General features: G+C 66.7%; 55 protein-coding genes, 3 tRNA genes and 1 other RNA gene (2 of these 59 cut by a window edge). 20 read left to right on the top strand and 39 right to left on the bottom strand.

The annotated features are described in order from the left end of the window. The 4 genes from J2Y49_RS05175 to J2Y49_RS05160 form a co-directional block, all read right to left on the bottom strand. Positions 1–743 carry the 5' portion of a PleD family two-component system response regulator gene (locus J2Y49_RS05175; protein ID WP_310112954.1) on the bottom strand. It extends 652 nt beyond the left edge of the window, so only the first 743 of its 1395 coding nucleotides appear in the window; it begins with the start codon at positions 741–743; its stop codon lies beyond the left edge, outside the window. Between the two features lie 42 nt (positions 744–785). After that, a complete protein-coding gene (locus tag J2Y49_RS05170) occupies positions 786–1193 on the bottom strand; it encodes a response regulator (protein ID WP_310112952.1) in 408 nt (135 codons plus the stop codon). A gap of 264 nt (positions 1194–1457) precedes the next feature. Further along, positions 1458–2192 (bottom strand): GGDEF domain-containing protein, encoded by a 735-nt coding sequence (locus tag J2Y49_RS05165; protein WP_310112950.1) that lies wholly within the window; start codon positions 2190–2192, stop codon positions 1458–1460. A 217-nt stretch (positions 2193–2409) separates the two neighbouring features. Continuing rightward, positions 2410–3411 (bottom strand): D-glycerate dehydrogenase, encoded by a 1002-nt coding sequence (locus J2Y49_RS05160; RefSeq protein ID WP_310112948.1) that lies wholly within the window; start codon positions 3409–3411, stop codon positions 2410–2412. Between the two features lie 109 nt (positions 3412–3520). Between J2Y49_RS05160 and J2Y49_RS05155 the strand changes: the two genes are divergently transcribed. Together J2Y49_RS05155 and J2Y49_RS05150 are read left to right on the top strand one after the other, a co-directional pair. Then, a complete protein-coding gene (locus J2Y49_RS05155) occupies positions 3521–4378 on the top strand; it encodes a cell envelope integrity EipB family protein (RefSeq protein ID WP_310112947.1) in 858 nt (285 codons plus the stop codon). Between the two features lie 172 nt (positions 4379–4550). Further along, positions 4551–4778, top strand: a complete 228-nt coding sequence (locus tag J2Y49_RS05150) for a hypothetical protein (protein WP_310112945.1) — start codon at positions 4551–4553, stop codon at positions 4776–4778. A 135-nt stretch (positions 4779–4913) separates the two neighbouring features. Here J2Y49_RS05150 and J2Y49_RS05145 read toward each other — a convergent pair whose 3' ends face one another. Together J2Y49_RS05145 and J2Y49_RS05140 are read right to left on the bottom strand one after the other, a co-directional pair. Then, positions 4914–6233: a replication-associated recombination protein A gene (locus J2Y49_RS05145; protein ID WP_310112943.1), complete on the bottom strand. Its 1320-nt coding sequence runs from the start codon at positions 6231–6233 to the stop codon at positions 4914–4916. A gap of 10 nt (positions 6234–6243) precedes the next feature. Further along, complete coding sequence (locus J2Y49_RS05140) at positions 6244–6621, bottom strand: hypothetical protein (protein WP_310112941.1); 378 nt, start codon at positions 6619–6621, stop codon at positions 6244–6246. A 124-nt stretch (positions 6622–6745) separates the two neighbouring features. Here J2Y49_RS05140 and J2Y49_RS05135 point away from each other — a divergent pair, with 124 nt between their 5' ends. Continuing rightward, positions 6746–7018 carry a hypothetical protein gene (locus J2Y49_RS05135; protein WP_310112939.1) on the top strand — a complete coding sequence of 91 codons (273 nt, stop codon included), beginning with the start codon at positions 6746–6748 and terminating at the stop codon, positions 7016–7018. A gap of 56 nt (positions 7019–7074) precedes the next feature. Here J2Y49_RS05135 and J2Y49_RS05130 read toward each other — a convergent pair whose 3' ends face one another. From J2Y49_RS05130 to J2Y49_RS05085, 10 genes are all read right to left on the bottom strand, one after another. Continuing rightward, on the bottom strand, positions 7075–7653 hold the full coding sequence (locus tag J2Y49_RS05130; protein ID WP_149221946.1) for a YqaA family protein: 579 nt from the start codon (positions 7651–7653) through the stop codon (positions 7075–7077). Positions 7654–7808: 155 nt separating this feature from the next. Beyond that, positions 7809–8237, bottom strand: a complete 429-nt coding sequence (gene rplQ, locus J2Y49_RS05125) for a 50S ribosomal protein L17 (protein ID WP_310112937.1) — start codon at positions 8235–8237, stop codon at positions 7809–7811. A 187-nt stretch (positions 8238–8424) separates the two neighbouring features. After that, entirely contained in the window at positions 8425–9441 is a 1017-nt protein-coding gene (locus J2Y49_RS05120; RefSeq protein ID WP_085089782.1) for a DNA-directed RNA polymerase subunit alpha, read from the bottom strand. Between the two features lie 135 nt (positions 9442–9576). Then, entirely contained in the window at positions 9577–9975 is a 399-nt protein-coding gene (gene rpsK, locus J2Y49_RS05115; RefSeq protein ID WP_012974490.1) for a 30S ribosomal protein S11, read from the bottom strand. A 15-nt stretch (positions 9976–9990) separates the two neighbouring features. Then, on the bottom strand, positions 9991–10359 hold the full coding sequence (gene rpsM, locus J2Y49_RS05110) for a 30S ribosomal protein S13 (RefSeq protein ID WP_149221948.1): 369 nt from the start codon (positions 10357–10359) through the stop codon (positions 9991–9993). Between the two features lie 171 nt (positions 10360–10530). After that, positions 10531–11922 (bottom strand): hypothetical protein, encoded by a 1392-nt coding sequence (locus tag J2Y49_RS05105; protein WP_310112918.1) that lies wholly within the window; start codon positions 11920–11922, stop codon positions 10531–10533. Positions 11923–12082: 160 nt separating this feature from the next. Then, on the bottom strand, positions 12083–12610 hold the full coding sequence (locus tag J2Y49_RS05100) for a tetratricopeptide repeat protein (protein ID WP_310113305.1): 528 nt from the start codon (positions 12608–12610) through the stop codon (positions 12083–12085). A gap of 309 nt (positions 12611–12919) precedes the next feature. Beyond that, positions 12920–15061: an elongation factor G gene (fusA, locus tag J2Y49_RS05095; RefSeq protein WP_310112917.1), complete on the bottom strand. Its 2142-nt coding sequence runs from the start codon at positions 15059–15061 to the stop codon at positions 12920–12922. Positions 15062–15289: 228 nt separating this feature from the next. Beyond that, the gene (locus J2Y49_RS05090) at positions 15290–15637 is read right to left on the bottom strand and encodes a RidA family protein (protein WP_014248117.1); all 348 of its coding nucleotides are present in this window, start codon (positions 15635–15637) and stop codon (positions 15290–15292) included. A 97-nt stretch (positions 15638–15734) separates the two neighbouring features. Further along, the gene (locus J2Y49_RS05085) at positions 15735–16496 is read right to left on the bottom strand and encodes a trypsin-like serine protease (RefSeq protein ID WP_310112915.1); all 762 of its coding nucleotides are present in this window, start codon (positions 16494–16496) and stop codon (positions 15735–15737) included. A gap of 75 nt (positions 16497–16571) precedes the next feature. Between J2Y49_RS05085 and J2Y49_RS05080 the strand changes: the two genes are divergently transcribed. After that, on the top strand, positions 16572–18806 hold the full coding sequence (locus J2Y49_RS05080; RefSeq protein ID WP_310112914.1) for a DNA topoisomerase: 2235 nt from the start codon (positions 16572–16574) through the stop codon (positions 18804–18806). Between the two features lie 144 nt (positions 18807–18950). Beyond that, the gene (locus tag J2Y49_RS05075) at positions 18951–20120 is read left to right on the top strand and encodes a hypothetical protein (protein WP_310112913.1); all 1170 of its coding nucleotides are present in this window, start codon (positions 18951–18953) and stop codon (positions 20118–20120) included. Between the two features lie 92 nt (positions 20121–20212). Here J2Y49_RS05075 and J2Y49_RS05070 read toward each other — a convergent pair. The 10 genes from J2Y49_RS05070 to J2Y49_RS05025 form a co-directional block, all read right to left on the bottom strand. After that, positions 20213–20287, bottom strand: a tRNA-Val gene (locus J2Y49_RS05070). Positions 20288–20396: 109 nt separating this feature from the next. Further along, positions 20397–20669 carry an HU family DNA-binding protein gene (locus J2Y49_RS05065; RefSeq protein WP_012974523.1) on the bottom strand — a complete coding sequence of 91 codons (273 nt, stop codon included), beginning with the start codon at positions 20667–20669 and terminating at the stop codon, positions 20397–20399. Between the two features lie 197 nt (positions 20670–20866). Beyond that, on the bottom strand, positions 20867–23281 hold the full coding sequence (lon, locus tag J2Y49_RS05060; RefSeq protein WP_149221954.1) for an endopeptidase La: 2415 nt from the start codon (positions 23279–23281) through the stop codon (positions 20867–20869). A 477-nt stretch (positions 23282–23758) separates the two neighbouring features. After that, a complete protein-coding gene (gene clpX, locus J2Y49_RS05055) occupies positions 23759–25021 on the bottom strand; it encodes an ATP-dependent Clp protease ATP-binding subunit ClpX (RefSeq protein ID WP_149198333.1) in 1263 nt (420 codons plus the stop codon). Positions 25022–25263: 242 nt separating this feature from the next. Then, the gene (gene clpP, locus J2Y49_RS05050; RefSeq protein WP_012974527.1) at positions 25264–25890 is read right to left on the bottom strand and encodes an ATP-dependent Clp endopeptidase proteolytic subunit ClpP; all 627 of its coding nucleotides are present in this window, start codon (positions 25888–25890) and stop codon (positions 25264–25266) included. Positions 25891–26002: 112 nt separating this feature from the next. Then, positions 26003–27334 carry a trigger factor gene (tig, locus tag J2Y49_RS05045; RefSeq protein ID WP_310112910.1) on the bottom strand — a complete coding sequence of 444 codons (1332 nt, stop codon included), beginning with the start codon at positions 27332–27334 and terminating at the stop codon, positions 26003–26005. A 91-nt stretch (positions 27335–27425) separates the two neighbouring features. Then, positions 27426–27510: transfer RNA gene (locus J2Y49_RS05040), tRNA-Leu, on the bottom strand. A gap of 137 nt (positions 27511–27647) precedes the next feature. Next, positions 27648–29177 (bottom strand): malonyl-CoA decarboxylase, encoded by a 1530-nt coding sequence (locus J2Y49_RS05035; protein WP_310112908.1) that lies wholly within the window; start codon positions 29175–29177, stop codon positions 27648–27650. A gap of 102 nt (positions 29178–29279) precedes the next feature. Further along, a complete protein-coding gene (locus J2Y49_RS05030; protein WP_310112907.1) occupies positions 29280–30743 on the bottom strand; it encodes an NAD(P)H-hydrate dehydratase in 1464 nt (487 codons plus the stop codon). A gap of 177 nt (positions 30744–30920) precedes the next feature. Beyond that, a tRNA-His gene (locus tag J2Y49_RS05025) sits at positions 30921–30996 on the bottom strand. A 368-nt stretch (positions 30997–31364) separates the two neighbouring features. Between J2Y49_RS05025 and J2Y49_RS05020 the strand changes: the two genes are divergently transcribed. Both J2Y49_RS05020 and glnA read left to right on the top strand, forming a co-directional pair. Then, positions 31365–31703: a P-II family nitrogen regulator gene (locus J2Y49_RS05020; protein ID WP_012974531.1), complete on the top strand. Its 339-nt coding sequence runs from the start codon at positions 31365–31367 to the stop codon at positions 31701–31703. Positions 31704–31997: 294 nt separating this feature from the next. Then, the gene (gene glnA, locus J2Y49_RS05015) at positions 31998–33407 is read left to right on the top strand and encodes a type I glutamate--ammonia ligase (protein WP_310112905.1); all 1410 of its coding nucleotides are present in this window, start codon (positions 31998–32000) and stop codon (positions 33405–33407) included. 46 nt (positions 33408–33453) lie between these two features. Here the strand turns inward: glnA and J2Y49_RS05010 are convergent, their stop codons facing one another. Continuing rightward, positions 33454–33747 (bottom strand): hypothetical protein, encoded by a 294-nt coding sequence (locus J2Y49_RS05010; protein WP_310112904.1) that lies wholly within the window; start codon positions 33745–33747, stop codon positions 33454–33456. A 177-nt stretch (positions 33748–33924) separates the two neighbouring features. Between J2Y49_RS05010 and J2Y49_RS05005 the strand changes: the two genes are divergently transcribed. Both J2Y49_RS05005 and J2Y49_RS05000 read left to right on the top strand, forming a co-directional pair. Next, positions 33925–34119, top strand: coding sequence for a hypothetical protein (locus J2Y49_RS05005; RefSeq protein ID WP_111066590.1), 195 nt, complete (start codon positions 33925–33927; stop codon positions 34117–34119). A 74-nt stretch (positions 34120–34193) separates the two neighbouring features. Further along, positions 34194–34394 carry a hypothetical protein gene (locus J2Y49_RS05000; RefSeq protein ID WP_310112901.1) on the top strand — a complete coding sequence of 67 codons (201 nt, stop codon included), beginning with the start codon at positions 34194–34196 and terminating at the stop codon, positions 34392–34394. A gap of 165 nt (positions 34395–34559) precedes the next feature. On the opposite strand, the gene gatA is transcribed toward J2Y49_RS05000, so the two are convergent. From gatA to J2Y49_RS04980, 4 genes are all read right to left on the bottom strand, one after another. After that, on the bottom strand, positions 34560–36041 hold the full coding sequence (gatA, locus tag J2Y49_RS04995) for an Asp-tRNA(Asn)/Glu-tRNA(Gln) amidotransferase subunit GatA (protein WP_310112900.1): 1482 nt from the start codon (positions 36039–36041) through the stop codon (positions 34560–34562). Then, the gene (gene gatC / locus J2Y49_RS04990; protein WP_014248134.1) at positions 36041–36328 is read right to left on the bottom strand and encodes an Asp-tRNA(Asn)/Glu-tRNA(Gln) amidotransferase subunit GatC; all 288 of its coding nucleotides are present in this window, start codon (positions 36326–36328) and stop codon (positions 36041–36043) included. Before gatC ends, gatA begins: the two co-directional genes overlap by 1 nt. An 88-nt stretch (positions 36329–36416) precedes the next feature. Next, positions 36417–36734 carry a hypothetical protein gene (locus tag J2Y49_RS04985; RefSeq protein ID WP_310112899.1) on the bottom strand — a complete coding sequence of 106 codons (318 nt, stop codon included), beginning with the start codon at positions 36732–36734 and terminating at the stop codon, positions 36417–36419. A 133-nt stretch (positions 36735–36867) separates the two neighbouring features. Further along, the gene (locus J2Y49_RS04980; protein ID WP_310112898.1) at positions 36868–37410 is read right to left on the bottom strand and encodes a GNAT family N-acetyltransferase; all 543 of its coding nucleotides are present in this window, start codon (positions 37408–37410) and stop codon (positions 36868–36870) included. 73 nt (positions 37411–37483) lie between these two features. Between J2Y49_RS04980 and ruvX the strand changes: the two genes are divergently transcribed. Then, positions 37484–38026, top strand: a complete 543-nt coding sequence (gene ruvX / locus J2Y49_RS04975) for a Holliday junction resolvase RuvX (protein WP_409017798.1) — start codon at positions 37484–37486, stop codon at positions 38024–38026. Positions 38027–38046: 20 nt separating this feature from the next. Here the strand turns inward: ruvX and J2Y49_RS04970 are convergent, their stop codons facing one another. Beyond that, positions 38047–38481, bottom strand: coding sequence for a tetratricopeptide repeat protein (locus tag J2Y49_RS04970; protein ID WP_310112897.1), 435 nt, complete (start codon positions 38479–38481; stop codon positions 38047–38049). A 16-nt stretch (positions 38482–38497) separates the two neighbouring features. Further along, positions 38498–39439: an FAD-dependent thymidylate synthase gene (gene thyX, locus J2Y49_RS04965; protein WP_310112895.1), complete on the bottom strand. Its 942-nt coding sequence runs from the start codon at positions 39437–39439 to the stop codon at positions 38498–38500. A gap of 116 nt (positions 39440–39555) precedes the next feature. Here thyX and ssrA point away from each other — a divergent pair. The 3 genes from ssrA (at position 39556) to J2Y49_RS04950 (ending at position 40868) form a co-directional block, all read left to right on the top strand. Beyond that, positions 39556–39916, top strand: a transfer-messenger RNA (tmRNA) gene (gene ssrA, locus J2Y49_RS04960). 78 nt (positions 39917–39994) lie between these two features. Then, entirely contained in the window at positions 39995–40492 is a 498-nt protein-coding gene (locus J2Y49_RS04955; RefSeq protein WP_310112893.1) for a ClpXP protease specificity-enhancing factor SspB, read from the top strand. 13 nt (positions 40493–40505) lie between these two features. After that, a complete protein-coding gene (locus tag J2Y49_RS04950) occupies positions 40506–40868 on the top strand; it encodes a TfoX/Sxy family protein (protein WP_310112891.1) in 363 nt (120 codons plus the stop codon). 63 nt (positions 40869–40931) lie between these two features. Here the strand turns inward: J2Y49_RS04950 and J2Y49_RS04945 are convergent, their stop codons facing one another. Together J2Y49_RS04945 and def are read right to left on the bottom strand one after the other, a co-directional pair. Beyond that, positions 40932–41627, bottom strand: a complete 696-nt coding sequence (locus tag J2Y49_RS04945; RefSeq protein ID WP_310112889.1) for a COQ9 family protein — start codon at positions 41625–41627, stop codon at positions 40932–40934. A gap of 24 nt (positions 41628–41651) precedes the next feature. After that, complete coding sequence (gene def, locus J2Y49_RS04940; protein ID WP_310112887.1) at positions 41652–42233, bottom strand: peptide deformylase; 582 nt, start codon at positions 42231–42233, stop codon at positions 41652–41654. Positions 42234–42450: 217 nt separating this feature from the next. On the opposite strand from def, the gene rpsU reads away from it, so the two are divergent. The 3 genes from rpsU to J2Y49_RS04925 all read left to right on the top strand — a co-directional run bounded on the left by rpsU (position 42451) and on the right by J2Y49_RS04925 (position 46377). Further along, positions 42451–42654 carry a 30S ribosomal protein S21 gene (rpsU, locus tag J2Y49_RS04935; RefSeq protein WP_012974546.1) on the top strand — a complete coding sequence of 68 codons (204 nt, stop codon included), beginning with the start codon at positions 42451–42453 and terminating at the stop codon, positions 42652–42654. A 205-nt stretch (positions 42655–42859) separates the two neighbouring features. After that, positions 42860–43693 (top strand): 3-methyl-2-oxobutanoate hydroxymethyltransferase, encoded by an 834-nt coding sequence (panB, locus tag J2Y49_RS04930; RefSeq protein ID WP_310112864.1) that lies wholly within the window; start codon positions 42860–42862, stop codon positions 43691–43693. A gap of 182 nt (positions 43694–43875) precedes the next feature. After that, positions 43876–46377, top strand: coding sequence for a ligase-associated DNA damage response DEXH box helicase (locus J2Y49_RS04925; protein WP_310112862.1), 2502 nt, complete (start codon positions 43876–43878; stop codon positions 46375–46377). Between the two features lie 23 nt (positions 46378–46400). Here J2Y49_RS04925 and J2Y49_RS04920 read toward each other — a convergent pair whose 3' ends face one another. Continuing rightward, positions 46401–46784 carry a 2Fe-2S iron-sulfur cluster-binding protein gene (locus J2Y49_RS04920; protein WP_014248147.1) on the bottom strand — a complete coding sequence of 128 codons (384 nt, stop codon included), beginning with the start codon at positions 46782–46784 and terminating at the stop codon, positions 46401–46403. Between the two features lie 124 nt (positions 46785–46908). Between J2Y49_RS04920 and pdeM the strand changes: the two genes are divergently transcribed. The 4 genes from pdeM to J2Y49_RS04900 all read left to right on the top strand — a co-directional run bounded on the left by pdeM (position 46909) and on the right by J2Y49_RS04900 (position 51116). Next, positions 46909–47646, top strand: coding sequence for a ligase-associated DNA damage response endonuclease PdeM (pdeM, locus tag J2Y49_RS04915; protein ID WP_310112859.1), 738 nt, complete (start codon positions 46909–46911; stop codon positions 47644–47646). 67 nt (positions 47647–47713) lie between these two features. Continuing rightward, on the top strand, positions 47714–49195 hold the full coding sequence (locus J2Y49_RS04910; protein WP_310112858.1) for a deoxyribodipyrimidine photo-lyase: 1482 nt from the start codon (positions 47714–47716) through the stop codon (positions 49193–49195). A 293-nt stretch (positions 49196–49488) separates the two neighbouring features. Beyond that, positions 49489–49959, top strand: coding sequence for a Fur family transcriptional regulator (locus J2Y49_RS04905; protein WP_310112856.1), 471 nt, complete (start codon positions 49489–49491; stop codon positions 49957–49959). After that, positions 49929–51116: a CobW family GTP-binding protein gene (locus J2Y49_RS04900; RefSeq protein WP_409017783.1), complete on the top strand. Its 1188-nt coding sequence runs from the start codon at positions 49929–49931 to the stop codon at positions 51114–51116. The genes J2Y49_RS04905 and J2Y49_RS04900 overlap by 31 nt, the downstream gene beginning before the upstream one ends. Positions 51117–51278: 162 nt before the next feature. Here the strand turns inward: J2Y49_RS04900 and J2Y49_RS04895 are convergent, their stop codons facing one another. The 3 genes from J2Y49_RS04895 to J2Y49_RS04885 all read right to left on the bottom strand — a co-directional run. Then, a complete protein-coding gene (locus tag J2Y49_RS04895) occupies positions 51279–53267 on the bottom strand; it encodes a M1 family aminopeptidase (protein WP_310112852.1) in 1989 nt (662 codons plus the stop codon). Between the two features lie 44 nt (positions 53268–53311). Continuing rightward, positions 53312–54943, bottom strand: coding sequence for a cache domain-containing protein (locus tag J2Y49_RS04890; protein WP_310113301.1), 1632 nt, complete (start codon positions 54941–54943; stop codon positions 53312–53314). Between the two features lie 229 nt (positions 54944–55172). Next, positions 55173–55550, bottom strand: partial view of a gamma-glutamylcyclotransferase gene (locus J2Y49_RS04885; RefSeq protein ID WP_310112851.1) — the 3' portion only. Its footprint extends 228 nt past the window's final position; 378 of the gene's 606 nt are visible here — the last part of the coding sequence; its start codon lies off the right edge, out of view; the stop codon is at positions 55173–55175.

The raw sequence follows: 55550 nt of genomic DNA, 5'->3' as shown, positions 1-55550 counted from the left end.
AGCCCCTTGGCCACCTGCGCCAGATCGCCCTCGTCGACCATCAGCAGGATCGGCACCTGCCGCGTCCGCTCGTGCGAGCGCAGCTGCGAACAGAGCCGCAGCCCGTCCTCGTTCAGCAGGGTCAGGCTGACGACCACGAGGTCCAGCTCGCCGCCCAGCGCGCGTTCCAGCGCCTTGGCACAGGTGTCGGCCGACATCACCGTGTTGTGGTCGCGCCGCAGGGTCTCCGTCACCTTCTCCAGGTCGAGCATGGAATCCTCCAGCACCAGCACGGTGGCGTGCTCGAAGGATTCGCTCAGCATGGTGCCGCTGCGTTCGATGACGCCGAACTGGCCGGACGTGCTTTCGCGCAGGCGCCATTCGTCCATCATCATCTTCAGGCGGACCAGCGAGCGCACGCGCGCGAACAGCGCGATGTCGTTCACCGGCTTGGTCAGGAAATCGTCGGCCCCGGCCTCCAGACCGCGCACGCGGTCGGCGATGTCGGACAGCGCCGTCACCATCACGACGGGGATGTGCATGCTGGCGGGGTCGGAGCGGATCTTCTCGCACACCTCGAACCCGTCCATGCCCGGCATCATCACGTCCAGCAGGACGATGTCCGGCGATTCCCGCCGCACCATCTCCAGCGCGTCCGGCCCGTTGTACGCCGTCAGCACATTGAAGTACTCGCGCGTCAACTTCGCCGCGAGCAGCTTCACATTGGGCAGAACATCATCGACGACAAGGACACGCGCGGACATCGGAATGCAAATTCCTGCAGAATTGCTACAGATAAAACCGACTTACCCGAGAAACTTCTTGACGGTTTCGAGGAACTTCACGACCGAGATGGGCTTTGCCACGTAATCCTCGCAGCCGCCCTGGCGGATTTTTTCCTCGTCACCCTTCATCGCGAAGGCAGTGACGGCCACGACGGGGATCGATTTCAGGTCCGGATCGTCCTTGATCCAGCGGGTGACCTCCAGCCCCGACACCTCGGGCAGCTGGATGTCCATCAGGATCAGGTCGGGACGGTGCTGACGGGCCAACCGCATCGCATCCATGCCGTCGCGGGTCTGCAGCGTGTCGTAGCCGTGCGCTTCGAGCAGGTCATGAAAGAGCTTCATGTTCAGCTCGTTGTCCTCGACGATGAGGACGGTCTTCGTCGGCTTACCACCGGCCAAGGTTGGACCGCCCGGCTCCGCTGACATGCATCCTCCCCTGGGTCTGGCCCCCGCCTTCACGCCGTCCGATACCCGGTTGCGCCCGCCATTCGACCATCGGGCGGCGGTTACCCGTGCGGCATCGCACTCCGGTATACCCCCTTTCTGAATAGGTCGCGACGGTTAAATAGTCGTTACCCGACCAATGGACGGCAGCCCTGACACTGTCCATCGCCCTGTCCGGACAGGAAAAGCCGCCCGCGGCGGGCGCGGGCGGCTTCGTTCGGGCGATCATGGGGCGGGTGCCGCGTCTCAGGCGGCCTGCCTGGTCTTCCGCTTGGTGTCGCACTTGCGCTTGGCATCGCGGCGGCGGGCACCCTTGGCGCCGTACATCATGGCGTCGGCGCGCCGCATCACCTCGTCCTCGCTGTCCTCGGCGCCATAGGGCTGGGTGCCGACGGAGAAGCGGACCGGCAGGCTGCGCCCGCCCCATTCCACATGGGTGGCGTCGGCGATGGCCGCCAGCTGGCGGGCGCGGACGAGGCCGCTGGCGGTGTCGGTGTTGGTCAGCAGCACGGCGAATTCGTCGCCGCCCAGCCGGGCGACCACATCCTCCTGGCGGACATTGCCGACGATCATGCGCGCGACCTGCCGCAGATAGGCGTCGCCGGCGACATGGCCGTGGGTGTCGTTGATCGCCTTGAACCCGTCCAGGTCGATCATGACCAGCAGGCCGCCGGCGGACCCGTTCCGGCGGGCGGACGCCAGTTCGCGGCGGAAGTGGCTGTAGAAACCGCGACGGTTCAAGAGGCCGGTCAACTCGTCCGTCATCGTCAGGCTTTCGAGGTAGGCGATGCGCTCCTGCAACTCGACGATCGTCTCCTTGGCCTCGGCGAGCAGCGCGATCGTCTCGTCCAGCGTCTGGCGCTCGGTCCCCCGCAGAAGCCCGACGCGCGAAGCCAGCGCGACCGGCGACCAGCCCACCGGCACGTCGAAACGGTCGGAGGCATGATGCTTAAGGTCCAGGGCGGCGACGATGGCGTTCATGGGGTCGGCTCCTCTGATGAAGGTCGGAACACTTCGACCTCATACAAGCAACCGCCGTGCCAATCCCACGCACCCCGCAGATGCCAAGCATTTTATCGATCGGCGGCGAATTGTGCCTGCCGATCACCGGCCGGCCATGGAACGTCTTTCCCACCCGGCCGGCATCTTCTGCCCATCGCCGCTCTTTGGTGGCAGGAAATCCCTGCCGGGCGGCGCGTTATGCCACCCGGTCGGGCGCCGGGCGGCTGGCCATCACGGCGTCGATGTTGTCCAGAGCCCTGAACCCCATGGCGTTGCGCGTCTCCACCGTGGCGCTGCCCAGATGCGGAAGCAGGAAGGTGTTGGGCAGGTCGCGATAGCCGGAATGCAGGTTCGGTTCGTTCTCGAACACGTCGAGCCCGACCGCCGCCAACCGTCCGTTCTTCAGCGCGTCGATCACGGCGTCGTCGTCCACCACGCTGCCGCGGGCGGTGTTGACAAGGATGGCCCCCGGCGGCAGCCGCCCGATCCGCTCGGCGTTCAGCCAATGCCGGGTTTCCGCCGTGGAGGGGAAATGGAGCGACAGCACATCGCAGACCGCCAGCATCGCCTCCGGGTCGGCATGATAGGTGGCGCCCAATTCCAGTTCCGGGGGCAGGCGGCGGCGGTTGCTGTAGTGGATCGCCATGCCGAAGGCGCGGGCGCGGGCCGCCACCGCCTGGCCGATGCGGCCCATGCCGACGATGCCCAGCCGCTTGGCCCCGACATGGGTTCCCATCAATTGGGTCGGGGTCCAGCCGGTCCAGGCATTCGCCCGGATCATCCGCTCCCCCTCCGACGCGCGGCGCGCGGCTCCCAGCAGCAGAAGCAGGGCGATGTCGGCGGTGGCGTCGGTCAGCACGTCGGGCGTGTTGGTGACGGTCAGGCCGCGGGCGCGCGCCGCCTCCAGATCGATGTGGTCGGTCCCGACGGAGAAGGTGGCCAGCACCCGCACCCGCTCCGGCAGGGCGGCGATGGCGGCGGCGTCGAGCCGATCGCCGGCACAGCACAGGACCGCGTCGGCCCCCGCTTCCGCGGCGCGGGCGGCGATCTCCGTCCCGCTGAACGCCCGGTCTTCGGGGTTGAGGACGGCCCGGTAATCGCGCGACGCCCGCGCCTCCACCGCATCGGGAAGGCGGCGGGTCAGCAGCACCACCGGACGGGTGACACCGTCCAGCGGGGTCTCGGCAGGGCTTGTCATTCCGGCTGTTCCCTTCCATTGATTAGGAATCAAGGGTGGCGGCTCTTTCGGACCGCGGCAAAAACACCCATACTTCACCCAGAGCCGTCAATCACCTGTGGATCCCGTCTTGCTCGACCGTCTCTCTGCCCTGCCGGCGACCGTCGGCACGGTCCTCGCCGCCACCGCCACCGCCGGTGCGCTCTTTGCGGCCACTCCTGTCCTGGCACAGCCGGCCGCCACCTCCATGGCAGCGGTCGCGGCCAAGATCCAGCCGCACCGGGCGATCTACGCCATGTCGCTGGGATCGGCACGCAACGGCTCGAAGGTCAGCGACGTCCGCGGCCGCATGATGTTCGAATGGGCCGACGCCTGCGACGGCTGGACGACGGAGCAGCGCTTCCAGCTGCGCTTCGTCTACAGCGAGGGCGACGACATGGCGATGAACACCAACTACACGACGTGGGAGGCGAAGAACGGCCTGCGCTACCGCTTCAACGTCCGCAAGCTGGTGAACGGCGAGCTGGACGAGGAGGTGCGCGGCGAGGCCAACCTGCAGGCCGACGGCGCCGGCACCGCCCAGTTCACCAAGCCCGAACCGCAGGAGATGGAGCTGCCGGCCGGCACCATGTTCCCCACCGCCCACACGCTGGCGATCCTCGACCATGCCGAGCGGAACGAGCCCTTCTTCACCCGCACCATCTTCGACGGATCGGATGCGGAGGGGCCGACCGAGGTGTCGACCGTCGCCGGCAAGCCGGGCGCGCCGAAGGAAGCCGGCAAGGATCCGCTGCTGAAGGTGGGCAAATCCTGGCCGGTCCGCATGGCCTTCTTCCCGCTGCAGAGCGATTCGGCGCAGCCGGAATATGAGATGAGCCTGCGCCTGCTGGAGAACGGCATCGCCGAGTCCATGCAGATCGACTATGGCGATTTCACCGTCAACGCCGTGCTGGAGAAGATCGAGGCGCTGCCCAAGTCGGGCTGCTGACGGGGCGCCGATCCGTGACAATCATACCCGTGTCATCGCATCAGGCGGAAGAGCGGTGGTTTCCCTGTTGATCGCGACTCGTTGCTGCGCTTAACTGCGGGTTGAATTTCGCGCAACAGGCCGGCCCGTCCTCATTTCCGGGCACGGGCGGCCGACCAGGGGTTTATCCGTCATGAGCAAGAAGCATGTCCAGATCGGGCAGGTTTTCCAACCGGTCGGCACCGCCGGCGTCCGCGGTTGGCGGGTGACGGCGACGGTCAACCTGCTGGGCATCCCCCACGCCCGCGTCGTCAGCACCGAAGACGACGGCGTGTCCAAGACCCTGAGCTGCTCGGTCCTGGCCGACACCAGCCACTACCGCCTGATCGCTGCGGCGCCGTCGGGTGGGATGGCGGCGTAAGAAATGCTGCTTTGGTGAGGTTATTGCCCCCACCCTAACCCTCCCCCGCTGGGCGGGGGAGGGAACAAGTGCTGATGCAAGAGAGTGGCGGCAGTCCCTCCCCCGCTCAGCGGGGGAGGTTAGGGGGGGGTCTGACTACTCCTCCCCCCGCCGCTCGCGCAGCTTGGCCCAATAATCAAGCCGCTTGCGCAGGTCGCGCTCGAATCCCCGCTCCACCGGCTGGTAGAACTCGCGCCGGGCCATGCCTTCGGGGAAGTAGTTCTGGCCGGAGAAACCCTCCGCCGTGTCGTGGTCATACTCGTAGCCCTTGCCGTAGCCGATGGTCTTCATCAGCTTGGTCGGCGCGTTCAGGATATGCTTGGGCGGCATCAGGGAGCCCGTCTCCTTCGCCGCGCGCACCGACGCCTTGTAGGCGGTATAGCCGGCGTTCGACTTCGGCGCCGTCCCCAGATAGATAACCAACTGCGCCAGCGCCAGTTCGCCTTCCGGGCTGCCCAGCCGCTCATACGCCTCCCACGCCGCGATGGCCTGGGTCAGGGCGTTCGGATCGGCCAGCCCGACATCCTCCACAGCGAAGCGGGTCAGCCGGCGGGCGATGTAGCGCGGATCCTCGCCACCATCCAGCATGCGGCTGTACCAGTAGAGCGCCGCATCGGTGTCCGACCCGCGCAGCGATTTGTGCAGGGCGCTGATGAGGTTGTAATGCCCCTCCTGCGCCTTGTCGTACAGCGGGGCACGGCGCTGGATGGTGGCTGCGAGCGCGTTGGTGTCCAGCACCGTCTCGCCGGGCAGCGCGAACAGTTCCTCGCACAGGTTCAGGCAGAAGCGGCCGTCGCCGTCGGCCATCGCCTTCACCGCGGCGCGCGCATCGGCATCCAGCGGCAGGGGCCGGCCCATCTCCGCTTCCGCCCGCGACAGCAGCTTTTCCAACGCCGCATCGTCCAGCCGGTTCAGCACGAACACCTGCGCCCGCGACAGCAAGGCGGCGTTCAGTTCGAAGGATGGATTCTCGGTGGTGGCGCCGACCAGCGTGACGGTACCGTCCTCGACGAAGGGCAGAAAGCCGTCCTGCTGCGAGCGGTTGAAGCGGTGGATCTCGTCGATGAACAGCAGAGTTCCCTGCCCTGCCACCCGCCGGGCACGGGCGGCGTCGAAGATCTTGCGCAGGTCGGCGACGCCGGAGAAGACCGCCGACAGCGGTTCGAAATGCAGGTCGGTGCTGTGGGCCAGCAGGCGGGCGATGGTGGTCTTGCCGCAGCCGGGCGGCCCCCACAGGATCATGGAGGCCAGCCGCCGCGCCGCGACCATGCGGCCGAGCGGCCCGTCGGGTTTCAGCAGATGGTCCTGGCCGACCACCTCGTCCAACGTGCGCGGGCGCAGCCGGTCGGCGAGCGGGCGGGGAGCCGCCGACTCGAACAGGCCGGCATCACCGCCCGACTCGCCGCGTTTCGCCATGGCCGGTGCCTCAGCGCGCCGCGCCGCAGCGCTGGTAGCACTGCTTCAGCTGGAAGCCGCAGTTGTCGGTCGGGCTGAAGGGCGTCGAATCGGTCCGGTCGATGCCGCCCTGGTTGCGCGCGGCCACCGAATCCATGCACACATTGTGGCTGCGCTCGCACTGGGCCTGGCAAGAGGCGCCGACGTCGGCACCGGTGCCGTTGTCCAGGCGCAGCGACTGGTCGTCGGCACCGCCGCGCGGGGTCGACGGGCCGGGCACGACGGTGACGGTGGGCGCCGGGCCCGAGGCGGCCGGACGGTCGGACGGACGGTCGGCGCAGGCCGACAGGCCGAGCAAGGCGATGGCCACCAGCGGGGCGATGAGACGGACCGGACGGAACATAGCCACGACGGCTCCTATTCTTCTTGTTGTGAGGACGGCCGCGGACATGGCGGAATGCCACACCCCTCTGGACCATCCCCCGTTCGGTCCCCACTATGCCGACAACCGCATCAAGAAGGGAATGACTGAAATGACACCGGAATCGGACGGCAGATCAACACGCAACTCACCACGCCACCGCTCCCTGCGGCTGCTGCTGGCGCTGCTCGTCCTTGGTCTCGTCATGCTGGGATCGCGCGCGCTGGCGCTGCCCAACATCGGCATGGGCGAGATGATCATCCCGATGCTGGGCGGGCTGTTCGTGGCGGTCGCCATCGTCATGATCGTGCGCCGCGACCGTGCCGACCGCGACGCCCTGCCCCCATCCCGGCGCAACCGCCAGGACCAGGGCATGCCGGACTGATCCGAGGTTTCCCGTGTGATCACGCTTCAAGCGGCTTCGCTTGAAGCGACCACACTCTAGACGAACTTGAAGCTGAGCAGGCCGCCGACCACCACGACCAGAAGGACGGTGGCCACCAGCATAAGGCGCTTTTCAATGATCTGCTGGACCTGCGGCCCGTAGAAGTGCAGCAGGATGGCGATCATGTAGAATCGGGAGAAGCGCGCGACGATCGAGCAGAGGATGAAGACCGTCAGGTCGAGATGTGCGAAGCCGGCGGTGATCGTCAGCAGCTTGTAGGGGATAGGCGTCACCCCCTTCAGGATCAGGAACCAGGGGCCGAACTCGGCGAACATCTCCTGGAAATGCTGGAACGACTCCTGCGCATTGTAGAAGTCGATGATCATCCGTCCGACGCTCTCGAACAGATAGAAGCCCAGCGCATAGCCCAGCAGCCCGCCCAGCAGCGACGCCAGCGCGCAGATGTTGGTGTAGAACCACAGCTTCTTGGGCTTCTCCAGGCACATCGGCACCAGCATCACGTCCGGTGGCAACGGGAAGAAGGAGCTTTCGGCGAAGGAGATCGCCGACATCCACCAAACGGCATCGTCGCGGGCGGAGAGGCGCTGGAGGCGCGTGTAAAGGGAACGCAACATTCGACCGGCCACATAAGAGAAAACCCTTCCTCCGGGGGGTGGCCCGAAGGAAGGGTCTAATATATCACCGATATCGGCGGTTCCGTCCTGCGCAACACGGGGTCCTGAGACCCGATGCCGCACAGTCAGGATAACCGGCGCGATGCCCGGTCATGTTACTCGGCGGTCTCGCCTTCGGCATCGACGACATCCTGCGTCGGGCCGGAGTTCTGGCCCTTGGCGGAGACGTCGCGGTCGACCAGCTCGAACACGGCCATGTCGGCGGCATCGCCATAGCGGAAGCCGGCCTTCAGGACGCGGCTGTAGCCACCCTGACGGTCCTTGTAGCGGTCCGCCAGAACGGTGAACAGCTTGGTGACCGTCTCGTTGTCGCGCAGCTGGGCGAAGGCCAGACGACGGTTGGCCAGGCCACCCTTCTTGCCGAGCGTGATCAGCTTGTCGACGATCGGACGCAGGTCCTTCGCCTTCGGCAGGGTGGTGGAGATCTGCTCGTGCTTGATCACCGCGTTCGCCATGTTCGAGAACATGGCCTTGCGGTGGCTGCTGGTCTTGCTGAACTTACGTCCCGAAACGCCGTGACGCATGGCGGTCCTCCTTCATGGCTTGGCCCCCCTCGGGGAGCCGATCGTGAACCCCGCCGCCCAGTCGAAATGCTGGTACGGCTGCGGGGTCGGGCCGTGGCGGCCCTGGCAGTGGTGAACTCTTGCCCCCACCCCTACCCCCCCCCGCTGGGCGGGGGAGGGTTAGGGTGGGGGCATAAACGCGAGATGCTTAGTACGGCTCTTCCAGACGCTTGGCCAGCTCTTCGATGTTCTCCGGCGGCCAGTTCGGGATTTCCATACCGAGGTGCAGGCCCATCTGGGACAGCACTTCCTTGATCTCGTTCAGCGACTTGCGGCCGAAGTTCGGGGTGCGGAGCATTTCCGCCTCCGTCTTCTGCACCAGGTCGCCGATGTAGACGATGTTGTCGTTCTTGAGGCAGTTGGCCGAACGGACCGACAGCTCCAGCTCGTCCACCTTGCGGAGCAGGTTCTTGTTGAACGGAACCTCCTCGTGCTTCTCCTCGGAGACGGCGTGCGTCGGCTCCTCGAAGTTGATGAACAGCTGCAGCTGGTCCTGCAGGATGCGGGCGGCCAGAGCCACCGCGTCGTCCGGCTTGACCGAACCGTTGGTCTCCACCGTCATTGAAAGGCGGTCATAGTCGGTGACCTGCCCGACGCGGGCGTTGTCGACCTTGTAGGACACCTTGCGGACCGGGGAGAACAGGGCGTCGATCGGAATCAGGCCGATGGGCGCGTCTTCCGGACGGTTCTGGCTGGCCGGGACATAGCCCTTGCCGGTCTCGACCGTCAGTTCCATGTTCAGCCGCGCGCCGTTGTCCAGCGTGCAGATGACCAGTTCCGGATCCATGACCTGGATGTCGGGACCGGTCTCGATCATGCCGGCCTTGACCTCGCCCGGGCCTTCGGCGCGCAGGCGCATGCGCTTCGGGCCGTCGCCGCCCATGCGCAGACCCATCGTCTTGATGTTCAGGACGATGTCGGTCACGTCCTCGCGGACGCCGGGAATGGACGAGAACTCGTGCAGCACGCCGTCGATGTGGATCGAGGTGACGGCGGCACCCTGCAGCGAGGAGAGCAGGATGCGGCGCAGCGCGTTGCCGAGGGTCAGACCGAAGCCGCGTTCCAGCGGCTCGGCGACCACGGTCGCGAAGCGGTCGGCGTCGTCACCGGGCTGGATGTCCAGCTTGCTCGGCTTAATCAGTTCCTGCCAGTTCTTCTGAAGCACGGATCGACCTCAAGATGCCATCGGGTGGACACGAACCCGCGGGGCCCGAACCATTCCCATGCTGAGGGGGCCGCGATGGCAGCGGCCCCCTGTCCCGGAACGGTCGGTCCCCGCGGGTGCGGAAACGGTACTGGATCAGACGCGACGCTTCTTCGGCGGGCGAACGCCGTTGTGCGGGATCGGCGTGACGTCGCGGATCGACGTGATCTGGAAGCCGATCGACTGCAGGGCGCGCAGGGCGGACTCACGCCCCGAACCCGGACCCTTCACTTCGACTTCCAGGGTCTTCATGCCGTGTTCCTGGGCCTTGCGGCCGGCATCCTCGGCAGCGACCTGGGCGGCGTAGGGCGTCGACTTGCGCGAACCCTTGAAGCCCATGGTGCCCGACGACGACCAGGCGATGGTGTTGCCCTGCGCGTCGGTGATGGTGATCATCGTGTTGTTGAACGAGGCGTTCACGTGAGCGACGCCGGCGGTGATGTTCTTGCGCTCGCGACGACGCAGGCGCTGAGAAGCGGCGGAGGGCTTGGCCATTTTGCGTTCGTCCTCTTACTTCTTCTTGCCGGCGATCGGCTTGGCCGGACCCTTGCGGGTGCGGGCGTTCGTGTGGGTGCGCTGGCCGCGGACCGGCAGGCCCTTGCGGTGACGCAGGCCACGGTAGCAGCCCAGGTCCATCAGACGCTTGATGTTCATCGCGACTTCACGACGAAGATCGCCCTCGACGCGGTAGTCGGCGTCGATGGTTTCGCGGATCTTCAGGACTTCGTCGTCCGTCAGCTCGTTCACGCGACGCTCGGCCGGAATGGCCAGCTTCGCGCAGATTTCCTTGGCCTTGAAGGGGCCGATGCCATGGATGTAGGTCAACCCGATCTCCACGCGCTTCTGCGCGGGGATGTTGACGCCAGCGATACGCGCCACGCTGCTCTCCTCGATCTCGATATCTCAACGGCAGCCCGTCGGGCCGCCTACACACCGAGCAAATCCCGCCCGGCACAAGGCCGGACCTGGGAACGCACAATGTTACCCGCCACCCGGTGGGGCGGCGAGAGGGTGGGACTATAGAAAAACCCCGGAACTTGTCAAGGCCGATTACTCGGCCGGAACCGCCGTCCGCACAAGCCCCGGCGCGGTATCGAGCGGTTCGCCGTCAGCGTCGGTGTCGTTGACCGCCATACCCTTTGCCGGAATCGGGCTCCGCGGCAGCCGCCCGGCATTCAGAAGCGCGCGGTCACGGTTCACCTGCGGCAGGTCGAGACACAGCTTCAGCTCGATGTTGCGCCAGATCTGGCGCAGGCGCTGGACATGCAGATCCTCGCCGATGGCCTGCACCACCGAGTCCAGGTTCTCCAGCGTGATGCCGCGGTCGGCCAGCAGCACCGTGCCCTTGCCGTCCGTCTTGGGGCAGTTCAGCGCCTGGACCAGCCGGGGCCGCGACTCCGGCCGCGCCATGAAGCGCTCGATGTCGAAGATCGTCCGGACATTGACGACCCGCAGCGCCTCGATCTGGTCGAGGTCGAGCGCCAGGATCAGTTGGGCCTGCGCCACCCAGTCCATCGTCTCGTAAATGCCGTAGGGTGTCTCCACGAACAGCAGGATCGGATTCGCGGTTGCGAGGTTCTGCACATCCTCGATCTCGAATTCGGCCAGCCGGAATTTGATGGACGAGTCGATACCCAGGATCATGTCGATCGGATATTCTCGGATGAAAGCCTGCGCCCGCGGGTCGATCCGCCGGACCTGCAACTGCGGCACCCGGCTGAGCAGCGTCTGCAGGCCGAGCTTGGGGAAGAATCCGACCAGGAAGGCCACGATCAGTTCCGGCACCCGATCGCCGACCGCCCCTTCCGGCACCATCTGCGCCAGATCCATGTAGCCGTGGTGCAGGGTGACCGAGGTAACGCAGGCCAGGATGATGTGGCCGGTCACGCGCAGGAAGGAGATCGGCGACAGGTCGTAGTTGGAAATTCGGCGAATCAGGTAATTGATCGACCAGACATAGGCGCCGAAGAAGGTGAACGACAGCACCGCCACGGTCTGAAGCTGGTAATGCACCAGATCGACCGGTGTGACGCCGTCGACCCCGTACAGCGTCATCCCGCTGAACAGCGGTTGGAAATGGTCCAGGCGATCCTTGCCCAGCAGCATGCCGCTGGAGGTCAGGAAACCGCTGAACGACACCATGATGAAGACCAGGACGGGAAAGAAGTAAGCCCGCCATTCCGACGGCTGCTTGTTGTCGGGTCCCTGCGGCAGGGCACGGTATTTGTAGGCGGCGAACTCGAAGGACGGGATCAGTTGGTCATGCTCGCACCCCTCGATGCGGAAGACCGACTCCAGGTCGGCGATGATCTTCTGCCTGACATTCTTGATGTTGGTACGGCCGATGAAGATCGTCAGCGGCAGGATGAAGGACAGGCCCAGCAGGCCCAATGCGCTAAGCACCCGCAATTCGCCGATGAAATGGATGGCTTGGTCGAACATCGTACCCCCGGCATCCGGCCCGGCCGCACCGATTGCGGGCGCGCAGGATTGAGACAGCGACCGCCCACTGGTCGCATCGCCGAAGGTTATACCTCTATCGCGCGTCTTTTGGGATAGTTCTGCTCGTGACAATAGGTAGCAGCCGAGCCTGCCGGCCTGCCTAGAGGTCGGTGCCGGCGGCGCGGTGCCGGAGGGCGTCGGCCTGCGCCCGCACCCGGCTGAGATGCGGGTTGATCTTCAGCGCCGCATCGAAGGCTCGCAGCGCCGGCTTTTCGTCACCCAGCGCCAAATAGACCAACCCCAATTCCACCAGCGCCCCGAAATGGCGCGGCTCCAGCGACAACGCGTGGCGCAGGTCCAGCATGGCCGACCGGTAGTCGCCCAGCATGTAGTGAGTCGCAGCGCGCTTGTTCCAGCCTTCCGCATAGGAGGGATCGCGGGCGACCAGCGCGTCGAAGTTCCGCAGTGCCGACTCGTAATCGTCGCTGTTCAGGCTGAGCACACCGGCGCGCATGTCGCGGACCATTGCCGGGTCAGGATGATCGAGCCAGAAGTCCCAGATATGCTCCTCCACCGATTCGGCATAAGCGGCGTCGGTGGTGCTGTGCAGGGCTTGGAAAAGGCCGTCCAGACGCAGGTTCCCTTGCCCAGCCCCGGCCGGCACCCCGAGGGTCAGCAGCAAAAGCACAGTCAAGGAAAAGAAGCGCCGAATCATCATGCTCCAAATTTGGGCACGGATTCGACGCTCTGCCAACTATTTTTTGGTTGCAAAACGCTAAAGAATTGGTCAGAGGCGCTGGCTCGGCGCCCAACCCGCCGATCTATGACCCTTACACCATCGGTGCAGTGCCGGTCGGGTGACGGAACGGACTTGAGCCGGAAGTTGAAGTTCCGCCCACAACCTGTTGAAACAGCAAACGGCCGGCGGATCGCTCCGCCGGCCGTCTGCTTTACCGGATGTGCCCCGATTGCCAGCCCGATGATCCGGGTCGGGCGATCAGGCGGCCTTGTTGCGGCCGGCCACGATTTCGTCGGTGACGTTGCGCGGCACCGGCTCGTAGTGGCTGAACTCCATCGTGTAGGACGCACGGCCCGAGGTCATGCCGCGCAGCTGGCCGATGTAGCCGAACATTTCGTTCAGCGGGACATTGGCCTCGACGGCGATGTTCGAACCACGCTCCAGCTGGCCCAGGACGGTGCCGCGACGACGGTTCACGTCGCCGATAACGTCGCCCAGGTAATCGTCGGGGGTGACGATCTCGACCTTCATCACCGGCTCGAGCAGGATCGGACCGGCCTTCGGCAGAGCCTCACGGAAGCAGGCCTTGGCGGCGATTTCGAACGTCAGGGCGTTCGAGTCGACGTCGTGGTACTTGCCGTCCACCAGGCGGGCGCTGAAGTCCACAGTCGGGTAGCCGGCGAGGACGCCGTCTTCCTTCTGCATCTCCAGACCCTTCTTGACCGACGGGACATATTCGCGCGGAACCGTGCCGCCGACCGTCTCGTCGAGGAACTCGAAGCCCTCGCCACGCTCGCGCGGCGCGAAGATGATCTTCACCTCGGCGAACTGGCCCGAACCGCCCGTCTGCTTCTTGTGGGTGTAGGTGTATTCCACCGGCTTGGTGATCGTCTCGCGGTAGGCCACCTGGGGCTTGCCCATGTTGCCTTCCACGCCGAACTCCGTGCGCATACGGTCGAGCGTCACTTCCAGGTGCAGCTCGCCCATGCCGCGCAGGATGGTCTGGCCGGTTTCACGGTCGGTCTCCAGGCGGAGCGACGGATCGGCGCGGACCATCTTGCCCAGAGCGATGGAGAACTTCTCCTGCTCGCCCTTGGTCTTCGGCTCGACCGAGACGCTGATGACGGGGTCGGGGAAGCGCATGCGCTCCAGGATCACCGGCGCGGAGGCGTCGCACAGCGTGTCACCGGTCTCGGTCTCCTGCAGGGAGACGAGCGCGATGATGTCGCCGGCGCGGGCTTCCTCGATCGGGTTGGCGTCCTTCGCGTACATCTCGACCATGCGGCCGATCTTCTCGCGCTTGCCGCGAGTCGAGTTCAGGATCGACATGCCCTTGGTCAGCACGCCCGAATAGACGCGCACGAAGGTCATCGAGCCGTAGGTGTCGTTCAGCACCTTGAAGGCCAGCGCCGAGAAGGGCGCGTCGTCGGAGCTGAGACGCTCGCCATTGGCGTTGCCGTCCTCGTCCACCGTCTTGATGGCCTCGACGTCGGTCGGAGCCGGCAGCAGGTCGACGACCGCGTCCAGAACCTGGCAGACGCCCTTGTTCTTGTAGGACGAGCCGCAGAGCACGGGCGTGAAGGCGCTGGTGATGGTGCCCTTGCGCAGGCAGGCGCGCAGAACGTCGGGCGAGGGATCCTCACCCGAGTCCAGGTAGGCCTCCATCGCCGCCTCGTCCATTTCCAGGGCGGTGTCGACGAGCTCGGCGCGCAGGGCCGGGATGCTGGCGATGTTGTCCAGGTCTTCCTTGACGGTCAGGTTGAGCTTCTGGGCGAGATCGTCGGTGACCTCCCAGGTCTCCCACTTGGCGTCCTTGTCGTCGGAGAACCAGACATAGGCCTTCATCTCGACCAGATCGACCATGCCGCGGAAGTTGTCTTCCGAGCCGAGCGGAACCTGGATGCAGACCGGACGCGCATTCAGGCGGGTCTTGATCATGCTGACGCAGCGCTGGAAGTTGGCGCCGGAGCGGTCCATCTTGTTGACGTAGCAGATGCGCGGGACGTTGTAGTTGTCCGCCAGACGCCAGTTGGTCTCCGACTGCGGCTCCACGCCGGCGACGCCGTCGAACACCACGACCGCGCCGTCGAGCACGCGGAGCGAGCGGTTCACCTCGATGGTGAAGTCGACGTGGCCCGGGGTGTCGATGACGTTGATCTTCTTCTCGCGCCAGAAAGCCGAAACCGCGGCGGACTGAATGGTGATGCCGCGCTTCTGCTCCTGCTCCATGTAGTCGGTCGTGGTCGACGTCTTCAGATCCTTCGTCTCGTGGACGTCGATGATCGTGTGCTTGCGACCGGTGTAGTACAGAATGCGCTCGGTGGTCGTCGTCTTGCCCGCGTCGACGTGGGCGATGATGCCGATGTTCCGAATGTCAGACAGTGGCGTTTGGCGCGGCATGTTGCGGTTCCATTGCAGTAACGCGACAACCGAAGCGCGACCGTCAGGGTCGTCCGCTTCGGCGGCAGAGGTTGGTCGGGGTTTTACGGGCGATCTGTTAAGGCGTTATTAACATTCCGTAAACCGACAAGCAATTTGTCGGAATATTGAAGCGCGCGGCCCTCACAGCGTTCGGGCCACGCCGGCACACCCCAACCGAGGCTGCCGGGTCGCCCCGTTTCCGCCGCCTTATTTAGCAGCGGTGACCTGAATTTCAACGAGATACTCCGGGGCTGCCAGCTTGGCTTCCACCGTGGCGCGGGCCGGCGGGTTGGCCGGATCGACCCAGGCCTCCCACGCCTTGTTCATCGCGCCGAAGCTGGCGATGTCCACCAGATAGATCGTGGCCGACAGCAGCTTGCTCTTGTCGCTGCCCGCTTCCGCCAGCAGGGCGTCGATCTGGGCCAGGATTTGGGCGGTCTGACGCTCGACGTCGGGCGTCGGCTCGTCGGCGACCTGACCGGCGAGATAGACCGTGTCCTTATGGACGACCATCTGGCTCATGCGCGGTCCGGTGTGGAAGCGCTGGATCGACATGACGAAAAGACTCCGGGTTCCGGGGGGCTCGAAAAAGACGCGCGTACGTCTATGCCATTCAGAGCCGCGCGCGAAGTAAAAAATGCGCCGCCCCCGCTCAGGGCTGCTCCGCGGCGGTATCCTTCGCCAAAAGTGCGGCAAACCGGGCGGCGGCGACCGCGAAATTGCGCACGGCCGGGGTATTGCCGGCGGCGACGCCGACTCCGGCGACGGCCCAGCCGCCCCCCGCCGGGCCGTCGCCGCTCGCGGACCGCACCAGCAGCGGCCCGCCGCTTGTCCCGCGCGTGGCGTCGCAATCATGGACCAGCAGCCCGGCACTCTCCCCCAGCATCCGGCAGTCGCGATCGGCCATCAGGATCTGCGCCCGGTCCTGGCTGTAGCCGCCGAGCATCAGCGGCGTTCCGGCCGGCAGGAGCGCGGCGCTGACGGGGAGCGGCGGCACCGACTCCGGCGCAGGCCGCTCCAGCGTCAGCACCGCCCAGTCGGCCGAAACCATGGGGTTGGGCGCAGCGGGATCATAGGCCGGATCGGTCGCGACGCGAGCCACCGTGACATGCCGGGTGAAGTCGCCCCGGTCATAGCCGAACAGGACATGCAGCGATGAGGCCTGCAGGAAGCGCCGCGTCCGCGGGTTGAACAGGCAGTGGGCGGCGGTCAACACCGTGCGCGGCCCGACCAAAGCCCCGGTGCAGCGGCCGGCCAGGTTGGTCTGCACCCGGACGACGCTGCGCCACGGAGCCGCCGACGCATCCACCGGCACCCGCCGGTCCCCCGGCCCGACGCCGGGCAGCAGCGGCCGTTCCGCATGGGCTCCGGGCGCACCGGCCAGAATTATGAGCGCAAGCGCGGCTGCGACCATAAGGCCGAGGCCAAGGCGGCGCCGACCGCGCGCATGTTCTTGCTCCGTTTCCCTCAATCCCGTATTCTCCCGCGCATGGCGACGCTGATCATCACCGAAAAATCCAGTCAGGCGAAAGACCTGCGCGCGGCACTGGGCGACCGCTACGGCCGTATTTTGCCGGCCGAGGGCCACCTGTTGCGGCTTGCCGAGCCGGACGAGGTCGATCCCGCCTGGAAACGCTGGTCGCCGACCCTGCTGAAGCCGGACGGACTCTACCCCACCCGCCCCGACCAGGGTGGCAACAAGGCTGTGAAGCTGCAGGCCATCACAGCCGCGCTGCGCGCCTGCGACGAGGTGATCCTCGCCACCGACTGCGACCGCGAAGGCCAGTTGATCGGCCAGGAGATCCTGGAGCATGTCGGCTATCGCGGCAAGGTGCGGCGCGCGCTTTTCACGGCGCAGGACCCGAAGACCCTGCGCGACGCCTTCGCGACGCTGAAGCCCAACGACAGCATGCGCCCGCTCTATGAGGCGGCGGTGGCGCGCCAGCAGGCCGACCAGATCTACAACCTGTCGCTGACCCGCACCGCGACCAAGACCCTGCTGGCGCCCGGCACCCGCGGCGTCATCGGCATCGGCCGGGTGAAGACCCCGACGCTGGCCATCGTCTGCCTGCGCGAGTTGGAGATCCGCAACTTCAAGCCGGAGGATTATTTCGAGGTCGTGGCGACCGCAAGCGTGGCGGAGGGAAGCTTCCAGATGCGCCACGCCCCGGCGCCGAAGGACCGCATCAAGGACCGCGCTGCGGCCGAGGCCATCGCCCGCGCCGCCGACAACCACCGCGGCCCGCTGACCGTGACGGTGGAGGAGAAGCGGCAGGCCCCGCCCAAGCTGTACGACCTGCCTTCTCTGCAGAAGACCTGCGGACAACGCTGGGGCTGGACCGCCGACCGCACGCTGTCGGTGGCGCAGGAACTGTATGACGGCGACGGCAAGAAGCTGATCACCTATCCGCGCGCCGAGGCGCGGTATCTGTCGGAGAACCAGATCGCCGACGTGCCGGCCATCGTCGGCGCGCTGACCCGGCTGCGCGGCTTCGCCCATCTCGACATTGCCCGCCCGGTGATCCGCAAGGGCAAGTCCGGCCATTTCTGCGACAAGGCGCTGGAGGGCGTATCACACCATGCGGTGATCCCCAACGTCAATGTGCTGGACGATCTGGAATCGCGGCTGGTCCGGCTGACCGACGACGAGAAGCGGCTCTATGCGCTGATCTGCCGGTCCTACCTTGCCGCGGTGATGCCGGATTACGAGTATCGCCAGACCAGCGTGACCATGCCGGTGCCGGTTGGGGGCAAGCCCGTCGCCTTCCGCGCCGTCGGCCGCATCCCGCTGAAGCTGGGCTGGAAGGCTGCCTTCGGGTCCGCCGAGAGTGATGGCAAGCCGGAGGAGGAGGCCGAGCAGACCTTGCCGCCGCTGACCGACGGCGAGCCGGCGACGTTGAGCGACCCAAAGGTGGAGGCCAAACGTACCCAGGCGCCGCCGCGCTACAATGAGGGCACGCTGGTGGACGCCATGCAGAACGCCTGGCGGTTCGTCGAGGAGCCGTCCCTGCGCGACCGTCTGAAGGAGGCCAAAGGGATCGGCACCCCGGCCACCCGCGCCGAAGTCATCAAGGGGCTGCGCAAGCAGAACCTGCTGGGCGCGGACGGCAAATGGCTGGTGCCCACGCCCGCCGGCCTGCACCTGTTCGAGACGCTGCGCGCCGCCGCCCCCACCCTGGTCGATCCCGGAACCACCGCCTTGTGGGAGATGAAGCTGGACGAGGTGGTCACCGGCCGCGCCGATTTTCGCCGCGTGATCGACGCGATCGCGACGGAGGCGGAACGTCTGATCGGTGCGCTGGTCGGACAGCGCGGCACGCTGCTGGACCTCGGCCTGCCTGCTCCCAAGGCACGATTCGCCCGCCGGGGCGCGGGTGGACGCACCAACGACGCCGCAGCGGGTGCTGCCAAGCCGGTGCGCCGGCGGACCCGCAAGGCCGAACCTCCGGTGGAGGGTGGGGCTGCCACGCCGAAGCCCCGCCGTGTCCGCAAAGCCAAGGCTCCGGCATCGGCGCCGCCGACGAGCGTGCAGGCGGATAATGTACAGCCTGCCGCATCGGCCACCGCTCCGGCGCCGCCGAATGGGCTTCGCCGCCGCGAGCCGACGGAGCGCATGGTCGCCTTCGCCCGCAGTTTGGCGGAGCGCAAGGGAATCGACCTGCCCGATCCATGCCTGCGCGACTTCGATCAGTGCCGCAGCTTCCTGGATCAACACGCACGCTGAACAGCCGCAGGACCATAGGGCGGTAGCCGCCCTATTGATTGCAGCGCCGAGGAGATTCGCTCTTTTTTGGCAAGATTGGTCACTGGACGATACTCGCGTCGCCAGCAATTCTCTTGGCATCCTCAATCAATGATGAGCCGTGCCATGGAATTCTTCACTTCGGTTACCCGTACCGTGACCGCAGCGGCACTGAGCCTCGCCGTAGCGGGCCCTGCCCTGGCCCAGAGCCAGCCCAGCTATGGCGGCGCGAGCGTTACCCAGTGCATTCCTTTCGCGAACTTCCAGCCGGTGTCCTTCACCGATGCGCCGCAGCTGAATTTCAGCATTGCCGGCGACAGCACCATCCACTCCGTGACGATGGACACGGGATCGGTCGGCATCGCCATCTCGGCCGCCAACATCCCCAACTATGAACAGCTGAAGACGGCCGCAGGTGCCACGGCCGGCACGCAGTTCCTGTCCAGCAGCAAGGTGCTGTGGGTCGGCACCTGGGTGCCGATGACGGTTACCCTGTATGACCGCAACAACCAGCCGGTGGCGACCTCGGACGTCTTGGTGCTGGGCGTGGAGCAGTCCGGCCGTTGCGACAGCTACCAGACCGATCAGACGATTTGCCCTAACCTGCCGGTGCCGGAAAAGCCCGTGCTCTACATGGGCGTGGGATTCGGTCAGGAGGCGGATTTCCAGCCGCAGGGCACGCCGGACAAGAATGTCCTGCTGAACCTGCGCAGCGTGAACGGCCGGCCCGTCGCGCCGGGCACGCTGAACAAGGGCTATATCATCGGCCGCCAGGGCATCCAGGTCGGGCTGACCGCGGCCAACACGGCGGGCTTCCGCTTCGCCAAGCTGCAGCCCTATCAGCAGTATCCCGGCGACTGGATGATGCCGCGCGGCTGCATCACGGTGAATCCGAACGATAACCGCGATGCCAATGGCCCGACCTGCACCCCGGCGAACATTCTGGTCGATACCGGCATCCCGCAGAGCTACATGACGGTGCCGCCCGCGATCAAGTTCGACACGGTGCAGCAGCCTGACAGAAGCGAGCCGAACAAGACCGTCGGCGTGTTGGCACCACAAATGTCGGTCGCCGTGCAAATTCCCAATGCCGCCAATCCCATCGCAACCGATGCCTTCATCGTTGGCGGCGGCGCGCCGAACGAACCGGAACAGGTGATCCCCTGGAGCACCGACAAGCGTCCACCCTTCATCAACACCGGCCGCCATTTCCTGCGGCAGTACCAGTTCCTGTATGACGCGAGCCAAGGCTATGTCGGCATGAAGGATCAGCCGAATCCCTGCGGCGAACAGTGACCGCCAAACGGGCGCCCCATCCGGCGCCCCTCACTTTTCGGGCATGAAAAAAGCCCCGGATCGGGGCCTGGTTGTAGAAGCGCGTATGGGAATGGTGGGCGATGAGGGGATCGAACCCCCGACATTCTCGGTGTAAACGAGACGCTCTACCGCTGAGCTAATCGCCCGAAGCCTGGAAAAGGCTTTGCCTTCAAATACAAGCCGGCCGGGTGGTTGCCCGGCCGGCCGCACTATGCCCTGAATGGGCCGGAAACTTCAAGCCTGTCCGGCTGAACCTCAGTTCAGCGCGTCCTTGAGGGTCTTGCCGGCCTTGAACTTCGGCTGCTTGGACGCCGGAATGTCGATCTTCTCACCCGTGCGCGGGTTGCGGCCTTCGGTCGCGGGACGCTCAGCCACCGCAAAGGTGCCGAAGCCGACCAGACGGACCTCATCGCCATTCTTCAAGGATTCGGCGATGCTGTCGAACACGGCGTCGACGGCCTTCGTGGCGTCGGTCTTGGACAAACCGGACGCTTCGGCAACATGCGCCACGAGATCGTTCTTGTTCACGCAATCCCCCTTCCAAATTCAGCAAATACTGAAAGACAAAAGCCGCCCCAGGACTTTTCGTCCACGACTTATTGGAAGCAAAGGATAAGCACAGCGTTTGCCGCCCGTCAATTCCAGACGGGCGGCATAGCTCATCATGTTCCAAAAGTCGCGCGTCCGGCGGCGGCCACGATCGGATCGCAACCGCCGGCCCCGGATCAGTGACGCAGGGCCTCTCCGTCGGCGCCCTTCTCCTGGACCTTCGCCGCGGCCGGATCGACCTCCGGCTCGGTCCACTCGATCGGCTCCAACGGACGCACCAACGCGTTGCGCAGCACCTCGTCCACCGTGCTGACGGGCATGATCTCCAGCCCGCGCTTCACGTTGTCCGGGATGTCCGCCAGATCCTTTTCGTTGTCCTTCGGGATCAGCACATGCTTGATGCCGCCGCGCAGTGCGGCCAGCAACTTCTCCTTCAGGCCACCGATCGGCAGGACCCGGCCGCGCAGCGTGATTTCGCCGGTCATCGCCACGTCCTTGCGAACCGGGATGCCGGTCAGCACCGAGACGATGGAAGTGGCCATGGCGACACCGGCCGACGGGCCGTCCTTCGGCGTGGCGCCTTCGGGAACGTGGACGTGGATGTCCTTCTTCTCGAACAGCGTCGGCTTGATGCCGAAGGCGACGGCGCGCGACTTGACGTAGCTCTCGGCCGCCTGGACCGATTCCTTCATCACGTCGCCCAGCTTGCCGGTGGTGGTGACGCGGCCCTTGCCGGGCAGGCCGACGGCCTCGATCGACAGCAGTTCGCCGCCGACCTCGGTCCAGGCCAGACCGGTGGTGACGCCCACCAGATCCTCCAGCTCCGCCTCGCCATAGTGGAAGCGGCGGACACCGGCATACTTGTCAAGGTTGCGGCGGGTGACCGACACCTTGGCGCCGCCGGTGCCCTTCAGCAGGATCTCCTTCACCGCCTTGCGGCAGAGGTTGGCGATCTCACGCTCCAGGCTGCGGACGCCGGCTTCCCGCGTGTAGTAGCGGACCAGATCGCGCAGCGCGTCGTCGGAGATGGTGAACTCGCCCTTCTTCAGGCCGTTCGCCTCGATCTGCTTCTCGATCAGGTGGCGCTTGGAGATCTCGACCTTCTCGTCCTCGGTGTAGCCGGCGACGCGGATGATCTCCATGCGGTCCAGCAGCGGCTGCGGCATGCGCATCGTGTTGGCCGTGCAGACGAACATCACGTCGGACAGGTCGTAGTCGACTTCCAGGTAATGGTCGTTGAAGGTGCCGTTCTGCTCCGGATCCAGGACCTCCAGCAGGGCGGACGACGGGTCGCCGCGCCAGTCGGCGCCGAGCTTGTCGATCTCGTCCAGCAGGAAGAGCGGGTTGGAGGACTTCGCCTTCTTCATGCCCTGGATGACCTTGCCGGGCATCGAGCCGATGTAGGTGCGGCGGTGACCACGGACCTCGGCCTCGTCACGAACGCCGCCCAGCGACATGCGGACGAAGTTGCGGCCCGTGGACTTGGCGATCGACTTGCCGAGCGAGGTCTTGCCGACGCCGGGCGGACCGACGAGGCAGAGGATCGGACCCTTGACCTTGTTCATCCGGTTCTGGACGGCGAGATACTCGAGGATACGCTCCTTGACCTTCTCCAGACCGTAATGGTCGGCGTCCAGCACCTTCTGGGCCAGCTTCAGGTCGCGCTTCACCTTGGTGCGCTTCTTCCACGGAATGGACAGCATCCAATCCAGGTAGTTGCGGACCACGGTGGCTTCCGCCGACATCGGGCTCATCGACCGCAGCTTCTTCAGCTCGGCGAGCGCCTTTTCGCGGGCTTCCTTGGAGAAGCGCGTCTTGTTGATCTTCTCTTCCAGTTCCGCCGACTCGTCGCGGCCGTCCTCGGTCTCGCCGAGTTCCTTCTGGATCGCCTTCAGCTGCTCGTTCAGATAGTACTCGCGCTGAGTCTTCTCCATCTGCCGCTTGACGCGGTTGCGGATGCGCTTTTCCACCTGAAGAACGCCGATCTCGCCTTCCATGAAGGCATAGACCCGCTCCAGACGCTCCGACACGGTGGCGCATTCCAGAAGCTGCTGCTTTTCCGGAATCTTCAGCGCCAGATGCGAAGCGACGGTGTCGGCCAGCTTGCCGGCTTCCTCGATCTGGTTGATCGAGACCAGCACCTCCGGCGGGATCTTCTTGTTGAGCTTGATGTACTGCTCGAACTGGGAGACGACGGCGCGGCTCAGGGCTTCGAGCTCCTGGTTCTCGCCGGTCTTTTCCTCCACCAGTTCGGCCTGGGCCTGGAAGAACTCCTCATTGTCGGCGAACTTGGTGATGGCGGCGCGCTGGCCACCTTCCACCAGCACCTTGACGGTCCCGTCCGGCAGCTTGAGCAACTGCAACACGGTGCCGACGGTGCCGACGCTGTAGATGTCGGCCGGAGTCGGATCGTCCTGCGCGGCGTTCTTCTGGGTGACGAGCAGGATCTGCTTGTCATCCTTCATCACGTCTTCCAGCGCGCGCACGGACTTCTCGCGCCCGACGAACAGCGGCACAATCATGTGGGGGAAGACCACGATGTCGCGCAGCGGCAGGACCGGGTAGAGGGCACCACGGGAGAGTTCGATCATGGGCAGGGCCTCGATGAATGGATCGCCGCCAGCCCGGAATGGGCCTGACACAGCCCCCGCCTCGGGTTGAGCGCGGGGATCGCCTACGGCACCCGACTAACGTGGCACACGCCCATGCGCCCTTCAAGTGGCTGCGGCTTCCTTCGCGCCGTTTCCACGGGGTGAGGAGGCCATTCCACCGGCCAACACCCCGTTTATTCCACTTTCGGACGGCTTGAACGGCGCTTCGGGCCGATTTGGAGCCCATTCGGCCGCCTAATGGGGAGCATTGCGGCCCCGTCCGCGCCCCAACCCGGGGCAGGACCGCCATGACAGCTCTGGTGAGGCGACGATTCGGATGGGAGGGCGGCCAACCCATGGAACCGGCGGCACCGGAACCATGGGGAAAAGAGATAAAGGGGGCGGACAAAAGAAAAGGGGCGCCGAAGCGCCCCATTATTCGCCGCGTCGCGACACGCGCGACAGAGTGTCTCCGGGTCAGGCGCCCGGCGCCTCGCTGCGTCGTTCGGCATGGACGTAGAGCGGCTTGGCACGCCCTTCGACCACTTCCTTGTTGACCAGGATGCTCTCGATGCCGGTCAGGCCCGGCAGGTCGAACATCGGGTCGAGCAGGATGGCTTCCATGATCGACCGCAGGCCGCGGGCGCCGGTCTTGCGGGCAATCGCCTTGTGGGCGATGGCGCGCATGGCGTCCTCGGAGAACTCCAGATGGACGTCTTCCATCTCGAACAGGCGTTGGTACTGCTTGACCAAGGCGTTCTTCGGCTTGCTGAGGATCTCGACCAGCGCGCCCTCGTCCAGGTCGGACAGGGTGGCCAGCACGGGCAGGCGGCCGATGAACTCGGGGATCAGACCGAACTTCAGCAGATCCTCGGGCTCGACCTCGTGCAGGATCTCGCCGGTGGCACGCTCGTCGGCGGAGCGGACATCGGCGCCGAAGCCGATGCTGGTGCCCTTGCCGCGCTGGGCGATGATCTTGTCCAGGCCGGCGAAGGCGCCGCCGCAGATGAACAGGATGTTGCTGGTATCGACCTGCAGGAATTCCTGCTGCGGATGCTTGCGCCCGCCCTGCGGCGGCACGGAGGCGACGGTGCCCTCCATGATCTTCAGCAGTGCCTGCTGCACGCCCTCGCCCGACACGTCACGGGTGATCGACGGGTTGTCGGACTTGCGGCTGATCTTGTCGACCTCGTCGATGTAGACGATGCCGCGCTGCGCCCGCTCCACATTGTAGTCGGCGGCCTGCAGCAGCTTGAGGATGATGTTCTCGACGTCCTCGCCGACGTAACCGGCTTCGGTCAGCGTCGTGGCGTCGGCCATGGTGAAGGGAACGTCGATGATGCGGGCCAGGGTCTGGGCCAGCAGCGTCTTGCCGCAGCCGGTCGGACCGATCAGCAGGATGTTCGACTTCGCCAGTTCGACGTCGTTGTGCTTCGTCCCGTGGGCGAGGCGCTTGTAATGGTTGTGGACCGCCACCGACAGCACGCGCTTGGCGTAGGACTGTCCGATAACGTAATCGTCGAGCACCGCATGAATGTCGCGCGGGGTCGGAACCCCATCGCGGGACTTCACGAGGGTCGTCTTGTTCTCCTCGCGAATGATGTCCATGCACAGTTCGACGCATTCATCGCAGATGAACACCGTCGGACCGGCAATCAGCTTGCGGACCTCGTGCTGGCTCTTGCCGCAGAAGGAGCAGTAGAGCGTATTCTTCGAATCGCCGCTGCTGGACTTGCTCATCGGTACTCCGTCATCTCGCGGGAGGCGTGATCCTTGAGGACCATGCCCGTTCGCGGCGCCCCCCGACGCCGGTCCTACTCAGGTTATCGCGGACGACGCCCGCGACAAGGTCATGCGCCGATTTGGCGACGCATCACGATCCGCATATCCGGGTCCCTCATCGGGACTTCCCCTATGACCGGATCGTGTCACTGCCATTCAACAACAGCGTCACGACCCGATCAACCCTTTGTTGGGAGGGCTCAGGAATGGTGGTCGGCGCCCGGGCGCTTCTCCACCACCTCGTCGATCAGGCCGAAGGCCTTCGCCTCTTCCGGCGACATGAACTTGTCGCGCTCCATGGCGGTCTCGATGGTGTCGAGGTCCTGCCCGGTGTGCTTGACGTAGATGTCGTTCAGGCGCGAACGCAGCTTCAGGATTTCCTGGGCCTGGATTTCGATGTCCGAGGCCTGGCCCTGGGCGCCGCCCGACGGCTGGTGGATCATGATGCGGCTGTTGGGCAGCGAGAAGCGCTTGCCCGGCGCACCGGCGGCCAGCAGCAGCGAGCCCATCGACGCGGCCTGCCCCATGCACACCGTCGACACCTGCGGACGGATGTACTGCATGGTGTCGTAGATGGCGAGGCCGGCCGAGACGTATCCGCCCGGCGAATTGATGTAGAGCGCGATGTCCTTGTTCGGGTTCTCCGACTCAAGGAACAGCAGCTGCGAGCAGATCAGGCTGGCGACGGCGTCGTTCACTCCGCCGATCAGGAAGATGATCCGCTCCTTCAGCAGGCGCGAATAGATGTCGTACGCGCGCTCGCCCCGGTTGGTCTGTTCGATGACCATCGGGACCAGAGCATTCATCTTCGGCTCGAAGTCGTACATGTGTTCTTCCCTGCCCCCGCAGTTGGCTGAACCGGTGATCGTTGCCGGCACGGAACCACATATAGGAACCTTTGGGGGCGGATGGTAGTCCGCCCCCACTCCTTTTGGGGAGTTAGGCGGCCTCAGCCTCGTCCTCGTCCTTCGTCAGCTCTTCGACGCTGACGGTCTTCTCGGTCACCTTGGCCTGATCCAGGATGTGATCGACGACCTTGTCCTCGAAGATCGGGGCGCGGAGATTCTCGAGCGCCTGCTGGTTCTGCTTGAAGAACTCGAACACCTGACGCTCCTGGCCGGGGAAGCGGCGGGCTTCGTTGATCAGGGCGCGGTTCACCTCGTCCTGGGTGACCTGGATGTTGTTGCGGCGGCCGACTTCCGACAGCAGCAGACCCAGGCGGACGCGGCGCTCGGCGATCGAGCGGTATTCGGCCTTCAGGTCGTCCTCGGACTTGTTGGCGTCCTCGCCGGCCGTGCCGTTCTTCAGCTCTTCCTGCAGGCGGGCCCAGATGCCCTCGAACTCGATGTCGACCATGCCGGCCGGCACCTCGAAGGAATGGGCCTCGGCCAGCTTGTCGAGCAGCTGGCGCTTCACGCGCAGGCGCGACAGGCCGTCATACTCGCCCTTGATGCGGTCGCGGATGGCTTCGCGCATCTTCTCCAGGCTCTCCATGCCGAACTCCTTGGCGAGTTCGTCATTGACTTCGGCCGGGACGTTCTTGCGCAGCTCCTTCACGTCGACCTCGAAGACCGTCGCGGCACCCTTCAGGCGCTCGTGCGGGTAGTCTTCCGGGAAGGTGACGTTGACGGTGCGGTGCTCGCCGGCCTTGACGCCGACCAGCTGCTCCTCGAAGCCCGGCACGAAGCGGCCGGCGCCGAGTTCCAGCGGATAGTCCTTGCCGTCCATGCCCGGCAGGGCCTCGCCGTCGACGGAACCGGCGAAGTCGATCACGGCGATGTCGCCGGTCTCGGCGGCGCGGTCCTCGGTGACCGGGGCCTGGGTCGAGTGGGCCGAGGCCAGACGGCTCAGCGCCTCTTCCACCGACTCGTCGGTGACCTCGGCGACCGGCTTCTCCAGCTCGATGCCGGTGAAGTCGCCCGGCTCGACGTCCGGCAGCAGCTCGACGGCCATCTTGTAGGTGAGGTCGCCGCCGTCCTCGTACTTCTCGACTTCGATCTTCGGCTGCAGGGCGACGCGCAGGCCGCGCTCGCTCAGCGCCTGGCGCGAGCTGTCGGAGATGGCGTCCTCCAGCACCTCGGACAGCACGCCGCCGAAATAGCGCTGCTTGATCACGGTGACCGGCACCTTGCCCGGACGGAAGCCCGGCAGCTGGACCGTGCGGCGCAGCTCTTCCAGCTTGCCGTTCACCTTCTCTTCGATGTCCTTGGCGGAAATGACGACCTGAAATTCGCGCTTGAGGCCGTCGGTGCTGGTCTCGGTGATGTTCATCGGAACGAAAGCCTATCTCGTTGTTCCGGCCCGGCGGCGCCCGTCCGGGCGGCCCGAATCCGTGTTGTCCATGCGGTCCAAGGTGTTGCCATGGTGCGGGCGAAGGGACTTGAACCCATACGACCGAAGTCACTGGAACCTAAATCCAGCGCGTCTACCAATTCCGCCACGCCCGCGTTCATGGCAAAGGCAGCCGCGACGGGTGCGCAAACACCCGCCGGACCGCCGGCGAAGTCCGGTCTATAGCACAGCGCGCCGGAAGCAAACAGGCAAAATGGCCCCGCTCAACAGAGTGAGGTCCGGTCCGTTCGCCTCAGTTGCCGGCCTTCCCCAGCGACCTTACCGCCGACGAGGTGATGATGCGCCCCTCGCCGGTATAGGCCTCGTGGTTGGCATCGATCTCGCCCAGCCGGTAGCGGTAGTTGATCATCATCCCCAGCGACTGTTTCAGCCCCTTGGCCGACCGGTCGGCCAGCCAGTTCAGCCGTTCCATCCGGGCGCCGTTGGTCAGGTGGAAATGCGCCACCGGATCCTGCGCGCGGGCGCGGCCATGGCCCTTCGCCTCCTGCACCGTGGTCAGGTAATGGGTGCACATCCGCATCAAGGGACCCCGCAGGCGTTTCTGCAGTTCCTCGTCTTCCACCCAGCCGGGGCGGGACAGCGCGCGGGCGAGCAGCGGCGATTCGTCGGTGCCGACGCCGCCCTCGGTCGGAGCTTCGGTGTCGTCGCCCTGTTCCAGCGCGGCCAGCCGCTCGGCTATGCGCTCGGCCTCCGTGTTGCTCAGCAGGGCGTCGCCGTCGCAGTCGAGCGTCCGGTCGAACCAGCGGCGGAAACCGGGGATCGGCGACAGGGTGGCATAGCACTTGATGTTGGGGAATTCGGTCGCCAGCCCGTCGACCACCCGCTTGATCAGGAAATTGCCGAAGCTGATGCCGCCCAGCCCGACCTGGGCGTTGGAGATCGAATAGAAGATGGCGCTGTCGGCGCTCTTCGGGTCGCAGACCGGGGCGGTCGGGTCGAGCAGCGCCTGCACATTGTCCGACATGCCCTGGACCAGAGCCACCTCGACGAAGATCAGCGGCTCGTGCGGCATGCGCGGATGGAAGAAGGCGAAGCAGCGGCGGTCGGAATCGAGCCGGTCCTTCAAATCCTGCCAGCCGCTGATCTCGTGCACCGCCTCGTACTTGATCAGCTTTTCCAGCAGCGAGGCCGGGCTGTCCCAGGTGATGCGGTGCATCTCCAGGAATCCGACGTCGAACCAGGCGCGCAGCAGGTTCTTGAGATCGTCTTCCAGCGCCTGCAGCAGCGGTTCGCCGCGCGCCATCTCCATCAGTTCGGCGCGCAGGTCGACCAGGAACTTGACGCCTTCCGGCAGGGCGTTGAACTGGGTGAGCAGGCGCAGGCGCGGCGGTTCCAGCGCACGGCGGAGAGCCCGCTCGGCATGGCCGCGGGCGACCGGGTCGGCAGCCGCCTGGAAGGTCGCCATCGCGTCCATCACCGCGTCGCGGTCGACGTCGAAGTCGCGCGCGAGCATCAAAAGGAAGTTGCGGCGGCCCTGGGGATCGAGCGCCAGATAGGTGCGGCCGAGTTGGGCGGCGCGGGCGCGGGCCGAAACCTCGCCGCCGCGCGATTCCAGGCAGGCCTCGATCTGCTCCTTTAGCCGTTCGGCGTCCTCGCGGGGCAGATGGGTGCGCGGCGGTGCGCCGACGGCGCCGCGGGCCGAGGCCGCGATCTCGCGCCAGCGGGTGCGCAGGTTGTCCAGCGCGCGGTCGAAAAAATTGGGCTGCGCGGCCTGGGATGGCGGCACAGGATCCAGCGTGGTCGTGTCGGGTGCGTCGCTCATGCCCCGGAGTCTGGCCCGCCTCGACCGGCGCCGCAAGGGGGCGCGTGGACGCTGCCGTTGGAGGTACCTCCAACGTCGCGCTTGAGCGGCCTTTGGCAGGTGTCAGCCTTGTGCCTTCAATGCCTTCAGCACACCGGAAAGCGCCCCCGCCAGATCGTCGGAGATCAGGCCGGGGCCGAGCGCGCGCCCGGCCTCGCCATGCAACCAGACGGCGGTGCAGGCGGCTTCGAACCCGTCCATCCCCTGCGCCAGCAGGCCCAGCACGATGCCGGCCAGCACGTCGCCGGTCCCGGCGGTCGCCAGATCGGGCGGCGCGTTGACGTTGACCACGGCGCGGCCGTCGGGCGCGGCGACCACCGTGTCCGCCCCCTTCAGCACCACCACGGCACCCGACCGGGCGGCGGCGGCACGCACCCGCGACAGCTTGTCGCCGTCCATGCCGACCGAATCGCCGAAAAGGCGGGCGAACTCCCCCTCATGCGGAGTCAGGACGCAGCGCTTGTCCAACCGATCGAGCAGTTCGTCCGCCGATTCGGCGAAGCTGGTCAGCGCATCGGCGTCCAGCACACAGGCCTTGCGGGCATCCAGCGCGGCCATCACCGCGGCGCGGGTCTGTGCGCCCCTGCCCGCTCCCGGCCCGATCAGCACCGCGTTCTTCCGCTGGTCCTGCAGCAGGCTGGCGAAGGCGCCGTCATCCTCCAGCGGGTCGACGATCACGCTGGCGCATCCGGCGGCATAGACCGGGAAGGCCTCCTGCGGGCAGGCGATGGTGACCAGCCCGGCCCCGGCCCGCAATGCCGCGACCGAGGCAAGCCGCGCCGCCCCGGTCATCCGCGCACCGCCGAGAACCACGGCATGGCCGCGCGCATATTTGTGGCCGTCCAGCGCCGGCCAGGGGAAGCGATGATGCCACAGCGACGGCTCGTTGACGGCGGTCTGCGGGGCGATGCCGTCCAGCACGCGCTCCGGAATGCCGATGTCGGCGACCACCACTTCGCCGCACAGGGTACGGCCGGGCAACAGCACATGGCCGGGCTTGCGGCGGAAGAAGGTGACGGTCAGCGCCGCCTGGGGCGCGGCGCCCAGCACCCGGCCGCTGTCTCCGTGCAGGCCGCTCGGCACGTCCACCGCCACCACCGTGAGCCCTTCCATCGCCTCGACGATGGCGCGGGCGTGGCCGTCGAGCGGCCGGGACAGGCCGGCGCCGAACAGCGCGTCGATGACCAGGGGATTGCCCTTGAGGATGTAGGGATCGGCCGCTTCGATCGGACCGGGCCAGCGGTCTGCAGCCACCGCGGCGTCGCCCGTGAGTGCCGAGCGTGTGCCGAGCAGCGCCAGCCGCACCGGCCAGCCGGCCTCCAGCAGGAGCCGGGCGATCACGAAGCCGTCGCCGCCATTGTTCCCGGGGCCGCAGAGCACGGCGGTCGGATGCGGCGCCCAGCGTTCGCACACCGCGCGGACCACGGCGGCGCCGGCGGCCTCCATCAGGGCCGGGCCGGGCACCCCGGCGGCGATGGCCAACTGATCGGCCCGATACATCTCCGCGACGGACAGAAGCTCATCCATCCCTCACTCCCCGGCACTGCGTTCCGTTGCGGGCGAACTCGCACGCCCCCACTCTACCCCTGGGGTGCGTCTTTGCCCGCAACGGACGATGCAGACAAGCATAAACGCCCGCGAGACGGCCAGTAAGCCGTGCGGACGATAAGAAGAACGGATTTTAAGAGGAAAGGAAAGGGAAGATGGGGCGATGGATGGGACTCGAACCCACGACCACTCGGACCACAACCGAGGGCTCTACCAACTGAGCTACCACCGCCGCCGTCAGCGTTTCCGCCGTCGGGAGCCGCGTTATCCTCCACCTCGGCTTTCCGGTCAAGCGCCTTTTTCGCGAAAAGTGAAAAAACTTCTTTCGGGGTCGGAGCCCACCCCTTTCGCCCGTAACTGCCGCCTTCGATGACGCTCAGGCAGAGGAGCGCTTGCGCCTGTTGCACAAATATTGTTCACTCCGCTGAATCCTTCGGCAGCACCCTGCCCCATCGGACGGCATCCGACCGTCTTATGACCAGCGTCGATGCCGCCGGACCGGATCGGCCGAATGTGGCACGCTCCATGCTTACCGTCGTCGCTGTCGGCAGTGCCGTGGACGGTGCCTGCCGGCGTTGGCACCTCGTACACGAGAGACCCATGAAGAAGATCGAAGCCATCATCAAGCCGTTCAAACTCGACGAGGTGAAGGAAGCCCTTCACGAGGTCGGGATCAAGGGGATCACCGTCACCGAAGCCAAGGGCTTCGGCCGCCAGAAGGGCCACACCGAACTTTACCGCGGCGCGGAATATGTCGTGGACTTCCTGCCGAAGGTGAAGATCGAGGTGGTGATGGAAGACTCCCTGGTGGAACGGGCGATCGAGGCGATCCAGCAGGCCGCCCATACCGGCCGCATCGGCGACGGCAAGATCTTCGTCACGCCCGTGGAGGAAGTGGTCCGCATCCGCACCGGCGAAAAGGGTGCCGACGCGATCTGATCGCGTCCGGCCATCCCGTCCGACCTTCCAACCGGCTCCCTTCCGACCAGCATCCGCCAACATGCGCCGTTTTCCCCATCCCCTCGCGCCGGCCCCTGCCGCACCCTTCGCCGAACGGCCGATGGCCGCCTATGGCGAACGTGCGACTTTTTGGGTTGGCGCGTTGTACGGGGAAGAAAGGCGTGAGATAACGTCCGCCGCGAGCGCCGCCCTCCGCCGCCGAAGCCCCGAAAGGGCTGGGGCTGCGGCTTGACGCAGCGGGATCCAACCCTCTTAAAGCGTGGAAAAAGAGACATGTCCGACATCAGCAAGGTCTTCGACCTGATCAAGGAACACGACGTCAAGTACGTGGACCTGCGCTTCACCGACCCGCGCGGCAAGCTGCACCACACGGCCCAGCACGTCTCGACCATCGACGAGGACGTGTTCGAAGACGGCATCATGTTCGACGGTTCCTCGATCGCCGGCTGGAAGGGCATCGAAGAGTCGGACATGATCCTGAAGCTGGACCCGACGACGGCCATCATGGACCCGTTCGCCGCCCAGCCGACGCTGAACATCCTCTGCGACGTCTACGATCCGGGCACCGGCGGCGCCTACGCCCGCTGCCCGCGCGGCATCGCCAAGGCCGCCGAGAAGTACACCGCGTCGGCCGGCATCGGCGACACCGTCTTCTTCGGTCCGGAAGCCGAGTTCTTCGTGTTCGACGACGTCAAGTACTCCGTCGACATGAACAAGGTGTCCTACGAGTTCGCCTCTGACGAAGGCTCCTATTCGTCGGGCAAGGAGTATGAGGACGGCAACCTGGGCCACCGCCCGGGCACCAAGGGCGGCTATTTCCCGGTCGCCCCGATCGACAGCTGCAACGACCTGCGCGCCGAGATGCTGAGCGTCCTGGCCGAGATGGGCGTTCCGGTCGAGAAGCACCACCACGAGGTGGCCGCCGCACAGCACGAACTGGGCATCAAGTTCGACACGCTGGTCCGCACCGGCGACAACATGCAGTACTACAAGTACGTGGTGCACAACGTCGCCCACGCCTATGGCAAGACCGCGACCTTCATGCCGAAGCCGGTCTTCGGCGACAACGGTTCGGGCATGCACTGCCACCAGTCGATCTGGAAGGACGGCCAGCCGCTGTTCGCCGGCAACCAGTACGCCGACCTGTCGGAGCTGGCGCTGTACTACATCGGCGGCATCATCAAGCACGCCAAGGCGCTGAATGCCTTCACCAACCCGTCGACCAACAGCTACAAGCGTCTGGTCCCGGGCTATGAGGCCCCGGTTCTGCTGGCCTACTCGGCCCGCAACCGTTCGGCGTCCTGCCGCATCCCGTACGTTGCCTCGCCGAAGGGCAAGCGCGTCGAGGTCCGCTTCCCGGATCCGTCGGCCAACCCGTACCTGGCCTTCGCCGCCATGCTGATGGCCGGCCTGGACGGCATCCAGAACAAGATCCATCCTGGCGACGCGATGGACAAGAACCTGTACGATCTGCCGCCGGAAGAGCTGGCCAAGGTCCCGACCGTCTGCGGCTCGCTGCGCGAAGCCCTGAACTCGCTCCGCGAGGACAACGAGTTCCTGCGCAAGGGCGACGTCTTCACGCAGGACATGATCGACGGCTACATCGACCTCCGCACGGAAGAGATGATGGCCTTCGAGACCATGCCGCACCCGATCGAGTACAAGATGTATTACTCGGTCTGATGTTGCCTCGCGGCGTCCGGCAATGGGCGCCGCGGTCGGTCACGCATCATTCGAAAGCCGCTCCCGGTTCGCGCCGGGGGCGGTTTTCTTTTTTGGCCTGTTCAATCCAGACGCCGACATCGGGCGGCGCGCAGCCCTTGCGTTCGGCGCAGTCCGCCTTGGCGCAGGTGCAGGCCGGAAATAGGCAGCCGTCGCCGTTCAGGTCGGTTGCCCGCACCGCGAGGTCGTAGCGGACGCCGCGCATGATGGCGGGGCCGGCGGTGCTGTGGCGCTCGTAATGCTCCACGACATGGCGGACGCGGGTGAGCAGTTCTCGCCGTTGATCCTGTCCTGGGTCCATGCACTCGCCCCCAATCGCCGGTGATTGCAGCCAAGAACAGGGACGCCCGAAAGCCGCGCCCTGTTCCGGCATCCAAGCGCAGTACGGCGCAAGAGGAATTCAACGCACAGGAATGATGCGGCAGCCCGGCTGTTGGCACGCCAGTGACCGAGATGAGTGACCAGGATGGGAGAGAGCATGATGGATCGTGATCGGCTGCACCGCGTCGCCAAGGCGCTGGGCGACGTCCGCCTCTATGAAAAGCACCACACCGGTGAGTTCATCACCATGCGCCTGCGCGACTCCCTGGCCGACACCCCCGGCTATGACGAGGAGGAGGTCGACAAGAAGCTGCTGGAATTGGCGCGGGTCGCGCTTGAGGCGGCGGAATAAGCGCGGCGGGGGTGACGAAGCGGCGCATGGGCTGTTGGTGGGGGTGAAGCGTCCACCAGAGGGAGACTGCCGCCATGGCCGAAGAGAAGACGTCCGATATGCCGCAGAACGATCGGGCCGGCAGCGACCGTCCCGCCGCCAAGCCGATCCCGGTGAAGCCGGCGGTCGAGCCGATGAGCGACAAGGACGAAGCACCGCCGGGCACGCCGGGCACGGGCGAGAACATCGATCCGAAGACCGGCGAGAGCTATGTGCAGGGGATCGGCGGGGCTTGATGGGTAGGCGTCGGCTTACGAAGCCCCCTCCCTAACCCTCCCCCGCTCTCGCGGGAGAGGGGATCATCGTCCCATTGCGAACTCATTTGTTCCTGCCAAAGCTCAATCACAAACGAAAACGGCCGGCTCCTGCGAGCCGGCCCTTTCGCTGTCACGTCGCCCGCGTCACGCCATGAAGGGCGGAACCGCGGTGAAGTTGGCGGCCTTCTCGACGACATGGCCGACACGCAGCAGCGTCTCCTCGTCGAAGGGGCGGCCGATCAGCTGGAGGCCGAGCGGCAGGCCGTCGGCGCCGAGACCGGCGGGGACCGACATGGCCGGCAGGCCGGCGAGATTGATCGGAACGGTAAAGACGTCGTTCAGGTACATCTGCACCGGATCGTCCATCTTCTCGCCGATGGCGAAGGGCGTGCTGGGAGCAGTCGGCGTCAGGATGACGTCGCAGCTCTTGAACGCCTCGTCGAAGTCCCACTTGATGCGCGTGCGCACCTGACGGGCCTTGTTGTAGTAGGCGTCGTAATAGCCGGCCGACAGCACATAGGTGCCGATCAGGATGCGGCGCTGCACTTCCTTGCCGAAGCCGGCGCCGCGGGTGTTCTCGTACATCTCCTTGAGGTTGCCGCCCTCGACCCGCAGGCCGTAGCGCACGCCGTCATAGCGCGCGAGGTTGGACGACGCCTCGGCCGGGGCGATGATGTAGTAGGCGGCCAGCGCGTATTTGGTGTGCGGCAGGCTGACCTCGACCGGCTCGGCGCCGGCCTCCTTCAGCCAGGCGATGCCCTGGTCCCACAGCGCGGCGATCTCCGGCGACAGGCCCTCGACCCGGTATTCCTTCGGAATGCCGACGCGCAGGCCGCGGATGTCACCCGTCAGCGCGGCGCGGAAATCCGGCACCGGCATGTCGACCGAGGTGGAGTCCTTCGGATCGAAGCCGCACATGGAGCGCAGCATGATCGCCGCATCCTCGACCGTGCGGGTCATCGGCCCGGCCTGATCCAGCGAGGAGGCGTAGGCGACGATGCCCCAGCGCGAGCAGCGGCCATAGGTCGGCTTGATGCCGACGGTGCCGGTATAGCCGGCCGGCTGGCGGATCGAGCCGCCGGTGTCCGTGCCGGTGGCGCCCAGCGCGGCGCGCGCGGCGATCACCGCGGCGGAACCGCCCGACGAACCGCCGGCAACGATCTTCTTTTCCCAGGCGCCGGGCGCACCGGGGCTCCACGGGCTGACCGTCTCGCCCTGATGGGCGGTGATGGTGGCCGAACCCATGGCGAACTCGTCCAGGTTCACCTTGCCCAGCATGACGGCGCCGTCGCGCCACAGCTGGGAGGTCACCGTGGATTCATACTCCGGCTTGAAGCCGTCCAGGATGTGGCTGCCGGCGGTGGTCGACACGCCCTTGGTGCAGAACAGGTCCTTCACCGCGATGGGCAGGCCGTCCATCGGCCCGGCCGAGCCCTTCGCGCGGCGCTCGTCGCTGGCCTTGGCCATCGACAGGGCGGCGTCGGGGGTCTCGGTGATGAAGATGTTGAAGGGGCGCACGGCCTCGACCGCGCGCACATGCGCCTCGGTCAGCTCGACCGCGGTGAAGTCCTTCTTGGCGAGGCCGTCGAGGGCCTCCGCCATCGTCAGATGCGTGAGCGCCGTCATCACTCGACCACCTTGGGCACGACATAGAAGCCTTCGGCCGTTTCCGGACCGTTCGACAGGACCTGCGCGGCGTAACCGCCGTCGGTGACCTCGTCCTTGCGGCGGCGCAGCTTTTGCGCGGCCACGCTGGTCATCGGCGGCACGTCCTTCGTGTCGACCTCGTTGAGCTGTTCCACGAAGGTCAGAATCTGGCTCAGTTCCCCAGCCAGGGATTCCAGTTCCTCGTCCGGCACCTTGATGCGGGCCAGATGCGCGATCTTGGCCACCGTGGCCTTGTCGAGCGACATGCCTCTACTCTCTTCCAAAACATTGGAAATCGGCCGCGAAGCTATCACCCGCGCACGTCCACCGCAACGTTTGCGGCCCGTGACCCGCTCAGAAGGCGTCGGGATTGCCCGCGACAGGGCCGGCGGCCAGGGCCAGCGGGCATCCGCAGGACCGGCAGGTGGTCTGCTGGAGCACCTGCAGCACCCGCGCATCGGGCAGCGTGACCCCAAGCGCGCGTTCCACTTCCACGATCTGGCGCTTGTGGTCGGCACTGGCGCCGCAGGCAGCATCGAGCATGGCGCCATAGTCGGAGCGCGGCTGGGCCGTGATCGCCTTCGCCCCACCGGCCGCGAAAAGGCCGGCACCGCCGGTAGCCAGCCCGGCCAGCACCGCACGCCGGTTCGCACCCGTTCCTGTCCTGCTCATCCGTCCGCTCCGTCGATGCGTCAGGGCTGCGCGTCGAGGGGCAGCCGCGTCCACTGGGGACCGACTATACGCCGCACGGGCCGGGCCGCCAGCGGCCGAATCACCAAAGCCGAATCATCAAACAAGTGGATGCTCAGGCGGCGATGCGCGATGCCGACTGCCAGCTGGCATGGTCCATGCGCAACTTGAACAGTGCGATCGGGTCGCCCCAGGGCGTCACCCGCGTCTCCAGCGCTATCGGCGTCAGGCCGAGCTTGGCATAAAGCAGCAGGGCCGGCGTGTTGGTGTTGAAGCAGTAAAGGGTCAGTTCGGGCAGGTGGTGGTGGTCGAACGCGCGGCCGATCATCGTCCGCACCAGATATTCGGCGATGCCACGGCGGCGCAGGGTCGGGTCGACGCTGACATTGCCGATGCTGGCGGTTCGGCCGTCCTCGAAAGTGGCGTAGTTGGCATACCCAACGACCTGCTCCCGCCCGTTTTCGGACAGGGTCACGACGGTCGGGTCGCGGCGGGTGCCGAGCGTGGCCCGGACCTGATCCGGGGTCAGCGGCCAGACCGCACGCGGGAACAGGAAATACAGTTCTTCCGCACTGCGGGGGAATCCACAGATGGTCGGGATGTCGCCATCGGCAAGCGGCCGGTGCGACAGGATGGGCGGGGTCGATGCGCAGCTCATGATTAGAAGAATAAGTATCTTGAACAACAACTCAAGCGATCTTGCGGTGACAAGGCTGCGGCCCTATGGTCGGGTGATGATCCACACCCTCTCCGAACTCGCTGCCCGCCTGGGCAAAAACCAACGTTTGCTTGGCCTTGACGTCGGCACCAAGACCGTCGGGCTGGCGGTTGCCGATCCGGGACTGATCGTCGCATCCCCGATCGGCACGCTGAAGCGGACCAAATTCACCCAGGACGCCCGCGAGCTTGGCAAGACCATCCGCGACTACGGCATCGGCGGTCTGGTGGTCGGGCTGCCGCTTAACATGGACGGGACCGAAGGGCCGCGGGCCGAATCGGTGCGCGCCTTCGCCAAGAATCTGCTGGAACGCCCCGACCTGCTGGGCTGGGAGGCGGAGATCGCCTTCTGGGACGAGCGGCTGTCGACCTCCGCCGTCGAGCGCTTCATGATCGGCGAGGCCGACATGACCCGCAAGCGCCGCGACGAGGTGGTCGACAAGATGGCCGCCGCCTACATCCTGCAGGGCGCGCTCGACATGCTGGCGAACCAGCGCCGCCTCGCAGCGGAAGCGGAAGAGGACGACCGGGACGACGATTACGACGACCGCGGCTGAAACCAGCTCCCGGCGACAGCTCAATCAGAGACAGCCGGCCGAAGCAGCGCGGCGCGGCGAAGCAGCCCCGCCGGGTCAACTCCCTGTGACCACAGCAGGGCGCCGGCTTTGACCAGAGCGGCTGGCGTAGCAGGGGTAAGCGCCAGTGCCCGGCAGTAGCACCCCTCCGCCAGTGCGACGTGGCCGGCGACGGCCAGCTTTTCCGCCGCCGCCAGCAGGCCATCCATTGCCATGGCGAGATCGCCGTCGAGGTTCAGCGCCCCGGCGAACGCCTGCACCGCAGCCGGCAGGTCTCCCTGGCTTTCCAGCACCAGCCCGTAGGTGGCCCACCAGACGGCGACACCCGGGCGGGCGGTGATGGCCTGGGCGATCAACTCCTGCGCCTCGGCCCAGCGTCCGGCCTGCGCGGCAATCAGGCCTTGGCGGTAGATGCTTTCGGCCTGATCCGGCGTCATCGTCTTTCGTCCGTTCTTACGAGTCGCTGCGGCCGAGCTGGTCCATCAGCTCGCGCCATTCGCGCTTGGACAGGCCGCTGGCCTCCTGCGTCACCGGCTCGCCCGCCAGCAGGCGCTTCACCACGTCCAGCCCGGTGCGCGACAGGTGGGCGCCGCCCATGCGGTATTCGGTGAAGGATTCGTAGACCGCCGGAACCCAGCGCTTCACCACGTCCAGCATCGCCTCGGCATAGACGCGGATCTCGTACTGGGCGTGGCTGTCCGCGCGCAGCGACAGGAAGTGCAGAAGGTTGTGGAGATCAACCTTCCAGTACCATTGCGTGTAGTAGTTCAGCGACAGGTTCATCCGCGCCAGCTCGCGCGCCAGACCCTGGCGGGACGGGTCGATGACGGTGCCGTCCTCGCGCTGGTTCAGCATCTCTTCATAGTGGCTGTAGGCGCGTTCCGAGTCCTCGCGCAGCAGCCGCATGACGTCGGCCGCCTCCTCGCCCTCCAGCACGTCGCCGCGGCCCTGGCGGTTCACCACGGCCTGGGCGCCCAGCTGTTCCGGCGCCGGCACGTAGAACTCGCGGTCGAGGATGGAGTAGCGCGCCGAATATTCGTTCACGTTCGCGGTGCGGTGGCGGATCCACTGGCGGGCGACGAAAATCGGCAGCTTCACATGGAACTTGATCTCGCACATCTCGAACGGGGTCGAGTGGCGGTGGCGCATCAGATACTTGATGAGGCCGGAATCCTCGCTGACCTTCTTGGTGCCCTTGCCATAGGACACGCGCGCCGCCTGCACGACCGCCGCATCGTCGCCCATATAGTCGATGACGCGGACGAAGCCGTGGTCCAGCACCTCCAGCGGCTGATAGAGGATGTCCTCCAGGGCCGGGACGGTGGCGCGGCGGGTGGTGGCGGTGACGGCGCGCAGGCGATCGATTTCGTCGCGCTGCTCGGGCGTGATCGGCATGGTGACTCCGGGGTTACGGTGCCGGCTGTCTTACCAGACCGCGTGGCTGTCGGGAACGGTGAACGAACGGATCCGCCCGCGTCACCGCAACGCATTCGGCGATCATGCACACACACCCCCTTCCCTTGCCGGACGGGAGTGCCTATATTCGCGTCGTCGGTTCGCCGACTATGGCGATAAACGCCTTGTGGAATAAGCGTTGTGGACCCGGGGGCGGTACCCGGCGCCTCCACCAACCATACACCGGACTCGTTGACCGGGGTCGTTGGGGGCGAAATAGGATCGACACGCGTGGTAAAGGCATGGTTTTCGCTCGGCATGGTTCCGCCGTTATCGGGCCGTTGCAATAGTTGCCAACGACAACGTTGCTCAGGCTCGCCTCGCTGCCTAACGGCGGCTGGTAGCCTAAACCTAATCCCCGAGGGTTAGCGCCTAAGGGTGGGGCCGTGGGCCGCCTAGCAACAGAAGGCCCACACTTCTTCTTCCCAGCGTCCGCAACCGGCCTTTCCGCCGGCGGGACGCCAGACCGATGCGTTATCAGGGATCCGCCCAAGCATGCCGAAAGAGCAGCTCCGCTATGACCGCATGGTCGAGACCGCGTTGCGCGGCGTTGTCCGCGACGCGCTGACCGAGGTTGCCGAGCGCGGCTTGCCGGGCAATCACCATTTCTACCTGACCTTCCGCACCGGTTTTCCCGGCGTCGATATTCCGGACTATCTGGCATCCCAGTATCCCAACGAGATGACCATCGTCCTGCAGTTCCAGTACTACGGTCTGGACGTCACGGACGATCATTTCGAAGTGACGCTGAGCTTCAACAACGTGCACGAGCGGCTGGTGATCCCCTTCGCCGCCATCACCACTTTCGCCGACCCGTCGGTGAATTTCGCGCTGCAATTCCAGCCGCTGGCCGCCGCCGAATCGGCGGAGGTCTCCTCCATCCCGCCCCGCCCCGCCGCCGAGCGCGCCGAGGAAAAGGCGGAGGAAGCCGCTCCGGCCGAAGAGCCGAAGCGTGGCGAGGTCGTGGCGCTGGACGCCTTCCGCAAGAAGTAACCGCCTCCCGCAAATGCCCGCCCGGCCGCCCAGCGAATATGTCGCCACGCTCTGCGAGATGATGGCGCCGCTGGGTGACGTGCGGGCGCGCCGCATGTTCGGCGGCTATGGCCTGTCCATCGACGGGCTGACCTTCGCGCTGGTCGCGGACGAGACGCTGTATTTCAAGGCGGACGACGTGAACCGCTCTGCGTTTGCGGAGTTGGGCCTGGAGCCCTTCCGGCCAATGCCGGACAAACCGACCACCCTGTCCTACTACCCGCCGCCGGACTCGGCCCTGGACGACCGCGACGAACTGCTGCCCTGGGCACGGTCGGGGTTCGAGGCGGCGTTGCGGGCCGCCGCGAAGAAGGCGGCGAAGGTGAAGCGGAAGTAATACGCCCTCTCCCCCCGTAATCCCCTCTCCCCAGGGGGGAGAGGGGGACTGACGCATCCTCCCTCAAATATTCTCCGCCATATGCACCGTCGCGTTGCTGGCCTGGGCGCCGGTGGTGCGCTGGCGCATCTGGCGGGCAAAGCGCAGGGGGTTGGGGAGGAAGTTCAGCATCGAGCCGATCTTGCCGACCGACGAGGTCGCCTTGCCCACCGCCATCACGTCGGCCAGCCGGCGGTCGATGAAGGCGCGGGTCTCCACATGCCCTTCCGACTGGTCGTCCAGCCAGTAGAAGGTGGAGGAACTGACCACCGCCGACAGCAGCGCCCGCTTGGTATAGTGGTTGTAGTCGGTGGAGGTGTCGCCGGCGGCGAACCACATGGCGTCCACCGTGCGGTAGAGCAGCCGCAGGCCGAGTGCCACATTCTGCGGCATGGCCAGATAGGAGAGTTGCCGGCGCTTGGCCTCGCGGTAGGGCTCCAGCACCTCGAAATAGGTGCGGACGGCGAGAGAGATGCGCTCGCGCACCTTCATCTCGGCCAGCGGCTGGGCCTCCAGCCGGTCGAGCATCTGGCGGTCGGTCCAGTCGGCGAAATGCTCCACCGCGTCGGTCACGCCGCCGGGGAAGGCCCGCAGCAGCGCGGACGGCTCGTGGCCGGCCATATGGGTGCCGTCGCGCAGGGCCTGCAGGCTCCAGCCGTCGAACACCACATTGGGCAGGCTCGCCACCAGGATATCGTCGCGAAGCGTGTCGATGCTCATAGCCAACTCTCCCTGCGCCCGCCTTCAAGCTCGGGGCGGCGCGTCCGTGGCCGCGCCCGGCGCGGCGGTGACATCCTTAACCGCAGCAAGCGCGGCGTTGATATGATGCATCTCCTCGGTGCAGACGAGGAGCCGCAGATCGTCCATGCGATCAAGATAGAGCACGCCATCCAGGTGGTCGACCTCGTGCTGGACCACACGGGCATGGAAACCGGACGCCTCGCGTTCGATGCGGGCGCCGTCCAGGCCGTAACCGCGATAGCGGATGTGCCCATAGCGCGGCACCAGACCGCGCAGACCCGGTATCGACAGGCACCCCTCCCAGCCCAAAACCTTGTCGTCGGACAGCGGCTCGATCACCGGATTGACCAGGACGGTGTTCGCCACCTCCTCGCCCTCACCGCGGTCGGCGGGGACTCGGAACACGATGATCCGGCGCGACTCCGATATCTGCGGCGCGGCCAATCCGACTCCGGGGGCATCCAGCATGGTGGCGATCATATCGGCCGCCAGCCGGACGACGGCAGGATCCGTCGGGTCGGCGATGGGTTCCGCGATCTTGCGGAGTACGGGATTGCCCATCCGGGCGATTGGAAGCACTGGCATGCCGCTATATCTGGAGTGTGGATGCCGCCGGAGCAACCGTTTCCTGTGGTTCCGGTTTCGGTGGTTCCGGCCGGGCTCATGCTTGTAGGCCGAAGACTCCCCTTCACAAAGGCGATGGGGCGTGCTACACACTGCGCTCACACAAGGGGTGCGCCTGCCGCGCATACCTATTTGTTGCCTTTGCGCAACACGGCACACTTGAAGGGTGACGGTAAACGTGCAAGTTCTGGTCCGAGATAACAACGTCGATCAGGCCCTCCGCGCGCTGAAGAAGAAGATGCAGCGCGAGGGCATTTTCCGTGAAATGAAGCTGCGCCGTAACTACGAGAAGCCCTCGGAGAAGCGCGCGCGTGAGAAGGCTGAAGCGGTGCGTCGCACCCGCAAGCTGCTCCGCAAGCGGATGGAACGCGAGGGCTACTAATCGTCGCTCGCTCTTAGCGACTGCGATGGGCGCGTGTGATGCGCGCCCAAGACCCCTTGTGTCTTGCACCCGACCGTCCCGCGATCTTCGCGTGGGCGGTTTTGGTGTATCTGCGCCATTCTGCGTGGCCCGACTGTGCGCCGGGCAAGCGTATTGAATGCTCAGCGAGCCATTACGCCGCAGCCAGTACCGGAAAGGCCCGATCATGAGTGCGTCCAACCTCACCGCCCGCCAGTCGGTCCCGGCGCTGCGCGCCCGCAAGGGGGGCGAGCCCATCGTCTGCCTGACCGCCTACACTGCTCCCGTGGCCCGGCTGCTCGATCCGCATGTCGACCTGCTGCTGGTCGGCGATTCGCTGGGCATGGTGGTCTATGGGCTGGACAGCACGCTGCCGGTGACGCTGGACATGATGATCGCCCATGGCGCCGCCGTGGTCCGCGCCTCCGAACGTGCCTGCGTCGTGGTCGACCTGCCCTTCGGCAGCTATCAGGAAAGCAAGGAGGCCGCCTTCCGCGCCTCGGCCCGCGTGATGGCGGAAACCGGTGCGCAGGCGGTCAAGCTGGAAGGCGGGCTGGAGATGGCGGAGACGGTGGCCTTCCTGACCGCCCGCGGCATCCCGGTGATGGGTCATGTCGGACTGACGCCGCAGTCGGTCAACACGCTCGGCGGCTACAAGGCGGTCGGCCGCGATGCCGAGGCGGCGGAGCGGATCGCCGCCGACGCCCGCGCGATCGCCGAGGCCGGCGCCTTCACCCTTGTGATCGAGGGCACGATGGAGCAACTCGCCCGCCGCATCACCGAAGAGGTGGCCATACCCACCATCGGCATCGGCGGCTCGCCGGCCTGCGACGGGCAGGTGCTGGTCACCGACGACATGCTGGGCCTGTTCGGCGCCTTCCAGCCGAAATTCGTCAAGCGCTACGCCAATCTGGGCGAGACGGTGAGCGAGGCCGCCGCGACCTATGCCGCCGAAGTGCGGACCCGCGCCTTCCCAGGGCCGGAGCATTGCTTCGGCGTGAAGAAGGCGGCGACGGTGTGACGATTATCCCCTCCCCCGCCCGGCGGGGGAGGGTTAGGGTGGGGGGCAGGCGTCACATAGCGTGAATCACTTCGGCTGCGCCGAACCCCCTCATCCCTACCTTCTCCCCAGGGGGGGAGAAGGAGATCACCTCTCACATCGTTCTTCCTCCGTTCCAGGCGATCCGGTACAGTCCGGCCGCCATGGATGCACCCTCCCCTGCCCTGATCCCACCCAACGTCGCAGCCTGGTTCCGGTCGCGCGGCTGGGCGCCGCACCCGCATCAGGTCGCCATGGTGGAGGCGGCGGAACGGGGTGAAAGCGCGCTGCTGATCGCGCCCACCGGTGGCGGCAAGACGCTGGCCGGCTTCCTCCCCTCGCTGATCGAACTGGCCGAACGGCCGCGCGACGGTCTGCACACCCTCTACATCTCGCCGCTGAAGGCGCTGGCGGTCGACATCCAGCGCAATCTGGAACAGCCCATCGCCGAAATGCGGCTGCCGATCCGGGCGGAAACCCGCACCGGCGACACCCCGGAGGCCAAGCGCAAGCGCCAGCGCACCCATCCGCCGCACATGCTGATGACGACGCCGGAAAGCCTGGCGCTGCTGCTGTCCTACACCGACGCCGACCGGCTGTTCCGCAACCTCCGCTGCGTCATCATCGACGAACTGCATGCGCTGGCCGGCACCAAGCGCGGCGATTTGCTGGCCCTGGGTCTGGCCCGGCTGTCGCGCCTAGCCCCCGTCGCCCGGCGCGTCGGGCTGTCGGCCACGGTGGCGGAGCCGGAGCGGCTGCTCGCTTGGCTCTCGCGCCGCGGCCGGCATGACGGAAGCGACTCCGACGACGTGCGCCTCGTGCTTGGCCGCAGCGGCGCCCAGGCGGAGGTGGAGATCCTGACCTCGCAGGAACGGGTGCCCTGGGCCGGTCACATGGCAATGCACGCCATGAAGGAGATTTACGAGCGCGTCCGCCGCCAGCGCACCACCCTGCTGTTCGTCAACACCCGCGCCCAGGCGGAGCTGGTGTTCCAGGCGCTGTGGCGGGTCAATGACGACAATCTGCCGATCGCGCTCCACCATGGCTCGCTGGCGGTGGAGCAGCGCCGCAAGGTCGAAGGCGCCATGGCGCGCGGCGAGCTGCGCGCAGTGGTCGCCACCTCCTCGCTCGATCTCGGCATCGACTGGGCGGCGGTGGATCTGGTGGTGCAGATCGGCGCGCCCAAGGGGTCGAGCCGGCTGGTCCAGCGCATCGGCCGCGCCAACCACCGGCTGGACGAGCCGAGCCGCGCCCTGCTGGTCCCCGCCAACCGGTTCGAGGTGCTGGAATGCCGCGCCGCGCTGGAGGCGGTGCACGACCACACGCTGGACGGCGAGGCGCCTCGGCCGGGCGGGCTGGATGTGCTGGCCCAACACCTGCTCGGCATGGCCTGCGCCGCCCCCTTCCTGGCGGACGAGCTGTATGAGGAGGTGGTCTCCGCCGCCCCCTATGCGACGATGACCCGCGACGAATTCGACGACGTGCTGGATTTCGTCGCCACCGGCGGCTATGCGCTCGGCGCCTATGAGCGGTTCCAGCGCCTGACGCTGCGCGAAGATGGCCGGATGGCGGTGGCCGGCCCGGCGGTGGCGCGCCAGTACCGCATGAATGTCGGCACCATCACGCAGGAGGCGCTGCTGCGTGTCCGCCTGAACCGCGGTCCGGTGCTGGGCGAGGTGGAGGAGTATTTCATCCAGGGCCTGACCCCCGGCGACACCTTCCTGTTCGCGGGTCAGCTTTTGAAATTCCTCGGCGTGCGCGAGATGGAGGCGCAGGTCGCCAAGGGCGGCGGCGGCGATCCGAAGGTGCCCGCCTATGCCGGCGGGCGGCTGCCGTTGACCACCCATCTGGCCGAGCGCGTGCGCGCCATGCTGGCCGATCCGCGCCGGTGGGACGGGCTGCCGGAGGATGTGCAGGAATGGCTGCGGCTGCAGCGCTACCGCTCGGTCCTGCCCAACCGCGACGGGCTGCTGGTGGAGACCTTTCCCAAGGCCGGCAAGCGCTTCCTCGTCGCCTATGCCTTCGAGGGGCGGAACGCGCATCAGACGCTGGGCATGCTGCTGACAAGGCGGATGGAGCGATTCGGGTTGGGGCCGCTGGGCTTCGTCGCCACCGACTATGTGCTGGCGGTGTGGTCGCTGCGGTCGCCCGCGGATATGGACACGCTGTTCGACCAGGACATGCTGGGCGACGATCTGGAAGCCTGGATGGATGAATCGTCGATGCTGCGGCGGACCTTCCGCAATGTGGCGCTGATCGCCGGGGTGATCGACCGCCGTCATCCGGGGCAGGAGAAGACCGGGCGGCAGGTCACCTTCTCCTCCGACCTGATCTATGACGTGCTGCGCAAGCACGACCCCGGCCATGTGCTGCTGCGGGCGACGCGGGCCGATGCGGCCGGCGGGCTGACCGACATCCGCCGCCTGTCCGATTTCCTCGCGCGGGTGCGCGGGCGGATCACCCACAAGGACCTCGACCGCATCTCTCCCCTGGCGGTGCCGGTGATCCTGGAGATCGGGCGCGAGCGGGTGGACGGCAGCGCCACCGACGAACTGCTCGCCGCCGCCGAGGCCGAACTGCTGGCGGAGGCGATGCCGGAACTGGCTCCGCCACGGCCTGCGAAATCGGAAATGGGGCGCCCGCAGCAGGGGCGGTTGTCGTTGTGACACCGCCCCATGCCGATCGCAGGTTACTTGCGCAGCTCCGGTTCCACTCCCGGCTCGCCGCTGAACTCGACAAGAATCGTCTCGTCACGGACGATGAACTGGCAGGCCAAACGGTAGGGCGGCGGGCGATGAGCGTTCTCGGCCGCCTCCAACAGGTCCCTGTTCAGCTTGCCGTTGACGGAAAGGGTAACTTTCTCCTTTTCGGTCAGATCGATGGCCATCGGAGTCTTTCCGTCCAGATAGGTTATCTTGACGAGGCAGGACCCGCACTCCCCGTCCTGGCACTGGAACGGGATTGGGATGTCGTGCTTCTTCGCCAGCGCCAGCAGAGTGCCGGTATCGCCGGCGACCGCGTAGACGGTCATGTCCTTGGGCATGTTCAGGCCGGTGAACGTCACTGTGGCCATGGGTATCCTCCGGGTATGGTTGTCATCCGCCATGCCTCCACGACGGCGGCCCGTCCGGCTGCAAACATCATGCCCACAAAAAATTAATGGATATTGGCCATTTCCGATGATTGCCGGTGAACGAATGTTGTCAGCTTCCTCCCAAGCTCACGGTTCTGCCTGTCAGGGCGATGACAGCCGCGTCGCCCTGACCCTCTGCGGTGCCGACCTGCTGGCCGATCCCTCGGGCGCGCTGCTGTGGCCTGCCGAGAGCACGCTCGCCGTCGCTGACCTGCATCTGGAAAAAGGGTCCGCCTTCGCTGCGCGCGGCCGGATGCTGCCGCCCTACGACACGCGGGCGACGCTGGACCGGCTGGCCGAGCTGATCGCGATAGCGCGGCCGGCGCGCGTGCTGTGCCTGGGCGACAGTTTCCACGACCGCCGCGCGGCGGAGCGGATGAACCCGGCCGACGTGGAGCGGCTGCGCGGCCTGACCGCCGCCGCCGCCGACTGGGTGTGGATCACCGGCAACCACGATCCCGAACCGCCACAGGGCCTCGGCGGCAGAGCGGTGGCGGAGCTATCGCTCGGCCCGCTGACCTTCCGGCACGAGGCGCAGCCCGGTGCGGTGGGTGAACTGTCCGGGCACCTGCACCCGGCGGCGGCGCTGGCGCTGGCCGGACGGCGGGTGCGCGAACGCTGCTTTGCCCATGACGGCGCCAAGCTGATCCTGCCCGCCTTCGGCAGCTTCACCGGCGGGCTGAACGTGCTGGATTCCGCCTTCGACGGTCTGCTGGCCCGCCGGTTCGAGGTGCTGATGACAGTGCGTGGCCGGGTCTATCGCTTCCCCTGCGCCCGTTTGTCGCCGGACCGCGCGCGCTGACGCTCTGGCCGAAGCGTGAGCGCGGCCTATATCGGTTGGTCCGGAGACGATCAACCGAGCGCAGCGTATGTCCGCCCCCATCGCCACCCCTATAATCGTCTGGTTCCGCAACGACCTTCGTCTGGCCGACAACCCGGCGCTGACCGCCGCCGCCCAGGCCTCGGCCGAACGCGGCGCGCCGGTCATCCCGCTCTATATCCTGGAGGAGGACACCGGCGACCCCTGGACGCTCGGTGGGGCGCAGCGCTGGTGGCTGCACGGCAGCCTGGAACGGCTCGCCACCTGCTGCGCCCGCCATGGCTCGCCGCTGCTGCTGCGCCGGGGCGAGCCGGGGGCCGTGCTCGATGCGCTGATCGCCGAGACGGGGGCGGAGTGCGTGCTGTGGAACCGCCGCTACACCCCCGCCCAGACCGCACGCGACGCCGAGATCAAGGAGCGGCTGAAGGCGCGCGGCGTCGATGCCCGCAGCTTCAATGCCGGCCTGCTGGCCGAACCCTGGACCGTGCGCAACAAGAGCGGCGGTCCCTTCAAGGTCTTCACCCCCTTCTGGCGCCACCTGTCGGCCACGCTGAACCCGCCGCTGCCCACCCGCGCGCCCGCCGCCCTGAAGGCGCCGGACAGGGCGCCGGCCGGCGATGCGCTCGACAGCTGGGGTCTGCTGCCCTCCAAGCCCGATTGGGCCGCGGGCTTGCGCAAGCGTTGGGTGCCGGGGGAGACGGCGGCGCTGTCCGATCTGGCCGATTTCCTCGACGGGCCGGTCGGCGCCTATGCCACCGAACGCGACCGGCCGGACCGTGACGGCACCTCCGCCCTGTCCCCCTATCTGGCTTTCGGGGAGATCGGACCGCGGCAGGTCTGGCACGCCGCCCGCCATGCCGCCGACGCCCGGCCGGAGTTGGCGCCCGGAATCGACTCCTTCCTGCGCGAGGTCGGCTGGCGCGAGTTCCAGTATCATCTGCTGCACCATGCGCCGGAGTTGCCCGACCGCCCGCTCGATCCTCGCTTCGCCGATTTCCCCTGGCGCGAGGATGCGGCGGGCCTGCGGGCGTGGCAGCGCGGGCGCACCGGCTATCCCATCGTCGATGCCGGCATGCGCCAATTGTGGGAGACCGGCTGGATGCACAACCGGGTGCGGATGATCGTGGCGTCCTTTCTGATCAAGGACCTGCTGCTGCCCTGGCAGGAGGGGGAGCGCTGGTTCTGGGACACGTTGGTCGATGCCGACCTCGCCCAGAATGCCGGCAATTGGCAATGGGTGGCGGGATGTGGCGCCGATGCCGCCCCCTTCTTCCGCGTCTTCAATCCGGTCCTGCAGGGCGAGAAGTTCGATCCGCAAGGCGATTACGTCCGGCGTTACGTGCCCGAACTGGACCGGCTGCCGCCGCGCTGGATTCACCAGCCCTGGGCCGCCCCGACCGAGCTGCTGCGGCAGGCCGGCATCCGGCTGGGCGACGACTACCCGCGGCCGATCCTTGACCATGGCGCCGCCCGCGACCGTGCGCTCGCGCTGTTCGAAGGGCGCAAGCGGCGGGTCGAGCCGGCGTCCTGACCGCTGTATTTCGTCGCCATCTTCACCGAACGGTCATCGGCGCGCCCGCAAACGGTCACGCCCGGTTGCTAGTCTGCCTTCAGCGGCCCGGTGCGGCCGCCCTGTCCCGCCCAGCCTTCCGGGTCAGAAGCGATAAGGACGCCGGCCGCTCCGCCGCGGTCGCTGCATGTCCAGGCTTGCAAAGAGCCCGGCCCCAAAAAGAACAACCGCCACTCAGCAAGGCGGCCCCAGCCCCGGGGCCGCCTTTTCCATGCGCGTTGCGTCGCGGGTCGCAATGTTATAAAGTAACACCCATGTCCGCACTTCACGACCATACCCACTGCATCGCCGATGCGCTGACCCGTGCCGACGCCCTGTGCGCCGAACGGGGCGCGCGGCTGACCGCGCTGCGCCGCCGCGTGCTGGAACTGGTGTGGTCCAGCCACCGGCCGCGCGGCGCCTATGCGATCCTCGAAGACCTCAGCCAGCAGGACGGCAAGGCCGCGGCGCCGCTCACCGTCTACCGCGCGCTGGAATTCCTGGTCGAGCAGGGATTGGTCCACCGCATCGAATCGCTGAACGCCTATGTCGGCTGCGCAGCACCGGGGGCCGCCCATTCCGGGCAGTTCCTGGTGTGCGATGGCTGCGGCGATGCGGCCGAGATCGACGACCCAGGCGTCGGCTCGGCCATCGTCGCCGCGGCGGCCGAGCGCGGCTTCCGTGTCCAGCGTCCCACCGTCGAGGTGCGCGGCCTGTGCAAATCCTGTCAGGAGAACACCCGTTGAGCGCTCCCGCCGCCTCTCCCGCCCGCCTTCCCGTCTCGGTGCTGACCGGCTTCCTCGGCAGCGGCAAGACCACCCTGCTGCAGGCGCTGCTGCGCAACCCGGCCATGGCGCGCACCGCCATCGTCATCAACGAGTTCGGAGAGGTCGGGCTGGACCATCTGTTGGTCGCCAAGGCGTCGGAGAACATGGTGCTGATGGACAGCGGCTGCCTGTGCTGCACCATCCGCGGCGATCTGGTCGACACGCTGCGCGACCTGTTCCTGAAGCGGGTGAAGGGCGAGATCCCAGATTTCGACCGGGTGGTGGTGGAGACGACCGGGCTGGCCGATCCCGCACCCATCATCCACACCCTGATGTCGGACCCGCTGCTGGCCGCCCGTTTCCGCCTGGACGGGGTGATCGCCACGGTGGACGCGGCGCACGGCTCTCTCCAGCTCGACCGCCAGCCGGAAAGCGTCAAGCAGGCCGCCGTCGCCGACCGCATCGTCCTGACCAAGACCGACGTCGCCACCCCTGCGGCGACGGCCGCCCTGATGCAGCGCCTCGCCGCCATCAACCCGGCCGCCCCGGTCCTTCCCGCCGCCCATGGCGAGATCGACCCGAAGCGGCTGTTCGACGCCGGGCTCTACAATCCCGAGACCAAGAGCCCCGATGTCGCCCGCTGGCTGCGCGAGGAGGCCTATCGCGACGAACAGGCCAAGGCGCACGGGCATGAGCACCATGACCACGACCATGATCACCACCATCATGATCACGGCGAGCATGACCATGGCGGCCACGAGCATGGCGACCATTGCGGTCCCGACTGCGGCCATGACCACCATCACCACGACGCCAACCGCCATGACGATCATATCCGCGCCTTCTGCATGGTGATCGACCGGCCGATCCCGTGGAACGGCTTCGTCGACTTCATGGAGGCGCTGATCGCCCAGGCCGGCGAGAATCTGCTGCGGGTGAAGGGTCTGCTGAACGTTCAGGAAAGCGAGCTGCCCGTGGTCGTCCACGGCGTCCAGCACATGTTCCACCCGCCCGTCCGCCTGGAGGACTGGCCCAGCGACGACCATCGCACCAAGCTGGTCTTCATCACCCGCGACGTCGGGCAGTCGGTGATCGAACCGCTGTTCAACGGACTGGTCTGGGGCGAGGGGAAGTAGAGTCAGTCCTCTTACTTGCCTGAGTTAGACCCCCACCTATTCTCCCCCGCTGTGCGGGGGAGGGACTACCGCTGCCTCTCCCAACAAGCACTTACCCCCTCCCCCGCCCAACGGGGAAGGGTTGGGGTGGGGGCACTCGAAGCCGGCACCTGAGCGTCACCCTCACCGCCCCACCACCCGCCGCAGCGGACTGTCGCCGACCGGCCAAACCCCTCGGTCGGCCGCCTTCGCCCCGTCGAACACCAGCCAGCTCTGCCGTCCGTAATGCGGCAGCGGCCGGACCAGCGCCTGCAGCGCGGCAGCATCGGCGCCCGACACCACCAGCGCCGTCCGCCCGTCCGCCGCGCGCGACACCCACACCCGCGCGCTGCCCCGTCCGGCCAGTTCCGCCGGCACAGGCGCTATCCCGCGACGGTCCAGTTCCCGCGCCACCGCCGCATCGGTCCCCACCAGCAGCAGGGGTGCACCCGAGCCGCCGCTCTCCCGGCCGCCGCTCTCCCGACCGGCGCCGTCCATCAGCCGGCCGGCCAGCGCCTGCGCGGCCTCGGCCGCGTCGCCATCGGCGGCGATCACCCGCTCGGCAGCGGGGCGCAGGGTGACGTCGCGCAGGATCGGCGGAGCTTCGCCCGGAGCCAGACGGCGGAACAGATCGAAATCGGGATCGACGGACACCGCCCGCAACGCCGCACCGGCCGGCACGCGCAGTGTCGCCTCCCTCGCATCGAAGCGGACCTTGCGGTCCTCCACTCCCGCCGCCGTCTCCAGCCGCACCGGCACGGTCAGGGCATAGGGTCGATCGGCCTCCTGCCGCAGGGTCAGCAGCACGCCGTCACCATCGGCGCGCACATCCGCCAGCGTCAGCAGCGGCGCCCCCCGCCGCTCCAGCCATTGGGAGAACAGCCGGCCCAGGTCGCGGCCGGACGCCGCCTCGAAGGCTCGGCGCAGGTCGGGCCAGCCGGCATCGCGGAAGGCATGGTCGCTCCAGAAGCGCCGGATGCCGGCGTCGAAGGCATCGCGGCCGATCTCCTCCTCCAGCATGTGGAACAGCATCGCCGCCTTGCCGTAGCCGACGATCTGCGCGGCGTCATGCACCTTGGAGCGGAATTCCGTCAGCGGACGGTCGCGCTCGGCCGGCAGGGCGGCATAGTCGCGCAACCAGTCCAGCCGCATCGCCCGCGCCGCGTCGGCGCCGCGGTCGCGCGCTGCGGCGTAATCGGCCATATAGGTTGTCAGCCCTTCCGCCCAGTTGCCGCCGCTCCCCACGCGCACGCCGTTGCCCCACCAGTTGTGCATGATCTCGTGGGTCAGCGACTGGCTGCGGATGAAGGGCAGCGGCAGGACGGAACGGCCGATGGCGGTCAGGCCCGGAAAGCCCAACCCCACCGGCGGCGGAACCGACACGATGCTGAAGCCGTCGAAGGGATAGGCGCCGATGCGGGCGGCGCCGGCGGCAATCGCCTGCTCCGACAGGTCGAGATAGCCGTCGGCCAGCCCGGTCTGCTCCGGATGGCGGTAGAGCCGCAGGCGCAAGGCCCCGGCCATCCGTTCCTCCACCGTCCATGCGCCGGCGAAGACGGAAGGCTCCTCCACGCTGCGGGTTTCCTCGAACACGGCACGGTAGCCGGCGGCGTCGCGCCCCTCCTCCACCAGCCGGCCGGTGGCGACGGCGACATAGGGCGCCGGCACCCGCACCGACAGCCGCCAGCTGGGCGGATCGCCCCCATCGGCGGCCGGATCGGCCCCAGGATCGGGTAGCCAGCCGCCCTGCCCCGGCAGGAAGGCGCCCTCCCTGTCCAACGCCACCCCGGTCCCGCCGGTGAAGCCCGGTAGCCGCCCGCCATAGCGGATGGTCACCTGTCCGCCTCCCTCCGGCACCACCAGCCGCAGCCGATCACCGTGCCGGTCGGCGGGAACAACGCGGTCGCCCACCCGCAGCTCGTGCAGGGCCAGTGCGGAGTCGAGGCGCAGCGACTGCGCTCCGGCCGGCAGGCTCAGCCGGTCCACCACCTCCACCCGGCCGGCGGCAGGGTCGAGCGTCAGGTCGATGTCGTGGTGAAGCGGTGCGGCACCGGCCGGGGCGACCACGCCCAGGACCAGCGCCGCCACCGCCAGGGTCCCAAGGACTGGGGCCCGGATGCGCAGGGTCGTCATGCCCCTCAAGATGGGCCGTGGACGACCGCTGCGCCAGCGCTGCCTTACGCGGCGCGGATGCTTGCCAGGAAGCCGTCGACTTCGCCGCGCAGCCGGTCGGCGACGCCGGTCAGCCGGCCGGATTCGCCCAGCATCTCGTCGGCCTTGGTGCCGGCGTCGGTCGTCGCCTCGCTGGCCACCGCGACGTTGGCGGAGACCGCCTGCGCACCTTGCGCCGCCTGATGGACGTTGGCGGAGATGTCGCGCGTCGCCGCCCCCTGCTGTTCCACCGCCGCGGCGATGGCGCTGGAGATGCTGGTCATCTCGCCGATCACATGGCCGATGTCGCGGATCGCCACCACCGCCACGTTGGTCGCCTGCTGGATTTCCGCGATCTTCCTTTGGATGTCCTCGGTGGCGCGGGCGGTCTGGTTGGCCAGCCCCTTCACCTCGCTTGCCACGACGGCGAAGCCCTTGCCATGCTCGCCGGCACGCGCGGCCTCGATGGTGGCGTTCAGCGCCAGCAGGTTGGTCTGCCCGGCGATGGAGTTGATAAGGTTCACCACCTCTCCCACCTCGTTGGCGGCACGGACCAACCCGTTCATCACCTCGTTGGTCTTGGTCGCCTCGGCGACCGCTTGGTTCGCCACATCGTTGGAGGCGCTGACCTGCCGGCCGATCTCGCCGATGGAGCTGGACAGTTCCTCGGTCGCGCCGGCGACGGTGTTGACGCTGACCGCCGCCTCTTCCGCGGCCTGGGCGGCGGCTGTGCTGCGGGTCGTCGCGGTGGCGGTGCTGGACGTCAACGCCTGGGCGGTCTGGCGCATGGTTCCGGCCGACGCCGTCACCTGCCGCACCACCTCGCCGATCGACCGTTCGAAACCGTCGGCCAGCCTGGACAGCAAGGCGACCCGTTCCGCCTCCGCCTTCACACGCATCTCCTCCTGTTCGGTACGCAGCCGGCGGTTCTCCAGCCCGCGCTCCTTGAAGATGCCGACCGTCACCGCGATTTGCCCGATCTCGTCGCGCCGCCCGCCATCGGTGACCTCCACATCCAGGTCGTCGTTGGCCAGCCGGCGCATCGCCGCGGTCAGCCGCGACAAGGGCTGCGTGATCGACCGGGCGATCCACAGCGACAGCAGCAGCGCACCGACACCCAGCACGCCGCCGAGCAGTCCGGCCTCCGCCGCACGACGGAGAAAATCGGCCTCGATGTCATCGACATAGACACCGGTGGCGACGATCCACTTCCATCCCGGCGTCAACTCCGAGTAGGCGATCTTCGGGCTGGGCTGGGCCCCCGCCACCTTCGGCCAGGAATAGGAAACATATCCGCCGCCCTTGCGTCCCTCTTCGACCAAAAGCTGTGCAAAGGGGACGCCATTCGGATCCCTGGAGCCGGAGAAATCCCGCCCCTCGATTTGCGGCTGTCCACCATGAACTTCAACTCGTCCATTTACATCTGTGGCGAACAGATATTCGTTTCCGGCGTAACGCATCGCACGTATGGCATTGCGGGCCGCAGTGCGCGCCGCATCCTCGGACATCTCACCCTTTGCCACCCGAGTCTCAAAATCTTTGACGACGCCAATGGCGACCTCAACGATCGAACGGACCTTCGCCTTGCTGGCCTCCTCTTGAGTGCTATGAAGAGAAGACAGAAGGATGGCAGCCACACCAATGATTGCGCAGAGCATGACTGCCGATATGGTGAGGAATTTTATTCTTATGCTGATGTTTTGCATTCAAACGACCTCCCGGATAGACAATTCGAAGTCTATGGATTCGGTCGGTCAGAGTCAAAACCGTACAATTCAGACGCAATCCGCGGACAAAGTTCGTTGGTACATTACAAGACGACATAAAGTTTGGAGCAAATGATCACATTTGCCATAAAGAGTCGACAGGACGTTGTTCAGTCATAGGTCAACCCGGATAACGCCGCACCAAATCATACAACTTTGACAACCTTTCATCGCGAATCCCCAGCTCGTCCAAATGTCGGACTGTGTTCGCGAGGTAATCGATGTTCGGTCCGCGCTGGCCGCGGCAGCCCGCGATGCGACAAACGACCGCAGCCTCGTCCATACCCCTGCAATATTGGGGATGGCTGCGGTCGACGACGAAGCAGCAGGCGCGCACCGTCTCCAGCCCCTCGGCCGAACGGCCACCGCGCAGGCGCACCTGCAGCATCTTCGGCAGATAGACGCGGTTGTCCATCTCCCGCTCCCACAGATAGTCGAGCGCCACGGGCACGTCCTCCGCCGCCACCCGGAAGACGATGCCGCGGCAGGAGCCGCCACG

The sequence above is a fragment of the Azospirillum sp. BE72 genome, assembly GCF_031455875.1.
Lineage (GTDB): Bacteria > Pseudomonadota > Alphaproteobacteria > Azospirillales > Azospirillaceae > Azospirillum.
The sequence above is the reverse complement of the archived record's forward strand: the minus strand, read 5'-3'. Positions and strand labels throughout refer to the sequence as shown.

Bases quoted from the DNA above. Each gene is read 5' to 3' on its own strand.
- J2Y49_RS05135 (WP_310112939.1), top strand. From the start codon at position 6,746: ATGACACCGGAATCGGACGGCAGATCAACACGCAACTCACCACGCCAC.
- J2Y49_RS04890 (WP_310113301.1), bottom strand. From the start codon at position 54,943: ATGCTCTGCGCAATCATTGGTGTGGCTGCCATCCTTCTGTCTTCTCTT.
- J2Y49_RS05090 (WP_014248117.1), bottom strand. From the start codon at position 15,637: ATGTCGATCCAGCGCTTCCACACCGGACCGCGCATGAGCCAGATGGTC.
- panB (WP_310112864.1), top strand. From the start codon at position 42,860: ATGAGTGCGTCCAACCTCACCGCCCGCCAGTCGGTCCCGGCGCTGCGC.
- rpsK (WP_012974490.1), bottom strand. From the start codon at position 9,975: ATGGCCAAGCCCTCCGCCGCTTCTCAGCGCCTGCGTCGTCGCGAGCGC.
- J2Y49_RS05075 (WP_310112913.1), top strand. From the start codon at position 18,951: ATGGAATTCTTCACTTCGGTTACCCGTACCGTGACCGCAGCGGCACTG.
- J2Y49_RS05020 (WP_012974531.1), top strand. From the start codon at position 31,365: ATGAAGAAGATCGAAGCCATCATCAAGCCGTTCAAACTCGACGAGGTG.
- def (WP_310112887.1), bottom strand. From the start codon at position 42,233: ATGCCAGTGCTTCCAATCGCCCGGATGGGCAATCCCGTACTCCGCAAG.
- J2Y49_RS05010 (WP_310112904.1), bottom strand. From the start codon at position 33,747: ATGGACCCAGGACAGGATCAACGGCGAGAACTGCTCACCCGCGTCCGC.
- J2Y49_RS05000 (WP_310112901.1), top strand. From the start codon at position 34,194: ATGGCCGAAGAGAAGACGTCCGATATGCCGCAGAACGATCGGGCCGGC.
- J2Y49_RS05145 (WP_310112943.1), bottom strand. From the start codon at position 6,233: ATGGCGAAACGCGGCGAGTCGGGCGGTGATGCCGGCCTGTTCGAGTCG.
- lon (WP_149221954.1), bottom strand. From the start codon at position 23,281: ATGATCGAACTCTCCCGTGGTGCCCTCTACCCGGTCCTGCCGCTGCGC.
- clpP (WP_012974527.1), bottom strand. From the start codon at position 25,890: ATGTACGACTTCGAGCCGAAGATGAATGCTCTGGTCCCGATGGTCATC.
- J2Y49_RS05005 (WP_111066590.1), top strand. From the start codon at position 33,925: ATGATGGATCGTGATCGGCTGCACCGCGTCGCCAAGGCGCTGGGCGAC.
- J2Y49_RS05150 (WP_310112945.1), top strand. From the start codon at position 4,551: ATGAGCAAGAAGCATGTCCAGATCGGGCAGGTTTTCCAACCGGTCGGC.
- J2Y49_RS05085 (WP_310112915.1), bottom strand. From the start codon at position 16,496: ATGGTCGCAGCCGCGCTTGCGCTCATAATTCTGGCCGGTGCGCCCGGA.
- pdeM (WP_310112859.1), top strand. From the start codon at position 46,909: ATGTTGTCAGCTTCCTCCCAAGCTCACGGTTCTGCCTGTCAGGGCGAT.
- J2Y49_RS05105 (WP_310112918.1), bottom strand. From the start codon at position 11,922: ATGTTCGACCAAGCCATCCATTTCATCGGCGAATTGCGGGTGCTTAGC.
- J2Y49_RS05030 (WP_310112907.1), bottom strand. From the start codon at position 30,743: ATGGATGAGCTTCTGTCCGTCGCGGAGATGTATCGGGCCGATCAGTTG.
- J2Y49_RS05170 (WP_310112952.1), bottom strand. From the start codon at position 1,193: ATGTCAGCGGAGCCGGGCGGTCCAACCTTGGCCGGTGGTAAGCCGACG.
- J2Y49_RS04970 (WP_310112897.1), bottom strand. From the start codon at position 38,481: ATGACGCCGGATCAGGCCGAAAGCATCTACCGCCAAGGCCTGATTGCC.
- J2Y49_RS05160 (WP_310112948.1), bottom strand. From the start codon at position 3,411: ATGACAAGCCCTGCCGAGACCCCGCTGGACGGTGTCACCCGTCCGGTG.
- gatA (WP_310112900.1), bottom strand. From the start codon at position 36,041: ATGACGGCGCTCACGCATCTGACGATGGCGGAGGCCCTCGACGGCCTC.
- J2Y49_RS04905 (WP_310112856.1), top strand. From the start codon at position 49,489: ATGTCCGCACTTCACGACCATACCCACTGCATCGCCGATGCGCTGACC.
- J2Y49_RS05035 (WP_310112908.1), bottom strand. From the start codon at position 29,177: ATGAGCGACGCACCCGACACGACCACGCTGGATCCTGTGCCGCCATCC.
- clpX (WP_149198333.1), bottom strand. From the start codon at position 25,021: ATGAGCAAGTCCAGCAGCGGCGATTCGAAGAATACGCTCTACTGCTCC.
- J2Y49_RS05165 (WP_310112950.1), bottom strand. From the start codon at position 2,192: ATGAACGCCATCGTCGCCGCCCTGGACCTTAAGCATCATGCCTCCGAC.
- J2Y49_RS05130 (WP_149221946.1), bottom strand. From the start codon at position 7,653: ATGTTGCGTTCCCTTTACACGCGCCTCCAGCGCCTCTCCGCCCGCGAC.
- J2Y49_RS04950 (WP_310112891.1), top strand. From the start codon at position 40,506: ATGCCCGCCCGGCCGCCCAGCGAATATGTCGCCACGCTCTGCGAGATG.
- fusA (WP_310112917.1), bottom strand. From the start codon at position 15,061: ATGCCGCGCCAAACGCCACTGTCTGACATTCGGAACATCGGCATCATC.
- rplQ (WP_310112937.1), bottom strand. From the start codon at position 8,237: ATGCGTCACGGCGTTTCGGGACGTAAGTTCAGCAAGACCAGCAGCCAC.
- tig (WP_310112910.1), bottom strand. From the start codon at position 27,334: ATGAACATCACCGAGACCAGCACCGACGGCCTCAAGCGCGAATTTCAG.
- thyX (WP_310112895.1), bottom strand. From the start codon at position 39,439: ATGCCGATCACGCCCGAGCAGCGCGACGAAATCGATCGCCTGCGCGCC.
- glnA (WP_310112905.1), top strand. From the start codon at position 31,998: ATGTCCGACATCAGCAAGGTCTTCGACCTGATCAAGGAACACGACGTC.
- J2Y49_RS04895 (WP_310112852.1), bottom strand. From the start codon at position 53,267: ATGACGACCCTGCGCATCCGGGCCCCAGTCCTTGGGACCCTGGCGGTG.
- J2Y49_RS04910 (WP_310112858.1), top strand. From the start codon at position 47,714: ATGTCCGCCCCCATCGCCACCCCTATAATCGTCTGGTTCCGCAACGAC.
- J2Y49_RS04980 (WP_310112898.1), bottom strand. From the start codon at position 37,410: ATGAGCTGCGCATCGACCCCGCCCATCCTGTCGCACCGGCCGCTTGCC.
- J2Y49_RS04920 (WP_014248147.1), bottom strand. From the start codon at position 46,784: ATGGCCACAGTGACGTTCACCGGCCTGAACATGCCCAAGGACATGACC.
- J2Y49_RS05080 (WP_310112914.1), top strand. From the start codon at position 16,572: ATGGCGACGCTGATCATCACCGAAAAATCCAGTCAGGCGAAAGACCTG.
- gatC (WP_014248134.1), bottom strand. From the start codon at position 36,328: ATGTCGCTCGACAAGGCCACGGTGGCCAAGATCGCGCATCTGGCCCGC.
- J2Y49_RS04985 (WP_310112899.1), bottom strand. From the start codon at position 36,734: ATGAGCAGGACAGGAACGGGTGCGAACCGGCGTGCGGTGCTGGCCGGG.
- J2Y49_RS04945 (WP_310112889.1), bottom strand. From the start codon at position 41,627: ATGAGCATCGACACGCTTCGCGACGATATCCTGGTGGCGAGCCTGCCC.
- J2Y49_RS04925 (WP_310112862.1), top strand. From the start codon at position 43,876: ATGGATGCACCCTCCCCTGCCCTGATCCCACCCAACGTCGCAGCCTGG.
- J2Y49_RS04955 (WP_310112893.1), top strand. From the start codon at position 39,995: ATGCCGAAAGAGCAGCTCCGCTATGACCGCATGGTCGAGACCGCGTTG.